Genomic DNA, 57,671 nt, shown 5'->3' with positions numbered 1-57,671 from the left:
GTTTTTATTTTATTTTTGGATCCCACTTTTTGCTGATTTGAGTAAGGAGCAATCCTATAAGGACGAGTAAACTTCCCACCCATGTTATGTTTACGATTGAGCTATGCTCAATAATTATGCTGCCGATATAAGAACCTGCTGCGATCCCCGCGTTGAAAGAGGCAATATTTATGGCTGAAGCTACATGAGTTGTTTTAGGAGAAATACGTTCAGCCAGAATCAATGTATACAACTGAAGTCCCGGAACATTCATAAAGGCGAATAGTCCCATTAAAACCACAGTTATTAAACCTAGAACCTTGGAGGGAACTGTGAAATACAACAATAACAGCACAAGTGCATGAAAGATAAAGATGTTTGATAATGAATGAATGGGATGAGTGTTTGTTACTTTACCTCCAATAAGATTCCCTATTGCAATCATTACTCCGTAAAGGAAAAGAATGATTGTTACGGCATTTATAGAATACTTTGTGACATTCTGTAACAGCGGAGAAAGGTAAGTAAACACCGTAAACGTTCCACTCGAAACAAAAGCAGTTATTATAAATACTAGCAATAATCTTGTATTTTTAAATAACTCTTTGAAGTCTCTGAGTTTTGAAAGCTTACCTCTTTCTTCAGATTTAGGTACAAGTATGAGAGTTGAAAAAAATGCTATGACTCCAATAAGAGTAATAAATAGGAAAGCCATTCTCCATCCAAACTGTATACCAATAAACGTACCAATAGGAACACCTGTAACAGTGGCAATCGTTAAACCAGAAAACATAATTGAGATAGCTTGTGCTCGTTTATTTTCTGGAACTAATGACGCAGCCATTAATGAGCCAATCGACATGAAAACTCCATGTGAGAAAGAAGCTATGATTCTCCCTGCTAGTAATATATAAAAGTTAGGAGCAAGAACAGCTAGACCGTTACCAATTATAAAGACCACCATCACTAGTAATAACAGATTTTTTCTAGGGATGCTTGCGGTAAGAGAGGTTAGAACAGGTGCACCTATAGTTACACCTAATGCATACACTGTAACTGTTAATCCTGCCATACTAACCGGAACTCCTAAGTCATCTGAAATTAAGGGTAATAGACCAACACTTATAAATTCTGTGACACCAATGGCAAAAGCTGAAATTGCCAAAGTTAATAAAGCTAATGGACTGTTGTTTCTTGTACTCATTAATAGTACCTCCGCATTTTTAAATTTTTAAATATCGAGAAATACCGATATATATAATCTCAATTCACCATATTAATCGGTTTATACCGATATGTCAAAATAAAAATCCTGGGCGTATAATTAGATTAATTGACATATCGTAAATAGCCGATTAATATGAGGGTATGAATAAAAAAGAAATTTTTAAAGCCCTTTCAAATGACACTCGTTTAGATATTATGGAATGGTTGAAAGAACCTGAGAAACACTTTGATAAACCAACTGCTCACTTATCAAAGAACATTAATGAAAAAGGCGGTGTATGTGTAGGAGATATTCAAGAAAAAGCAAATCTTTCTCAATCGACCATTTCTCAATATCTTTCTATGATGCAAAAAGCCGGATTATTAGAGTCTACAAGACATGGTCAGTGGACATATTATCGAAGAAATGAAGACACCATTCAAAAAATGGTAGAGTTTTTTAAAGAAAATCTGTGATTACACTTCTAACATCTAGACTTGATGTGAATATCATTAATAAATTTTGATAAGAATAACCTCTCAGGATATTGTTCCTTTAAGAGGTTATTTTTTTTGTGTAGAAGGTTTGAAGTAGAAAATGCAGTTGCGTGATTCTATTTTTGGATTCAAATATGCTTGAAAGTTTACTAGGTTATGTGAAAATAAAGGGTATTGGAGTCATTATAAATGTATTACTAGTTTGTAATGGCGAAAGTAAATTTATAAAGTAGAAATGCAAGGAGACATTCAATACAATTCATACCGTTTGAAAAACGTCATTGAACCTTCAAAAGTGGTTCACTGTTTTCTTAAGATTTTCGTAAGATTTAAGACAGAAAAAAGCAAGGGACGCTTGCTAGACTGAAAACAGTTAGAGAACGAGGAGGGTCATCATGGACTATGTTGTACAGACAAGAAATTTAACAAAAACTTTCCAAGGGCATGATGTTGTGTCCGATGTAACAATGAATATTAGACAAGGTGAGATTTATGGATTTCTTGGACCGAATGGTGCAGGTAAGTCAACCATTATGAAGATGCTAACCAATATGATCAAGCCTTCGCATGGCGAGATCACTATCTTCGGAAAACCGCTCAAACATGATTCTTTCGATTATTTGAAGAGAATAGGGAGTATGATCGAATACCCCATTTTTTATGAGATAATGACTGCGCGGGAAAATTTAGAACTGCATTGTGCTTATATGGGATACCACAGCAAACAGGCGATTCGTGATGCTTTGGATCGGGTGGGTCTTGAAAATGTTGAGAATAAGCTGCCAAAAGACTTTTCATTAGGGATGAGACAGCGTCTTTGTGTCGCCAGAGCGATTATCACAAAGCCCGAATTCGTGATTCTAGATGAGCCCATTAATGGACTGGATCCTGCTGGGATTAAGTCTATGAGAAAGTTATTCAAGATGCTTAATCAGGAATACGGTATGACCTTGCTCCTTTCCAGCCACATTATTGGTGAGATTGAGCAGATCGCAGACACGATCGGTGTCATTAAAGGCGGGAAACTGATTGAGGAAGCGTCTATGAATTCGATAGAGGCGAGAAATACAGAGTATATAGAATTGGTGACCAGCAATCAAAGAAAAGCCGCTATGGTGCTGCATGATAAATTAGGTATTAATAACTTTAAGGTAGTTGATGATCAAACCATTCGCATCTATGCTACAGAAGTGCCTCAATCATCTATTTCTAAGACATTAATACTTGAAGATATCAATATTGAGTCTATTGATAAAAAACGGACAACATTAGAAGAGTATTTTATCAAAAAAGTCGAGTTAGACCAGGTCGTGAGTTAACTTTTGGCAAAAGGAATAAGTAATAATTGAGTAACATAATAAAAGTCAAGGAGCCGATTATTTTGTTTCATTTAATAAGACTTGAATTAAAAAAGAATAAAATAGGATGGTTTGTCAAAGGTACTATTCTTGCAAATATAATCATTCTCGGTTTATTATGTATGATTTCTGTAGTTGAAAAAAGTGAAGATACCAAAATGTTAAAAGATATATCGGGAATTTTTACGATAAGTGGAGCAAGTGTTAGAGGTACTTTTATAGTATTTTCCGCTGTACTTATTTCAAAAATGATAATCAATGAATTTAAGAATCGAACGATCCTTATCATGTTTTCTTATCCAATCAATCGTAAAAAAATTCTTAGTGCGAAATTGATTATTATTGTTTGTGTAACATTTATTGCAATGACAATTTCTCATATAGTGGCGAGCCTTGGTTTTATTGGATTGAATCAAATCTTTCATTTTACATCTGCAGTGAGTTTAACCTCGAACGAACTTTTGGCAGAGATAATAAAAATAATTATGTTTAGTTTAACGACTGCAGTGGCAGCACTAGTACCGCTATATTTTGGGATGAGAAAATATTCGATACCAGCAACGATTACTTCTTCACTTTTAATTGTTATGGTGACATGCCAATCAGCAGGTCCGAATTTCTCATTAGCTAATATTATTTATATTCCGCTTGCCTTGGCAGTAGTTGCTCTTGGTATTGTTGTATTTGCGATTCGGAATATTGAACGTATTGATTTAGATTAAGTGCTGGTTGCTCAGCAGTCGGATGCCTTTTTGGAATAATATAACTCTAGAATGATTAAAAAATTTAAAAAACTTACTTTGGATATTTTTATTAAGATAGAAATGATTTAATAGATAAAATAAGGAGCATAAGAAGTGATAATAGATATCATATCAGGAATGATATTTGGTGTATTGTTGCGTTTGCTATTAGTAATATTGAACGCATTGATTTAAAGTAAAAAAATATAACTCTAGAATGCTTATAAAAGTTTATACTTCCATTGGAAATTTTTATAATAATAGACATGATTTATTAGATGAAAAATGAGTATAAGAAATGAAAATAGGTATCATGTCAGGAATGATATTTGGCAATAGTATTGTTAATTATCAGTTTTGTCTCATTGCTTGTAAGTAAACGTAAGGGTATCGAAAATAAATGGGCAAGGTGGGTAATTTTATTAGGTTGCTGTGCAATTATTACAGCGATCATTAACTCGTTTGCTTTTCTTTAAACCATCTAAAATCGAGAAAGAGGCTTTTGCAGATATTTTTCTTAACTAAGATTAAAGTCTGATATGTTTATCAATCTATCACTGTATTTACGACCTTAGTAAATCTTTGATATGGTATTAATGGAAAAAAATACTTGTTGGAAGAGGGAGTTAGAGTGAAGAGAATATTATTTGCAGTGGCTTCAGTTGTTATAATAGCCAGTATAGTTCTGCATTATGGAATACCTGATAAATTAGAATATAAAATGTGTTTAGGAGCACAGGGAATTTCTAATACATTTGCAAAAATATTCGGTGATGAACCAACTAATGCTTGTAATAAATAAAGGCTCTTCTTTAAAAGATTGTTGTTTTTGAAATATGTTTTGAAAACGCAAACTGTTCATATACAGGTTGATTGGAACGGAAGGTGCGAGACTCCTGCGGGATCAGCAGGACAGGTGAGACCCCGCAGGAGCTGTGCTCCGAGGAGGCTCACCGCCCGCCCCGCGGAAAGCGAGCATCCTGGAGTGGAAATCAACCACTCCTTGTTCAAGAGCAACAAAGTTTACGAAAACAGCCTAAATAAAAAAATGCTGGCTGATGGTATCATCCTCTACAGATGACATTAAAAGATGAAATAAAATACATAATAGATAACTATATACATATATAGGGGGATACATCTTGAAAGAAAAAGTTGTATATCATTATGACGCATTTACAACACAGCCTGGAAAAGGAAATCCAGCTGGAATTGTGCTTAACGAGGGGAATTTATCAACAGAAGAAATGCAACAAATCGCAAAAGCAGTTGGATTTAATGAATGTGCATTTCCTATGAAATCAGATATTGCAGATATTCGTATCCGTTATTTTACACCGGGTTACGAAACACCACTTTGTGGACATGCTACAATGGCTTCAATGGCAATGTTGCTGGATCAAGGTATCCTTCCTTTAAAAGAAAGCTATTTGATTGAAACATTGGCTGGTGTACTTCCTGTGAATGTCACCAAAGAAGGCGGACAAACTAAAATTCGTATGCAACATGCAGAGCCACAATTTGTAGCTTTTGAAGGTTCGAAAGCTGATCTAGCTAGAAGTTTGAATATTCCTGTATCAATGATTGATACAAGATACCCAATTATGTATGGGAATACTGGTCAGTGGACATTATGTTTACCAATTTTAGATATCAATGTATTTAAACAAATGAAACCCGAAACTGCTTGTTTTCCTGAAATCTTGAAAGAAATGCCGGAATCATCAGTGCATCCTTTTTGTTTTAATGCACTAAGTAAAGATGCAGATTTACATGCAAGACACTTCTCATCACCGTACGCAGGTACAATTGAAGACCCGGTTACTGGAACAGCCTCTGGTGTGATGGGTGCCTACATTGCTAAATATGTAAAACAAAAATGTAAAGAAAAATACGATTTAGTCGTAGAACAAGGTCAAGAAATTGGCAAAGATGGAAGGGTAATTGTTCATGTAGATGCTGAAGAAGAAATCAGCATTGCCATTTCTGGAACTGCTGTATTTGTCCAGAAAATCATAATCACAATGTAAAAAAACTTTTCTATGAATGTATCAAACCCCTTAGATATTTTATCTAAGGGGTTTGTCTATCGCTTTATAAAGTTATTTTAGTTTGAAAGCGATAGCTGATTACTAGAGCTGAAAAATTTTATTTTAATTACTATCAATAAAAGAGAAAGCAGTGAAAATATGAGACCGCTCCAAATAAGTTGGTGAATTCCTAATTGAGAAATAACCCAGCCGCCAATAGAGGTTCCTAAAGTAATTCCAAGATTTGAAAACGAAACGAATAAGCTATTGCCAAATTCAGGAGCTTCCTTTGCCTCACTTATTAACCATGTTTGACCAACAATTAAACCACCAGAATGTACGATTCCCCAAATAAATACCATAAATATCATTGGAATGAAATAAGATCCTAAATTATAGACCAATAAATAAACAATTAAATATAAAATTGGAAATGAGATCACGGTATTTACTATGCTTTTTTGTAAAAAAACTCCAAACAAAGAATTGCCTGCAATCATAATTACACCAAATATTAGTAACATGACACTAATGAGAGTGCCATTCATGTAGGTTACTCTTGAAAGGTACTCAGCAAAGTAACTATATACCGAAAACATGGCTGCAAAAATAAATACAACAGCTGCAATATTTAACCATAATCCTGGTTTACGCAATACACTAATTTGCTTACCAAAGGACATTTTTTCTTTAACGGGCATAGAAGGAAGCAAAATTAATATTCCTATAAAGGCAAAAGCATTGACAATCGCTCCAAACAAGAAAGCAATTTCTAATGAAAACTGTTCTGCAAGATAAGAAGTCAATGGTACACCTAAAGCAAATCCAACTGTAATTCCCATGAAAACCTTCGTAACTGCTTGATTGCTTTTTTCTGGGGGGACAAGTTTAGCTGCAGTTACAAGAGCTATTGAAAAGAATATCGGATGAAGAGCAGCAGGTAGAATACGAAAAATCAGCATAACTTCAAAATGTGTTGTATAAGCATAAATAATATTAGAAATAACGAAAATAAATATCGCTGTTAATAAAAGGAGTTTACGATTAATTCCAGACACTAATAGGATTAAAAATGGTCCAGAGATAGCGACAACTAAAGCAAAAATACTTACTAACAAGCCAGCTTGTGAAGTTGAAATCGCAAATTTTTGAGCGATTTGTGGTAATACTCCGACAATACTCATCTCTGTTGTAATAATTCCAAATACACCTAATGCTAGCACTAGAATAAATAGAGGGCTTACTTTTTTCATTTATAAAAAACTCCATTCGTATATAGATCTTTTAAGTTTGAAAACAAATTTCTTTATTTAGTAAAGTTAACATTTATGTAGACACAAAAACAAATATCTATATAAATAGATATAATGGATTAAAAAAAGAAATCCTCCTTTCTATTTATAATTCTTTTTGGACGTACTCGGAAAATTCTTGTATTGTTTTTTCATTTCGACGATAATACGTCCATTTTCCAATACGTTCGGATTCTAATAATCCAGCTTTTTTCATAGTTAATAAATAACAAGAAATTACCGACTGAGCCAGTCCGGTTTTCAATTGGATATCGCCTACACATACTCCAATTTGGAAACTAAGGCCTTGTTCTAAATAAGGCTTTTCATCAAAAAAAATTTCTGGATTTTTTAACCATAATAAAATTTGTTGCCTTGTATCATTTGATAATGCTTTATAGATTAGTGAAGGTTCCATAACAACATTATATCTATTTTTATAGATTTGTAAATAAGTGATTTACATATTAAAAATTCTTGTCATTTTTATCAAGCTAAGAATTGGTGGAACTGATATGGAATCAGTCAGTTTCTTTTTCATTGTTGTTTAGAGACTCAGTAGTAGGTTCAGAAATATCTTCTTCTGCAACGACTTCTTCCGCTTCCGTTTGTTTTCCCTCTGTTTCCATTGTTTCGAATTCATAAAGCTCAAATAATTGAACAAACTCGTTGATGACCATTTCAACGGCTTTTAATTCACCGACTAGAATTGGATTAATAGATTGGAGTTCTGGTGATTCTAACTGTTGTTTTAGTGTAGAACGTTTTACTTTCATCATTTCTAAAAATGCTAATGCTCTTCCTCGGCGGAACGTTTTTGCACCACGCTGATGATCTTTTCGTTTGTGACCCTCACCACGGTGATGTCTGTCTTTATTATGACCTCTGTATTCTTCGTTTCTCATGAAAAAACTCCTTTTCTTTGTATACAATTGTATACGTAGTGATATATTCACATCGTATACAATTGTATACAAAAAGTCAATGGAGAAATGAAATTATTTTCAGCTTGTGTTACTACTCAACAGCGGGAATTTAAATTCTTGCTCCCGCTAGTTTAATTACATTTATACAAATTCATTCCCAAAATTTTGATTGTGTATGGAATATTTTGAGCCATGTCTTTGGAATTCTCTTGACTCTCCCCTAAACTGGAAAGATATACTCGGTAAAGGAAATATAGGATAACAGAAATTTTCATGCAAGGAGATGGGGCGATGTTTAAAATCAGCGAGTTTTCAAAGCTTAGTCAAGTGTCCGTTAAAACACTGCGTTACTATGACCAATTGAATTTGCTTAATCCTGCTCATACCGACAAATTTACAGGATACCGGTATTACTCGGCTGACCAAATGTTTCAAATCCATCGTATTTTGGCGTTTAAAGAATTGGGTTTTTCGTTGGATCAAATTCGCCAGATGATGGGAGAGAATATTCCTCTTGAACAAATCAGGGGGATGTTTCGGATCAAGCAAAACGAGATTCAATCTATTCTGGATAAGGAACAGGCTAGACTTATGCGAATCAAGGAAAGTCTGTCTAACATCGAGAATGAGGGGAAAGATTTAAGTTCACTTAATGTTGTCGTAAAAGAAGTTAAGTCGCAACTCGTACTATCTTATCGTAAAAAAGCGTCGCTTAGACAAATTCCTGAGCTTTTCCAACAGTTGGATGCTCATATAGGAAACTCTGGACAATCTTCCTTATCCCAAATGGTTCTTTGGCATGGCTGTGAAGAATACGAGGACGACGTTGATATTGAAGTGGCTCGTTTGCTGACTCATGATATGCCGAGTAGCCCTCCTTTTATTGTAAAACGGTTGCCGGAAATTCCGATGATGGCTACGCTTGTCCATCATTGTTCGACAACAAGAAGATGCACTGCAAGTACAGAGTTAGCGGTATGGATCGAAAGAAATGGATATCGAATGAAAGAGAATGAGCCTAGGCGTGAAATCTGCATTCCTCATGAAAAATTAGGCGATCCGGAATCGTACATTGCGGAAGTTCAGATTGCCGTTGAAAGAGCTTGATTTTGAAGATGCATGGGAGGAGAATCTGCTTTGACTAAGCAACAAAAGCTTTTGACTTTAAATTTATTTTTATTGACCTTTGTCCTAGGAACGAGTGAGTTTGTCATTGTTGGTCTGTTGAGTGAAGTATCAACCGACTTAAATATCTCTATATCAACAGCGGGAGCTCTCGTATCGATTTTTGCTATATCATTTGCAATATGTACACCTATTTTGACTGCTGTATTCAGCCGGTTCTCAAAGTACCCTCTAATGCTTATTTTAATCATGATATTTATTACAGGGAATATTTTAACTGCCTTATCCGAATCGTATAAGCTGCTTATTGTTTCTAGAATAATTACGGCCATTGTTACCGGAGTTTTAATTGCGCTCGCAATGTCGGTCGCCAGTGATACAATGTCTCCCGAAAAGAGGGGACCTGTTATTTCGATTATTTTTACGGGTTTTACAATTGCTAGTGTAATAGGGGTGCCTATTGGTACCTATGTTGGACAATTAAGCGGTTGGCGTATGACCTTTTGGTTTACCTCTCTATTGGGAATTATATCGCTGATTGCAAGTTCAGCTACCATACCTAAAGGTTTAAAGGGGACAAAGAGTTCTTTAAAAAAACAAATCGGATTATTAACTAATTCGCGTATTGTAATAGCATTCTTTATTCCTGCTTTAAGCATTGGAGCGACATATACCTTATATACGTATTTAACCCCTCTACTCCTTGACGTGCTGTCTGTCCCGGAACGATCTATTAGCCTTGTATTTTTACTTTACGGAGTCGTATCTATCTTCAGCACGTTAATTGGCGGGAAATTTGCAACCCGCAATGGAATTGGAAAGCTTCGTTATGTCTTTCTTATTCAAGCTGCCATTCTCGGGTTATTTTATGTTTCCTCTAGCTCGACAGTTTGGGGACTAATTAACATATCCTTCATTGCCCTAATCGTTTATACGATGAACTCTACTATGCAATTGTATTTTATAGATTTAGCAGATAAACACTTTCCTTCAGCAAAGGATTTAGCTTCATCATTGACTCCTGTATCTGTAAATGTTGGAATAGCGCTTGGATCAGGTCTTGGGGGATTTGTTACGACGAATATGGAGCTTATTGATGTTTCCTGGTTTGGGGGGATTGCTGCGGTCGTTGCCTCATTGCTGACCTATATCAGCTATTGTTTAGACCGAAAAACTTTGTCTGGGCTGGAATCTGCTCAAATGAAATGTAATGTTTAGATGTTTGTTATTTTGTGAAGATACTAGATTATTTAGCAACCATTTTATCAGTAGAGCCGATTGCTGGTTCTGATTGTAAAACCGGCATAGAGCAGAACTTACTCTTCAAAGACCAGACTTTGATGTAGTTAAGATTAGTGGACAGGAAAATTCCTTAATAATAAAAAAACGGGAAGTTGATATATCAGCATTTCTGAATATGGAAAGGGGCATCCAAAAGTTAATAAATCGAATTATTGGATAGCCCCTTATGTAATTTGATATGTTTTCATCTTCCTATTCATGTCTTGTAACCTATATTTTTTCAGGTGGAGACAACAATCGGAATAGACGAACAAATTGTTTCGAACCGTCACGTAATTGGTGTTCGTTCAAATAGGAATAGCTCATACGGATCCATGATTTGTATTCCTTAAGCGGATCGAAGATAGAACCGGGTACAAAGGAAATGGATTGCTCTATGCTTTTTTCAAGAAGCCTTTCCATGGAGATCGACTCTGGAAGCTTGATCCATAAATTAAAACCTCCCTTTGGAGATGACCATTCCCAGCCGCTAACAGATAATTCTTCCTCCATAATGTTCTTGCGAATTTCTAGAGCGATTCGCAGCTTCTCTAAATGCTGCTGCAGCCGTTCTGAAAAGAAATAATGCAAAAAGATTTTCTGATTTAACAAGGGTGTCCCACTGTCAGATAATGATTTAGCTTTTAATACATATTTCATGATAGATGGTCGACATGCAACTGCGGCAATGCTTAAACCAGGAGCAATGTATTTACTAAAGCTGCGTATATAGATCACACAACTTGATGTATCGTAGGCAAAAAACGGCAGGGGAGGTTTTTCATCAAAATAAATATCTGGGCAAGAATCATCCTCTACCAACAGGCACTGATACTTATGTGCCATCTCTACCAATCTCTTTCGTTGCTCGGCTGGAACTGTATAGCCTGTTGGATTGTGAAAGGTAGGATTGAGATAAAAAAGGCGTGGTTTGTGCTTTTTCATGAGAGCTTCTACTTGATCCAATTGATAACCGTATGGATGAATCTCAATTGGGATGATGTTGGCACCTTGTCTTCTAAAAACATCGATAGCCGGACTGTAGGTTGGCCGCTCAAGCAAAACTGCATCTCTCGGCTTGATTAGAACTCTGGCAATCAAATCGATGGCCTCCTGTGAGCCAGATGTGATCAATAATTCATTTGAAGACAGGTAGAAATGATACTGATCTGTAAAATAGCGGCTAAGTGCTTCCCGCAGCTCCAGGTCTCCCTGGATGGTGGAATACGTACCTAGTACCTTTGGATATAGATCAAATACTTTCTTAACATATTCCGAAAAGTAATGATTTGGCAAAAGATTTGGATCAAGCACGGCTTTGGAAAATTGATAATCCGCCTGGACTTGATGTATTTCGGAGAGGCTGCTTTCATGCACACAGGCAGAAACAATTGGATTATGTTGAGAATCGATTAGCAGCATTCTGTCAGGCATCACATAGTATCCGGATTTATCCTTTACATATACTTTTTTGTTGAGTTTCAATTGCTGATAAGCTTTAAAGACTGTTAACCGATGTACATCGAATTCCGCAGCTAACGTTCGAATGGAAGGAAGCTTTGCGTGTGCTTTCCATTCTCCACGTCTAATTCTTTCTAAAAGATAGTCATAGACTTGTTCATAAAGCTTATCTGAATGAACATTTGAGAGAACTTTTTTCTTCATAAAGACCCTCCTTTCATGCCATTATACATGATGAATTCGAAATCTGTTCTGTTAATTTAAAACTGTTCTGTTCTGTATCGCTTATGATGATAATGAGAAGGAATAGAAAGGGTACTGTTCTACTCCTATCAAAATAACGATAAGGAGGTCTAGAAATGGTTTTATTCAATTATGTTGTCATGTGTCTTATATTTGGAACAACTTTTTTGTCAATAAAAGTGGGGGTAGATGCTGGGGCACCGCCTTTTTTCTCTGCAGGAATTCGTTTTTTAGTGGCAGGCTGCATCCTTTTTTTATGGATGGTGTGGAAAAGAAAAGCAAAGTTTTCGCTTTTACTTCGGAAGGAAATGCTCTTGACCGGGTTAGGATTAACCTTCGGGACATTTGCCACATTATATTGGGCTGAACAATATTTGAGCTCTGGCATAGCGGCAGTTCTATCGGCAACTGGACCACTTATGATTCTATTGCTTCAGACTGGTATTTCTCGTCAAAAACTGCCCATTCGTTCTTTAGCAGGCTGTCTAGTAGGTTTTGCAGGTGTCATCCTACTGCTTTTGCCGGGTATGATGAACACATCATTTAGCGGTTTCTGGATGATTGGATGTCTGGCTGTCTTGGTAGGTGAAATCTTTTATTCTGCTGGCGCTGTTTACTCCAGTCGAGTCATACAACGATTTCAAGATACATCTCCTATTGCTTTGAATGCAGCTCAAATGTTATATGGAGGTGCTATGCTTCTTGTTTTATCTTTATTTACAGAAAACGTTCATATAAATTCCATACTGACAACAAATTCAATCTTATCGCTCTTATATTTAATCATCGCTGGATCCATGGTGGCACACACAATTTTCTATTGGCTTGTAGCCAGAACTAATCCGGTGTTTCCATCTACTTGGCTTTATATTTCACCGTTGATTGCCCTTTGTCTGGGAGCGGTGTTATATCATGAGCGTATATCTTTTTTGTCGGTGATAGGAGGAATCATCATTATTATTGGCACCATTTTGGTCAATATTGATAATCTCAAGCAGTTGGTAGGTAAGAAGATAAACGTGTTAGGGAAAGAGAGCCATTTATGAATGAACAATAAAGGGTCGCCCAAAAGTGGATGAATGATCGACTTTGGGCGGTTCTTTTTTTACTTGAAGTCACTCTGTTTTTTCCAGTTTTACATGAGAAATCAGCTTGTTAAACTAGCGAAGGAGTTAGTACGAATAGTATATGATTCGATTCATCACTTTTGTTCAAAAATCTGTGTTTTACATTTGGAGGAATTCTTACGACATCCCCTTCATCTAAAAAATACTCAGTGCCTTCCAGTTCAACATATGCCTGCCCTTTCATGACGACAGCAATTTCTTCTTGGTCATCGTGTGAGTAATGGCTTGCGGTAGTGATTGCATGTGGATTTAAATCCATCATTAGAAGTTCAATATGTGCTTTCATGAAATCTGGCGTTAACACATCATAGACAATATGGTCACTATTTTCACGATACACTTTCTTGCGGTCTTTTTTTCTTGAAATGAGTGAATCCGTATCAATATCATTGATAAAGAGTGTAAAGAGCGGAACGTTTAATGCTTGCGCAATCAGTTGTAATACACTTAATGAAGGATTTGCTTGTCCACGTTCAATTTGGCTAATGAGCGAAGTACTGATTCCAGAATAATCGGCGAACTCACGAATGGTCATCCCGTTTTTCTTACGATAGCTTAATACCGTTTGACCAAGGCGATGATTGATCATAGTAAAGCTCCTTTCCATAATAATGTATGTTTAATCCTTTTTGTGCTGACATTCTAAACAGGGATAATTTTACTTTATTTAATTGTATTAAAATTTTATACTTGTAAATTATATTGGATTCTTTTTATTATTGTAAACAAATGATTTGGGGGTGTAGGATTGAAATCACCGCTTTTTTCTTACGCGGCTTTATTTTTTGGTGTATTTGCTTTATCTACTTCGGCAATCTTTGTGAAATTGGCAGAATCACCTGCAGTAATTACAGCATTCTATCGGATGTTTTTTGCAGCAGTAATCCTTTTGCCACTTTTATTAGGAAGTAAAAAAAACTTGCAAGAATTACATTCGTTGTCTAGGAAACAATGGGGGCTTGGACTATTATCAGGAGTATTTTTAGCAGCTCATTATGCATTGTGGTTTGAATCTTTGAATTATACTTCTGTTGCCAGTTCGACAGTAATTGTCACTTTACAACCACTATTTTCGATAGTGGGTGGTTATATTTTATTTAAAGAACGTATTGGTAAAGGTGCGATATTAGGATGTATCATAGCTATATTAGGTAGCGTTGTCATTGGTTGGCAAGACTTTCAGATCAGTGGGAAGGCGGTAATAGGTGATATTTTAGCATTTATAGCGGCAGGACTTATTACAGCTTACTTCCTCGTTGGTCAGTATGTTCGCAAAACGCTATCACTAGTACCATATTCAATTATTGGTTATGCGAGCAGTGCATTATTTTTAAGTTTTTTTGCCTTTAGTCAGCGAGTAACCTTTATCGATTATTCCTCAAAAACATGGTGGTCCTTTCTTGGATTAGCATTAATAGCAACCATATTTGGACAAACGATTTTTAATTGGCTATTAAAATGGATGAGTACCACAGTAATATCTATGAGTATATTAGGAGAGGTAATTGGAACTTGTATTCTTGCTTATTTTATTTTGGACGAAATGATTTCTCTGAAGCAAGGAGTAGGGATTTTTCTCATCTTAAGTGGTTTAGCATTATTTATTGTAAAACAGAAAAAAACATAGATTGACTTAAATCAATACTATTGATATAATTTTCGTAACATTCAGGAAGGGAGTGAGATAGCGCAATGACTAATTTAATGAAGATAACCTTGGGACTTAAATGTATTGCCACTCACTCATTCGGATTAGCCTGATTTACGAAAAGGGTATGGCAATTGAGAGCATTAGCTTTTCATAATATGAACGTTATAAGCCACAGGGTTATGCTAGTTCCCTGTTGGCTTTTTTATTTTCGAAAAAATGCTTTCACTTATATTTAATTCCAGTTATTCTTCGAAAAATGTAATAAAAAGAATAATGAGGAGTTGAAAGCAGTTGTTAAAATTAAAATATCTTTTTGACAATGTGGATCTGGCAGAAATGCTATTGAAAAATTGGGAATTTGATAAAGGGTCAATGGATATGTTCAAGTATTATCGAATATCCTCAAATGCTATTTACCCATTTCAGTTCCAAGGGAAGACACAATTATTAAGATTTTCCCCTACATCGGAGAAGTGCAGAGATCAGATTTTAGCAGAACTTGATTTTATTTCGTATTTACGTTCAGAGCAGTATGGAGTTTTAGAAACGGTTTTGTCAAAAAAGGGAGGGGAGCTTGTTGAAGCACAAACTCCTTGGGGCGCATACTTTGCAGCCGTATTTAAACGGGTGCCAGGAGTACAAATAAGCGAGACTGATTTAAGTGATCGTATCGTTTTTAGTCATGGAAAAGCATTAGGGAAGCTTCATCAGTTATCCAGCCAGTATAAACCTACGACACATAAACGATGGTCATATCGTGATGTGTTAAATTGGATTCATCATAGTTTACTCGATTTTGAAGATGAAGAATTGGCATTAAAGGAAATGCAGTTATTACAAGATTATTTTGACTCAGTTCCTATTACCAAGAGCAATTTCGGTTTGATTCATTATGATTTTGAATATGACAATGTATTTTATGATGAAGTATCTAAAGCTTGTTATGCTATTGATTTCGATGATGCTATGTATCATTGGTATGTGATGGATATTGTGCAAGCTCTAGATAGCTTGCGGGATTGTATTCCACCCGAAATGTTTAAGCAAAAAAGTTCCTGCTTTATGGATGGCTATCGTACTGAGTATGAAATTTCAGATGAAATGATGTCTTTAATACCAGCATGTAAACGTTTTGCCAATTTATATGGATATGTTCGTATATTAAAGTCAATAGAACAGAAATGGGATAATGAGCCTCAATGGTTAGAAAGTTTAAGAGGGAAATTGACAAAGTCTTTGAACGATGAGTCAGCTTGTTTTGGAACAAAAATTTAATATAGGCTTACAGGAAATCAACTAAATAGAAGAGAAATAGAAACAAGAGGCCACGTAGAACCTCTTGTTTTCTTGTTTATGTAATTTATTTGGCTGTTTTCGCATAGATTGTTGCTTTTCGTAAATAGCTCTAATCCTTAAATAAATAGGCTTCGTGCTCTTTTCATCATCCCATACTCATTATGAAAGTAGTAAATAACCGTAAAAATCCTACTGCCGATTTTTACTTTGTTGCAGAAAGCAACAATGTTTCAGAAAAGAGCTATTTATTTTCATGAGCTTTAAAATGAATATGATTCACCATCAGTTGGTACTAAAATATTGTTGGAAGTACTTTTTCATCGATGACGTTCTTTTTTCGGTAAGATAATTTCGAATGATGTCCCTTTAGAAGGTTCGCTCTCAACAGAGATTGTACCATCGTGTGCACGGACAAGATTATAGACAATTGCCATTCCAAGTCCAGTGCCATCAGAGGATATATCAGTTGTTGTCCCTCGGTAATATTGTTGAAATAGATTGTCGACTATATGAGAGGGCATGCCAACACCATTATCCATAATGCGGATCATTACTTTCTCATCATTATCAGAAATCTGTGTATAGATATCGATTGGTTCAGGATTGTGAAGAATTGAATTCATTAGAATGTTTTGTAAAACACGCTGCATGAATTTATGATCAAATTCAACATTAATGACAGGCATATCCGTTTTAAAGTGCAGTTTATAGTTCCTTGCTTGTGGATTATTACTAATGTCTGCAACAACCCTTTTTGTAAATTCTACTAAGTCTTGATTCGACTTATTTAAAGGGAATATTCCGTCAGCGTGATTTAACTGTAACACAAGACTTAAATCTTGTATTAAGTCTTCCATATGGTTCCCTTTATCGTTAATTTCTTTGATGAAGGAATGAGCCTCTTCTTTTGACCATTCATACTGTTCATTTAATAATAGTGCTGAATAGCCTGTGATATAAGTCAAAGGTGTTTTTAAATCATGTGAAATCCCCGCAATCCACTCTTGCTTCGCTTGTTCAATTTTTTTTCGCTCGATTTCATTCGCTTGTAATTGCTCGGCTAATGATTGGAGGTGTTGGAGCACCTCCTTATACAGACGGTAGCGCATCCGAAGCTTTCCTTTTCGGTTATTAACTTTTTTCATATTTACAGGTTGATTGTAGGTGCCATGAGAGAGCTGATGAATCCAAACCATTATGAACCCAATTGGACCGCCAAAATACCAGCCAAATAAGCCAATACAAATAAGGGCGCTAGCAGCAAAAATCCATCCTACCAATACACCTTCAGTATTTGTACCAATAAGAACATGGAATAAGGGAAGAAGGCCTTGGAGAATTAAAATAATGCTGAGCCCAGTTCCAAGCATCCAAAGGACAAGTCCTAATGCTAAATGGAGCGTAAATCTTGTTTTTATTCGCATGGAAACGCCTCATTTGGAGGAATAAATTTATAGCCAATTCCTCGTAAATTTACAATAATTTTTGGTTTCCGAGTATCATCACCAAGTTTTTTTCGCAGCTTGGATATATGGATCGTAACGGTTTTTTCTTCCCCAAAAACATCATTTCCCCATACAAATTCATAAAGCTGCGCAGTCGTGAAAATACGATTCGGATTTTTACAAAAGAAATGAAGTAACTCTAGTTCTTTCGCCGTGCATTCGATGTATTGATTTTTAACTATTAAAGTTGCAGATTCAAGATTAAAAGTGAAGTAGCCATAATCATACAAAGTGTTCTGTTGTTGTGAATTTTCATACATTTTTTGACGACGAAGGATCACTTTAATTCTAGCAATTACTTCTAAAGGATTAAAAGGCTTTGTAATATAATCATCTCCACCTATTCCTAACCCTGTTAATTTATCGAAGTCTGTAGAACGCGCACTAACAAATATAATGGGTGTATTCGTATTTTTTCTTATTTCTGTACATAATTCAAATCCACTTATATCTGGGAGCATAATATCAAGCAAAATAATATCATATGTATTCTCTTTGATCCGCTGCAGCGCACCTTTTCCAGTTGATTCTGTGTCTATATTGATGAAATGTTCTTTTCTAAGTGTAATTTCTAATAATTTTAATATACCGATTTCATCATCTACTACTAATATTTTTGCAGATTCCATTTTAATTATCCCTCATTTCACCCAATCCAAGCTTATTTATTATTCCCTATGAAAATATTACATGCATTTTCCATAGAGTTTACTTTGATTTTACTTTCATTTAATAAGCTTAATGTAATGAATCAATAAGCTTATTTTAACTCATTGAGGGAAGCAGGAGGAAATAAGAATGGAAACAGTCATTCAAATCAATCATTTATGTAAAACATTTAAGGGAACTGAAACCGTTTCTAATGTAAATATGAATATTAACAAAGGAGAAATTTATGGCTTTTTAGGCCCGAATGGTGCTGGAAAAACAACCATTATGAAAATGATTTTAAATTTAGTAAAACCCTCTTCCGGTGAAATCACCGTTTTGAATAAACCTGTTTTAACAACATCCTATCAATATTTAAAGAAAATAGGCAGCATCATTGAATACCCGGTGTTTTATGACCGACTGACAGCAAAGGAAAATTTAGAGCTGCATTGTGAATACTATGATTTTCATGATAAAAGTGCAATCAATGAAGCTTTGAAAATTGTCGGTCTTACCGGTGTGGAGCATAAAAAAATTCCTGAATTTTCATTAGGGATGAAGCAGAGATTAGGGATTGCACGAGCGATTGTTACAAAACCAGAAATTCTTATTCTTGATGAACCTATCAATGGACTTGATCCAATTGGTATTAAAGACATTCGGGAGCTTCTGCTGCTTTTAAAAGAGGAATATGGAATTACGATATTAATTTCTAGTCATATTGTTTCAGAGATTGAATCGATAGCAGATACCATCGGCATTATTCATAAAGGGAAATTATTAAAAGAAGTGAAAATGGAAGAAATCAGAAAGGAAAATGTCGAGTATCTTGAAATTAAAGTAGACAATTTGAATAAAGCTTTACGTGTATTAGAAGATCATTTAGGAATCAAAAAGTATGAAAAAGTAGATCATCATATGATTCGGATTTTTGACCAAGATGCCTCTCATTCTCAAATCAATAAAGAATTAATTATGAATGAAGTCATCGTAAACGGAATGGAAAAAAAGCAACACAATTTGGAAGAGTACTTCTTAAATCTTATTAATGGAGGTGAGCAACATGCTTAAACTGATGAAACTAGAATGGAAGAAAAACCGCTTATCTAGTTATTTTAAAGGATTAACCATTTGTATTATATCTATCTTTGCGGCTGTTGGTCTTATGGGATGGGGTTCTGAACGTCAGAACGATCCAATGTTTCCGGATTATTTTGAATACATGTCATTAACAAATATTTTTATTAGAATTGTATTCATCATTTTTTCAGCGGTTATTTTATCACGTTTAGTCATTGATGAATACAGGAGTAATTCGATTCAATTATTGTTTACATATCCATTGCAACGGAAAAAATTAATTCTAGCTAAATTATCCATTGTCTTTATATTTTGTTTTATTAGCATAATTATTGCTACTAGTATTATCAATATATTAGTCTACTTTTTAAATCCAATTATAGGATTTTTTGAAAAGCCTGTTAGTATTAGCGAAATCATTTCTACACTTCCAACTATCCTCATTACTGCATTTATGATGGCTGGAATCAGTCTGATTCCTTTATATTTTGGGATGAGGAAAAAATCGAATGCTGCAACCATTACTTCAGCAGTATTAATTGGATTTTTAATTAACGCAACTGTTTCTAATGGAGGTAGTCAAACTAGTTTGTTTCAATTCATCGGGGTACCAATAGGATTCTGTCTATTAGGTCTTATCATTGGGTATCTTTCTTTCCGGAAAATCGATAAATTGGATGCAAACTAATGGATGTTAAAGAAGCTTAAAATGAAATGAGGAATATAAAATGAAAAAAACGTTAGCCGCTATTACTATTGTACTTATTGCAATTGGTGGATCAGCTTGCAGCATTAAAGATGTGGGGAAAAAGAATGTTGAAATAAAAAAATCCTTCGCAGTAGATCGTATTAATGAAATAGAAATAAATAATGAATCTTGGGATGTTGAGTTTAAACATACTGAATCCAAAAAAATAACTATTGCTGCTGAAGGAAAACAGCTAGACAAAGAGAAAGATCCTGTAACAATTGAAAATGATGGAAATAAAATAATAGTTAAACAGCAAGACAAAAAAGGAGGGCGTCAAGGATTCAGCTTCGGAAAGAAGGGGACGATATTGATTTCCATTCCGCAGAATGGAGTAGATACTATTACTTTAAATAATAGTGATGGCGATATAAAAATGAAGGATGTAACGACCAAAAACATTGTCATTTTAAACGAAGCTGGTAGTGAAAAAATTGAAGGACTATCAGCTGACAAGGGGAAGTTTACATCAAAAGATGGGGAAGTACAATTAAATCATAGTTCGTTAAAGGAATTAACTGTAGATTCCACTGCAGGTGATATTTATATGAAAAGTGTGATAAGTCCTAAGATGAAAATCACTTCAACAGATGGGGAAGTATCAATCAAAGATACAAAAGAAGGAGAATCATTATTTATCGAAACAAAATCAGGAGATATCACTGTCACTTATAAAGAAGCTCCCACTTCATTGACACTTACTGCTAATAGTGATTCATCAGATATTACTGTTGCTTTGGATCATTTTAATAGAAAAAATAATACTGAGAAATCAAAAGAAGGCAGCATTGGTGATGGAGCAAATAAAGTAGAGCTCTTAAGTAAAAATGGAATTATAAATGTAAAATAAATGAAACTGAAGAACAAAAGATACCCCTACTTTCGAAAGTAGGGGTAATTGCATTCTAGGATTCTTGGGCATCTTTTCGTGAAAAATTTTAAAATCTATATAGGTACAAGCTAGTTTGGTTAAGATATCGATTCGAAAGCAAAAAGTTCACAAATTGAGCCTTATAAAAGTTATTTTAATGCCACCCTCCTGCTTTATATGGTCCTTTTCTAAAAGGAAGCCACCAATTCCACTTTCCAAATAGCTTCATTAAGCTTGGGACGAGTAAAAGACGAATAATGGTCGCATCGATGGCGACAGCGATAGCAATCCCGACACCGATCTGTTTTACGGGCATAACATCTGTAAAGGCAAAGGCACCTGTTATAACAATCATAATGAGTGCTGCGGATGTAATAATTTTGCTCGTCGTCGCTAGTCCTTCCACCGTGGCACGATCATTATCTAATGAGGTTGCATACTCTTCTTGCATCCTCGAAATAAGGAACACCTCATAGTCCATACTTAAGCCAAACACAAGACTAAAGATGATGACAGGAATAATAAGCGCAATCGTACCTGGCGACAAGCCAAAATGGCCGTATTGGAAAATGTAGACGAGAATCCCAAACGTCGCAGATAATCCTACGATGTTCATCAATATTGCTTTAATGGGAATCAATATCGACCGGAAAGCAATCATCAAAATGAAAAAGGTTGAAACAATAATGACAGTGAGAACGAGCCAAATTTTATTAGCGATCTCATCGAATATTTCCTGATTAAATTTTGGCTGACCTCCGACAATAAGGTCAAATGAGTTTCCCTTCTCTGATAAATGACGAACCCAATCTTGGGCTTCGTTTGAAGCAGCTGAAGCTTTTAGCGTTACCGGGATAAATAGCTGATCATCTTTTACAAATGAGTTCCATAAGGGTTTAAGAGCTGCTTTCCTCTCTTGAGCTGTCCATGCTTGTTCCCATTCCATTGGCGAGTTTATTCCACTTAGTGAAAAGATGGTTGTCACTTTGTCTACAAGTGGATCTTTTAAAAAATTCTCTTCTAATTTCTTTATTTGCTTTAAGCCATCTAAATCTTGCCAGCCCTTCTCACGTGTCGCAACGACATAAACAGAGGATTTTTCTCCAAGTCCAAATTCATCCTCAAGTAATTCATATGCTTGGCGAGAATCATATGAAATGGGCAATGAATCGATTTGTGGGATGGTTAACTTCATGTTTCGAGCTGGGATAAGGGCAATTCCTAATAAAATGAGCGCTATTACAGTAATCGTGATTGGTCGCTTGATTACGCCATTTGCGAACAAACGCCAATGATTCGTGTCATTTTGTTTTATTTTTAATACTTGCCATTTATCAATTCGATCACCTAATACGATTAAAATAGAAGGCAGTAACGTTATGGAACTAATCACCGCCATCGCCACTACAATCATTCCACCAATCGCAATATTTTGGAAAATATCTACTTCAATGAACAGCATCGCTCCAAGTCCAATAAACACACAAAAGGCAGAAAAGATAACCGACCGTCCTGCTGTTCCAATTGTTGTTGAGACAGCTTCAAGTGATGTTGACCTTTTTCGTTCTTCACGATAGCGACTAATAAACAACAAAGCAAAATCAATGCTTAATGCAAGACCGAGCATCGGAATAATATTAAGGATAAAAATAGAAAGGTCCACATGATCCCCTAAAATTGTTAATATCCCAAACGACACAATGATCGTACTTAAACCGATCATTAGCGGGATAAATGCAGCAATGACAGTTCCAAATGAAAATAAGAGGACAATAATAGCAATTGGAAGACCAATCGCTTCTGCAATCATAAGATCCCGTTGACTTGCTGTATTAATATCCTTTGAAATCGCAGGTGCACCAGTTAAAACAATTCCCTTTTCATCTCCGATAGCATCACGTATATTTGTTACAATGTTCGACATATCTGCATCTTCATCATTAAATTGAAGCAATGCATAAGATAGATGTTTTTTATATAACGAAGAATCCTCCAATGGAGAAGTAATCTGGGATGTAACGCCCATTTTTTCAATCTTATTAAGGATCTCCTCTATTTTTTCATCCTTCACTTGTTCGAAAACAAGAAACATCGTTTCTATAGGCATGTTAAATGTATTTGCAGCGATTTCCGTTACTGCTGCATATTCACCATTCATTCGAAACCCATCGCCTTTAAGCATCGATGGAAGACGGACAGCGAAAAAGGCAATTACTACTACAAGCACAACCCAAGTAACAATAATATATTTATAAGCTTTCGTGATAAACCATGCTAGAGTGCGCATACTCTCTTCCCTTCACTATGTACGAGTTGCTTTCTCCTATTAGTTTTGCCAATAAGAAGAAACTTGTTTCATAACATAAGAGGAAAAGTAGAGAATATTACTTTTGTTAGTCCAGGTAGGTTACTAAAGACTTATACAGGTAGAAAGTGAAAAGGTGCTGAGACTCAAGTTTTGATCAGAATCCAAAATATCTCTCTTTACATTCCATATTTCGATAAATGTTGAATTATTCAGCAGTTATAATAGCCATAGTTTGGATTATTATTTTAAGGGAGATAAAAAATGAATAAATTTAAATTTACATTGCTGCTGCTTTTAACAACATTTTTAATGGGCTCTTCTTTTGCCGTAGTTAAGATTGGATTACCTTATTCATCTCCTCTGCTATTAGCAGGACTACGTTTTACAATTGCCGGAATCATAATGGGAGTAATCGTGATCGCTTTAAAAAGACCGCACCCAAAGTCCAAAGGAAACTGGATAAAAATGCTGATCATTGGTGCTTTCCAAACAGCAGGTGTTATGGGATGTATTTTTTTAAGTCTTCGAACAATTTCAGCTAGTGAATCTTCAATTCTTACATTCACTAACCCGTTACTGGTGGTTGTATTTGGTACGATCTTTTCACAAGCACACTATAAACTTTATCAATGGATTGGTGTTCTTTTAGGACTAGTAGGGGTAGGTATCACAATGGGGGCGCAAATTGAATTTAAGATCGGCATTCTTTTCGGAATTCTTTCTGCAGTTTTTTGGGCGATTTCCACGTTATTAGCGAAAAAATGGGGAGCGTTTTTTGATACATGGGTTCTATCAGCGTATCAGATGCTTTTTGGTGGTTTAATACTTTTACTTGGGAGCTTTATTCTTGAAAATCCAGTTTTCAGTTTGAATGGAAAGTCATTATTCATTCTATTTTGGCTAAGTATAATGTCTTCTATTGTTCAATTTGCTGTATGGTATTATCTTTTACAAAAGGGTGATCCAGGTAAGACGAGTGCATTTTTATTTTTGGCACCTTTCTTCGGTGTATTGTCTGGATGGTTACTATTAGGAGAACCGTTATATCCTTCGCTCATAGCTGGCGGCTTATTTATAATTATCGGTATTTATCTTGTAAATAGTAACTTCCAGCAGAAAAGTAATGTAGTTAAAAGAACTTTATAGTTTGGTAGCTATATGGAAAAACCACCTCTTAAATGATTTTAATCTGTGTACTAAGATGGTGGTTTTCTCAAATTAGACATGTAAATAAAAAACTTGTTTAAATCCTACTTTCCCTTTATCAGTGACTTTTACTGCACGAATAGATGGAACACGAACAATCCAGCCTAAATCAAACAAGTGTGAAAGAAGCTCGTGACCTAGTGCACCAGCAAGATGATGATGACGCTCACTCCAGTCTAAACATGCATGAGAGAATGAACGGCGTTTTCTTTTTAATTCATCTAAGTTAATACCGAAATCAGTAAAGAACTGTTCTCCTTTCGGTGTAACTTCAAATTCTTTCTCTTCTTTTTTCAAATAACCAGCGTCCACCATTGATTCGGTTAAGTTAACTCCCAATTTGCCTGCTAAATGGTCGTAACAGGTTCTTGCTTCTCGAATTAACTTTACTTGGCTGGATTGTTTGAATGAGCGCACTTCTGGAGGTGGAGAAATTGTAAGTAACGATTCCAAAATACGTGCAACTTCTTCATTGGCTAACTGATAATACCGATGGCGTCCATGTTTTTCAACATTAACCAGATGTCCTTCCACCAATTTAGAAAGGTGAAAGCTGGCTGTTTGAGGTGTTATCCCAGCCATAAAAGCTAATTCACTAGCTGTATGAAAACGTCCGTCCATTAAACTTGTTAAGATCGATGCGCGTGATGTTTCTCCAAGGAGGGAAACAACTTCTGCAATATTTGGATTAATACTCATTTTTACCACCCTTTCTACATCCATATTTCGATTATAGTCGAAGTGTTGAATGCCGACAATCAATAGAAACAATTTTTCAAGGAGGTTACATAATGAATAAATATTATGCAGTAATTTTTATTTCTAAAAGAAGTGAACAAGATCTAGAAGGGTATACAAGAATGGCAGACAGAATGGAAGAGTTAGCAAAATTGCAACCTGGATTTATTAATGTTGAGAGCTCAAGAGATTCTGAAGGTCACGGTATTACAGTTTCCTATTGGGAATCCCTAGAAGCGATTCAAAAGTGGAAAGAAAATTCGAAGCATAAAGCAGCACAACAAAGAGGAAAAGATACATGGTACAGCAATTACCATGTGCAGATTTGTGAGGTGATTAGAGAGTATTCTTTTAATGAAAGTGAATGATTGTGACACAAGACATTTAATCTAAAGTTAGGGATTTCGACAGACCCCTAACTTTAACTTTTTGATGCTATCACTTGGTAATAGTGTAAAACAAATATATTTTGTTTTTTTATTCTCCAATTCCATATAAAAGTAAACATCCAATAATGGAAATCGCATCCTTGATTAAATCCATGCTATCTATTTGCCTGTCTTTGTAAGGGAAGAAATAACGCTTTGAAAATCAACTTTTTTATAGATAAAATTATATGTAAATAAATTTATTTACATATAATTGTTATGTAATATCTATAAATAGAGTATTTCTGTCAATTCCCTCAAGATGGCAATATTACAAATATAAGAAAGCATAGGTGAATTTCATTCATATGAAAAATCGGATCATTCAATTGTTATTTGTTTTTACAGTTATGACGATTATTATTTCTCTCCTAAATAAATCCTTCATATCGTTATATACTCTTCTGGGCGTATTATGGTCTATCACCATTATTGCAATTGCTTTCGTTATTTTTATAGAAAATCGCTCGCCACAAAGTACACTTGCATGGTTTTTAGTATTGGCCTTGCTCCCAATAGTCGGCGTATTATTATACTTTTTATTTGGTCGAAGTCGTTGGAGACGAAAAAAACATTTGCATCGTGTAGAAGAACGAAGAAAAATATTTCGTGAAATATTAGGAGCAACACGAATCAATTCAGTAATCCCTTCTGTACAGAATGAGAAATCGGTCCAACTTATGAAAGTTGTACAAAAATTTGGTGGCGGCCCTGCCGCAAACGAGACGACAACTAAGCTACTGACCAATGGAGAAGAAACATTTGCAGAAATAATAAAAGCCATCGAAAATGCTCAGCATCATATTCATATTCAGTACTATATTTATCGATCTGATGAAATAGGGGAAAAGCTTCGAAATATATTAATTAAAAAAGCACAAACAGGTGTTATCGTGCGATTTTTATATGATGGCCTTGGGAGCTATTCTTTGCGAAAACGTTTCCTAAAACCGATGAAAGAAGCAGGCATCGAGGTCATTGAGTTCGATTCCATTCTTTCACCTTGGCTGCTCGAAACAGTAAATTATCGTAATCATCGTAAAATTGTCATTGTGGATGGGAAAATTGGTTTTACTGGAGGACTTAATGTTGGTGATGAATACCTTGGCCGATCTAAAAAATTTCCTGTTTGGCGAGATAGTCATTTAAAAATCGAAGGGAAGGCACTGTATAAACTACAAGCAATTTTTCTTGAAGATTGGGTTTATGCTTCTAGTGGTTTAAACTCTTATTCCTGGGAACCATATTTAACAAAACAATATTTTCCTAATGATGGTGTTCCAGATGCTGAAGGCGCTGTTCAAATTGTTGCAAGCGGACCGAGTTCACATGATACAAGCATACGTAATGCTTTATTAGCGGCGATGGGATCGGCAAAAAAATCAATTTGGATTGCTACACCATATTTTATTCCAGACCAAGAAACATTAACATTATTGCGGTTAAGTGCAATCGCTGGAATTGACGTTCGTATTCTCTATCCAGGTAAAAGCGATAGTTTGATTAGTGATCAAGCCTCCCAATCTTACTTTGCCCCACTGCTAGAGGCGGGTGTCTCCATTTACCGCTACAAAGATGGTTTCATGCATGCAAAGATTGTACTGATTGATGATGAAATCGCAACAATCGGAACTGCAAATATGGATATTCGCAGCTTTGAGCTTAATTACGAGCTTATTGCCATACTATACGAATCTACAGCAGTTGTAGGTATCAAACGTGATTTCGAACAAGATTTTAGAGTATCTACAGAAGTTCGTTGGGAAGACTTTCAAAAACGCAGCATTCGGAAGCGGATTTTAGAATCCTTAATGCGCTTAATCTCCCCACTTCTGTAACTGGGACAGTAAACCCGACCCCTTGTCCCATTTGCCTATTGACTTTTAAAAATTTCTATCCTATAATTCTAAAAACAAATATTTACTAAAATGTATTTTTATAAAAGCTTTGAAAAGGACATGAGCTTTCTTGATATTCTTATTAGAGAACAGGGTCAATGGCTGGAAGCCCTGAAGAATAGAGAATGACTTACCACCTTTGAGCTATTATGGGGAAAAGGAAATCTAAGAGTATCCATAATCGGGAGACCGTTATCGTATATGAGCATAATGTGTTATCAATATGCATTATGAAAATAGGGTGGCACCACGACCGCACTCGTCCCTTGTCTAGGGATGAGTGCGTTTTTTATTTTAAAAGTAAATAGAATCAAGCGATGAAAAGGACATGAATCTTTCTAATCTTTCTTAACAGAGAACAGGGTCAATGGCTGAAAGCCCTGAAGAAAAGAGAATGATTTACCACCTTTGAGCTATTATGGGGAAAAGGAAATCCAGAGTATCCATAATCGGGAAAACCGTTATTAAATTGAGCGTAATGTATCGTTATTGTGCATTATGAAAATAGGGTGGTACCACGACCGCACTCGTCCCTTGTATAGGGATGAGTGCGTTTTTATTTTTAAAAAGTAAATAGGAATAATGCGATGAAAAGGACATGAATCTTTCTAATCTTTCTTAACAGAGAACAGGGTCAATGGCTGAAAGCCCTGAAGAAAAGAGAATGATTTACCACCTTTGAGCTATTATGGGGAAAAGGAAATCCAGAGTATCCATAATCGGGAAAACCGTTATTAAATTGAGCGTAATGTATCTTCATCATGCATTACGGAAATAGGGTGGCACCACGACCGCACTCGTCCCTTATATAGGGATGGGTGCGTTTTTTTATTAAAAAAATTTAGGAGGAATGAGCATGTCAATCGAAAGGGAAGCAGAAAAGAGAAATCATCGCAAATTGGGTCAAGAATTGGAATTATTTATGTCCATGGAGGAAGCTCCAGGAATGCCATTTTTCTTGCCAAAAGGAATGGTTATTCGTAATGAATTAGAAAATTACTGGAAACAAAAACAACAAAAAGCTGGGTATCAGGAAATAAAGACACCTATTATGATGAAGCAAGAGCTTTGGGAACAATCTGGACATTGGGACCATTATCATGAAAATATGTATTTTTCCAATGTAGATGAACAAAACTATGCTATTAAACCAATGAATTGTCCAGGGGCGGTACTAATTTTTAACAGTAAGCGAAGAAGCTATCGAGAGCTTCCTATCCGATTTGCAGAACTAGGATTAGTACATCGCCATGAATTATCGGGATCTTTAAATGGACTTTTAAGAGTTCGCGCTTTTACTCAAGATGATGCCCATTTATTTGTTCGAGAAGATCAAATTGAATCTGAAGTGGATAAAGTGCTTGATTTAATTGATGAGTTTTATTCTGAATTTGGTTTTAGTTATAAAATCGAACTTTCTACTCGTCCTGAGGATCATATGGGTTCAGCAGAAATATGGGAAAAGGCAGAATCAGCTTTAGAGTCTGTGCTACAGAAAAAGGAGTTGCCTTATCAAATTAATCATGGGGATGGAGCGTTTTATGGTCCAAAAATAGATTTTCACATTCTCGATTCATTAGGAAGAAGCTGGCAGTGTGGTACAGTTCAATTGGACTTCCAAATGCCTGGAAAATTCAATTGTCAGTATATTGGAGAAGACAATAAGCCACATGTTCCAATCATGATTCATCGGGCAATATATGGATCTGTTGAACGTTTTATGGCCATTTTAATTGAGCATTTTGCAGGTGAATTTCCATTGTGGCTATCTCCAGTACAAGCAAGAATCTTACCGATATCGGATGCACATATACCCTATGCCTATCAAGTGAAGGAGCATTTAGAATCAGCTGGATTACGAATTGAGGTAGATGATCGAGTAGAGAAAATGGGCTTAAAAATTCGAGAAGCTGAAAAGCAAAAGGTCCCATATATGATGATTATAGGTGATCAAGAAGTAGAGAATAAATCTCTTGCGATTAGAAAGCATAGAGAAGGGAATCTTGGTCAGATGAATATCGAGGCAGTTGTCAACCGATTAAAAGAAGATCAAAATAAGAAAAAACTGTAATCCAAATAATCCTCTAGAAGGTTGTAGCTTTTAGGGGATTATTCAATGAAAAATACTGGAATTATAATCCTTATTTGCTATGTATCTGGTATACTGTGAATGAGGCTAATTAATTTTAGTTTCGTAGAACCAATTTACTTTTAAAAAACCTATAAATTTTCAATTAGGAAAGAAGTGAATTTGATGAAATCTAAGAAAAAAGTAATTTTGATGACGATTGTTTCTGCTGTGCTCTTTTGCTCTTTAATCATCGTAACTTCACTTTCTCCGCTTTCTGATTTAGGGGCAAATGCCAATAAATTTAATACGTTTGGAATGTGGAGTGCAGTTGGTATGATTCTTTTCTTTTACATCCTCCCCCTACTTTTATATATGGTAGGAGTGAATGCAATGAAATTTGTTATGGCGGTTTTTTGTGGATTTGGGATAGTAATATATCTTCCCGTCATTCCAATGGTTTTAGTGTTGGGAGCAACTAAACACATCTTCCCTGATTTAATAGGAGTTATGGTCACTTGTTTTGCAGGAATTATTGCCAACATCATTTGGTTTTACACAGCTTTTCGATCATCAAGGAGAAAGAAATCCGTTATACCTAATATTTAGGAATAACGGATTTTTTCTTTGCAAATAGTTTTTATGAATATCCTCAAAAAGGAAAGTTATTCATAGCGAATATCATTTGATAAATTTTCTAAAGCGGACCAATTTAATATATGTATGGAATCTCTATTTCTTTTAATGATTTTCTTTTCGGAAAGAGAGGAGAGAACGCGATTTAAATGGCGATGAGTAGTTCCAAGCAGGTTAGCTATTTCTCCAATATTTGCTGTCCTTAGTTCCTTGCCAAAATGGTTTTCGTGTTTGGATGATAGTGTAGACATAAGGTAACTCGCGAAACGATTTTCAACTGATGCTAATAAATTCACACGTGAAGCGGTAGTACAAGTTTGAAGCTTATAGCTTAAATGATCTAATAGTGTGTGTAGCAGCTTAGGATTGTTTATTTGCTGATTTTTAATATATTCAAAGGATAATCCAATTAATAAGCATTCACTAACAGCTTCGATTTGTGATTGTACTGGTACACCACGAATCAGTTCAATATCACCAATAATGGAAAAAGGATGGCTAAATCGTAGTAGGAGTGATTTGCCTGTTACTACGCTTGATGTTACTTTCACTTTTCCCTCCACTAAAAATAAAAGTAACGTTAGATCTATTCCTTCATGAAGAATGATTTCACGTGGATCATACTTTTGTAATGTAAACGGTATATGCTGAGTAGATCCAAACATTTCTTCAAAATGATACTTTGTTAAATGACTTTTAAGTAAAGATTCATCTTGAATAAGTTTCATCCGCTCTCTCCTTTCTCTGGACATATGTCCTTTTCATTATACGATGAACTGATATGATAGATTAATAAAAAGATACAGGGGTGTCATAGAATGAAATTCGTATTTGATTTGGACGGAACAATTTGCTTTAAAGGACAGCCAGTTTCTGAAAAAATCCTCTTATCATTAGAGGAATTAGTTTCACATGGGCACGGAGTCATTTTTGCTTCAGCAAGACCTATTCGTGACTTATTGCCTGTATTGGACGAGCGCTTTCACCATTATCCTATGATTGGCGGAAATGGCTGTATGGTTGCAGATGAGGGAAAAATAGTATCTACTGTAAGCTTTGATCAAGTAGTTCTTTACGACATTATCCAATTAATCGAGAAATATAATATTACTTATTTAATAGATGGTGATTGGAACTATGCATATACTGGTTCAGCTGAACATCCTATTTTGCGTAATCTTGATCCACAAAAACGTGCAAAGAATGTTTCTATAAATGAACTGCAATCTATTATGAAAATCTTAATCTTAACATCAACGAATATGAAAGCAGTAGAAGAACAGCTTCATCACATCGATGCAGTTGTGCATGTGCATGGAAATGAAGGAGTTCTTGATATAAGTCCAAAAGGAGTAGATAAATGGAGTGGTCTACAACAGCTTGGTGTAAATGAGGGAGAGTATATTGCATTTGGTAATGATGCAAATGATATTTCCATGTTTCAGCATGCTTTGCACTCTGTCATGATTGGGGACCATGCTCAGCTGGCTTCATTTACTTCAGAGCAATTGCCCTTAAATAAAGACATTGAGAGTTCTATAGTGAAAAAATTAGAAGAGCTAAAATTTTTGTATGAACCTTGTTCAACAAACGCTTGAGCTGTTTTTGTCTAAAGGTAAGAAAGTATAAAATTTTACTAAGGATATTAGACATGAAAAGTGTCTGTTGTGTCTAGCTCCAGCGCCTATCGGCTAGCGGATTTCTCCGTCTTCTCCCTACGATAAGTTAACATCGACTCGTCCCTCGCCGTGTTTCCTTTATCTCAGTCGAAGACTACGAAGGTGAAATTGGCACTTCAAATTTCACTCATCCGTACGCCGATGGGCAAGGCGCTTGCGCTTTTCTTAAATACTCTTTAAAAAGAATGTTATACTAGAATTACAAGCGCAGATATTGGAGGCATTCATATGAAAACCTATCAAACTTTATTATTTGACATAGATAATACTTTATTAGATTTTAATGCAGCAGAAGATTTGGCATTACAATTGCTTTTTGATGAACAAGAAATTCCTTTAACCTCTGAAATTAAGGCACAATATAACAAAATCAACCAAGGTCTTTGGAAAGCTTTTGAAGAAGGAAAAATCAGTCGTGATGAGGTTGTGAATACTCGCTTCTCCATATTATTTAAGGAGTATTACGGTCAAGAGGTTGATGGAGTCTTACTTGAAGAGAAATATCGCAGCTACTTACAAGAAGGGCACCAGTTAATTGATGGAGCTTTTGACCTGATCGCAGCCTTACAAAATAAGTATGACTTATATATAGTTACAAATGGTGAGTCCGAGACACAATATAAACGCTTACGAGATTCAGGATTATATCCGTTATTTAAGGATATCTTTGTTTCAGAAGATACGGGCTTTCAAAAGCCTATGAAGGAATATTTTGATTATGTTTTTGCCCGAATTCCACATTTTTCTGCAGAAAAAACGTTAATCATCGGAGATTCCTTAAGTGCAGACATTAAAGGAGGATACCTAGCCGGAATAGACACCTGCTGGATCAACCCTGGAATGAAGCCCAATGATACTGATATTGTTTCGACTTATCATATTCAAAAGCTTGAAGAACTATATCCGATTTTAAACGTAGAAAAGAATACAAAAACTTTGAGTCGATAATCTTAATCAAATACCGCAATATGGCAAGGATGAGATGGCTATTTATTATTAGCTATCTCTTTTTTTTATAAGTTTTTTAAAGTTTTTTGTAATAAAAATAGTTTTTGAAGAAAATACATTTATTTCTTATAATTAATGATAAGAACGTACGTTTTAATGATGGAGTTATTTATTAAAAATAGATTTAATATTCTGGAGATGATGAAATGATTGATGTAAGATATGTACGACTAGATCAAACCAAACGCATGATAGTAATTTCAGACATACATGCAAATGTAAATCTATTTAAAAAGCTTTTAGAAAAACTACATTATACAGAAGATGATTATCTTTTTATTAATGGTGATCTGTGCGAAAAAGGAGCAGATAGCTTAGAAGTAGTGAAGTATGTAAAGGGGTTATCTAAAAAACCTAATGTTTATGTTACCAAGGGAAATTGCGACTTGCTCCATCGTTATGTTTTAAATGATAATAAGGAAATCATTTCATATATGAAAAAACAAAAGAATTCTATCTTAAATGAAATGCTATCTGTGTTCGGCAAATCACTTGATGATTTTCCTCGTTTTGAAGATGTAGCAGGGCATTATCGTGAATATTTTCAGGATGAAATTGACTGGATCGAATCATTTCCAATTGCCTATGAAACAGATGAATTTATTATTATTCATTCGGGTATTGAAAACATCGAAAATTGGCGGCAAACGGATGAATCCATCGCTTTATACGGTCAAGCCTTTTACGAAAAAGAACATCAAGCCGATAAAATCGTTATTGTCGGACATTGGCCGGTTGTTAATTATCGAGCAGAACAGGTTACTTCAAACAATCCAATCATTGATTTAGATAAAAAAATCATTGCATTGGATGGAGGAAACCAAATCAAAGTTGATGGTCAACTAAATGCATTAATTATTGAAAATGGTACATATTCATTTACATATGTTGATGAGCTGACAGAAGAAATGATTGTTCAGAAAGACTATATCGATAAGACCGGAAGAATAGGAACCGTTACATATCCAAATTACGACTTGCAAATTATTAAACAGGAAGAATATTTTACACTCTGTAAAAATAGTAAATTAGGAAATCAGCAATGGATTAAAAATGAATATTTGATAGATGAAGCGGAACAGACACGTTGCAAGGATGATCTTAGTACCTCTTTCTTATCAGTAAAAGAAGGTGAAAAAGTATCGGTTGTAAATAATGAGTGTGCTGGATATTCTTTAATAAAGAAAGCTAATGGGGAAGTAGGTTGGGTACCGAAAGATTGTTTTGATCTTCAGTAGGTCGATGCATATAAAGGATGTGTATAAATGAAGCATGCACTAGTAGTCGGAGGAACTGGTATGTTAGCGGGTGTATCCCTTTGGCTAGTTAATCAAGGTTATCAAGTATCTGTGATTGGGCGTAATCCTAATCGAATGGAGAGTTTAGCGGGAAAGACAGAAGATAAAAATGCTATCACTCCAGTTCTCGTTGATTATAGTAATGAAGTTTTATTAAAAGAGAATGTAAGGTCAATCATCAAAGAAAATGGTCCAATACAATTGGTCATTGCCTGGATCCATTCTTATGCTGAAAGATCAATAGACATCATTTTACAAGAAGTGTCAAAACAAAACGATAAGTGGAGACTTTATCACGTTTTAGGTAGCAGTAAGAATTTAAATGAAATCAAAAAGAAAATAAGTACACCTGACACCTGTCTATACCGTCAAATACAATTGGGATTTATTCTTGAGAATGATAATTCAAGATGGTTAACCAATGAGGAGATTTCACAAGGGGTCATTGATTCTATTCAAAATGATCGATTGATCTATACGGTTGGAACGATTGAACCTTGGGGAAAGCGTCCATAAATAGAGAATAATTTTAAGACTATGTAAACTTAGCGGAAAATTAATGAACCTCTTCAGATTTGAAGAGGTTTTTGTTGTCTAGCTTACCCTTCTATTTCACTAAAACAAGGAATAATAATCGTAAATTCCGTTCCTTTCTCTTTCTCCGATTCAACATGAATTTGCCCGGAATGTTTTTTGATGATTTGACTACAAATGGAAAGTCCTAAGCCGCTCCCGCCTTTATTGCGTGTTCGTGCTTTGTCTACTCGATAAAATCGTTCAAAAATGTGAGGAAGGTCTTTTTTTGGAATTCCTGGTCCATGATCTTTTATTTTTAAAATAGACAGGTGATCTTCCAGTGATAGCTTGATTATAATGTCTCTTCCGTTTTGACTATAGCTTATAGCATTATGAATTAAGTTAGACAGAACTTGTGCGATCCGATCTTCATCGCCCTCTATAATGATGTCTTCATCTAAAGTCAGATGAACTTGAATTTGTTTATTTTTTAATGCAAGGTCAAAATTATTTATCACGTCGGATATTAACTGTGAATAAACAATAGGGTTCTTTTTCATTGGATAAGAATCGTCCTCTAATTGGGCGAGATCTAGTAAATCATGGACTAAACGAATTAATCGCTCCGTCTCTTTTTGGATGATGATTAATGAATGATTGATCTCTTTTGGATCTTCATAGACTCCTTCCAAAATGGCTTCAGTGTAACCTTTAACATAACTAAGCGGGGTTCTTAGCTCGTGAGAGACATTTTGAAGAAATTGATTTCTTTTCATTTCTACTTCATTTAGTGACTTTGCCATCGTATTTAAAGAAATTGCCAGCTGCCCAATTTCATCTTTATTATGAACGGTTATTTGTTCGGAAAAATCCCCCTTTGCCATTTTCTTTGAGACATTTTCCATTTCCTTCAAAGGCTTTAATAAGTAATTCGTTATTTTATGACCAATCCATACTAATAGGAATAATACGATAACCATAAATATAATCATAAAGGTTCGCAACGGTTTAAATGGTTCATATATATCGTCAATGGGCTGGTAAATAAAAATAGCTCCACTTAATATTTTTTTCTTAAATAATGGTACAGCTACAGCTAATATTTTTCGTTTAAATGTTGGATGATCTCTTATGATAATAACTTCTTTTCCTGATAAAAGTTGTTGTCTTTCTTTAAATGTAATGAGATTACTATCAGGAAAGCCAGTAATCGGAATCCCTGCACTTAATTGCATGGGATCTTCAGTTAAAATGACATTAATATTCGTGCTCTCCTCTGTCCAATGAATCATTTCATGTAATTTATCATGATCCGTTTGAGAGTAGTAATACTTTTTCAATAAGGTTCCTTGTTGTTCTAAACGTTCAATTTGCTTTTCTAAGTAAAACTTTTCATAAAGATAATAAGTTAAAATAACTCCGATAATAATCGTAATGAATGAAATAAACGTGATAGAAATCCAAATTTTACTTTTAATCCGAAGTTTTTTCATAATCAGTCCTCTAGTTTATAGCCTACTCCCCAAATGGTCTTAATACAATCTCCTGATTCCCCAAGCTTTAATCGCAAAGTTTTAATATGTGTATCAACGGTACGTAAGGTTGCTAAATGGTCAAATCCCCAAACATGATCAAGTAATTGTTCTCTTGTGAATACTTTTCCTTTATTCTCAGTTAAAAATAAGAGAAGCCGATATTCTTTTCTTGTTAATTTTACTTTTTCATTTTTAACCATCACTTCTTGACCAAGAGTATTAATCATCATTTCCTTTATTTTAATAATCCCTTTAGGGCCTTTGAAGTTATTGATTCGTCTAAAAATAGCTTCAATCCTTATAACTAACTCCTTAGGACTAAACGGCTTAACTAAATAATCATCGGCACCAATTTTAATTCCATTAATTCGATCATTTTCACTGCTTTTAGCTGTCAACATGATAATTGGAACATTTGAAATGGATCGAATGGATTGGCAAACAGTAAATCCATCAAGACCAGGCATCATCACATCTAAAATGACGACATCAATTGAGTTCGATGAAAATTTATCTAAGGCTTCTTGTCCGTTAGTAACGGCTATGACCTCATACCCTTCTTTTTCTAAAAATGAGGATAGTAAAAAAAGCATTTGTTCTTCGTCGTCTGCAACTAGTATTTTATATGGCTTCAATCAACTCACCTCACATAAATGATATAAGGACCATCTTTTAATTGTATTTGTTCCTCTAGCCTGAAGGAATTTTGATTAATGATACTAAGTGTATTACCGTCTAAGCTGGAAACATAAATTTTCTCGCCGTGACCAGTAATAAAATATGGATTTTCACTTACTTCAATGGGATTGTTGACTGATCCAGTTTTCATATTAACTTGGTAGACCTCGTTCGACCCATGGCAGATTACGTATAAATTTTGGCTCGATGAGGGATGAAAAAATCCAACAGGCATTAACCCAACCTTTATCGTTTTTACCTTTTTCCCAGTTTCTTTATCGTACACATATAAATGATTATTTAATTTTCCATATGGACCGTGAGCCGCCACCCATATGTTATTCCCGTCAAAAAAGAGAGAGGAAGGTCGCTCAATCACTGGAAAAGAACGAATCACTTTTTGTTTTTCGATACTTATTGTAGAAATCGATGCGTTTTTTAAATCGGCAACAAATAATTCTCCTTTTTCCATATCTAGTGCTAGTGAGACAGGAGAATTTCCAACAGTTACTTTAGAAGTGATTTTCATTTTCTTCGTATCGAAAAAATAAATTTGATTCTTTTCTGTATCTGAAAGAAAGCATAAATGCAGCTCAGGTGCTGGAAGTATCATAGATATTCCTTGTCCAATTTTATCTACTTTGTTTACTTTTCCTGTATGCAGATTAAGTGTAAAAAGCCCATCTTCATTCTCTTTAGTGAATAACACGACATCATCGGATAACTTTCCCATCGTTTTGATTACAAAACCTAATTTTTCACTTTTAATGATTTTGTTTTTGGAAATATCATAAAAGGATAAATAAGGTTCTTTTAGAGATGTTATCAGCATCATGTTTTTGTTAGATGGAATATCTATTTTATTTTCACAGCCACTCAATATTAGACATAAAACAATGAGCGGCCAAATCAAATTATTCTTTTTTATGAAAGAGAGAAACACACTCACTTCACCTCGTTTTTTCTCTAATCCTTCTATAAAAATTGTAGGTTATTTTTTCTTTTATTTCATTCTATTTTTAATGAATACAATCATTATAATTCTTAAATGTGAAATATGATTGAAATGTTCATATACATAGCTTTTTTTTCGTTATTCTTCATTCTTTCATCACATTTATTTAGTATGATTCATTACTGTGAAAAGCCAATGATAAATTTCCGTCTTATTTTTATCTTGGTGATGAGGTAAATGGATAGGATGATTGCAAAATGACTTGAAAGAAAAGGAGAAAATAGAATGGAAGCGACAGCAATGAAGAAGTCTATCAACGCAGATAGAGAGCGGAATAGTAAGCAAAAGAAGGCTTCAATTTATCAGACCGTTTGGAGATGGCATTTTTATGCAGGAATTATTTTTGCCCCATTTCTTATTATTCTTGCATTTAGTGGTTCAGTTTATCTATTTAAGCCTCAAATTGAATCGATGCTTTATCACAATCTTTATTATGTTCAAGAAAAAGGCAGCTCCACCTTATCACCATTAGCACAAGTAGCAAAAGTAAAGGAAGCTTATCCAAATGGAGAGATTACATCAATTAAGTATTATGATAGTCCATCCCGAACAACTGAAATTGGTGTAATGGATAAAGGGAAAATGCTATCTTTCTATGTGAATCCGTATAATGGGGATATTTATGGTTCGTTAGATAATGATAAAAAATTCACTGAAATTTTTAAAAAGCTGCATAGCCAATTAATCATTGGAGGAACGATAGCCAATCGAATAGTTGAACTTGCTGCCTGTTGGGCCGTTCTATTATTAATAACAGGATTATATATTTGGTGGCCGCGAAATAAAGCAACTATTTGGGGAATTATTTTACCGAGATTCAAAAAGAAAGGGAGAATCTTTTGGAGAGATCTGCATGCAGTACCCGCTTTTTGGCTTTCTATTTTTATCTTAATATTAATAGCTACTGGACTTCCATGGTCAGGAGTAATGGGGGAAGGGATTAATCGGTTAGCCACTTCTACCAATACAGGCTACCCTCCATTTGCTTTTAGCTGGGGTGAAAAGCCAGAATCAAAGATATTAACAAAGGATATAGCTGAGGATGTGCCTTGGGCAGCTGAAAATCTTCCCGTTCCGGCTTCTAAGACAAATGGATATATGCCACTTTCCCTTGAAGATGTGACGTACATTGCTCAATCAGAAAATATGAAGAAGCCATATACGATTTCTATGCCACAAGGCGAAAAAGGGGTTTATACTGTTTCTGCCTCTGATACGAAGCCTAGTGAAAGTGCTACAATGCATATTGACCAATATTCTGGGGCTGTTTTAAGCAATGTAACCTATAATCAGTATGGAGTTTTAGCGAAAATGATAACGGTAGGGATTGCCCTGCATGAAGGCCGTTTATTTGGTTTAGCTAATCAAATCATTGGTCTAATCGTTTGCTTGGGATTAATTGGTATAGTGATTAGTTCATTTATAATGTGGAGAAAACGGAAGCCTAATGGGAAGTTTGGATCTCCATCACGAGCAAATGATCCTAAAGTTATGAGAACAATCTTTTTTATGATGCTAGCTATGGGAGTCATCATGCCGCTTGTGGGAATTTCAATTATACTTGTGTATTTATTGGACCGCTTTATATTTATGAAAATAAAACCAATTAAAGCTTGGTTAGGCTAAATTATGGAGGGATAGAATTGAAAAAACTATATATAAGTATCATCATGTTATTTTCTTTATTTTTCATTACTGCCTGTACGGCAAATACGAATCAATCGAATGAGAAGAACACGAAACCAGTAGAGGTACATATTCAATTGCCTGAAAAGATTACCCCTCATCAAGAAAGCGTATTAAAGGTACATGTAACACAAGGAAAAGAAAATGTTGATGATGCAGATGATATTGAATTTGAAATCTGGAAGGCAAATGATAGGAATAACAGTGAATTAATTAAAGCTAACCATGAAAAAGATGGAATTTATAATGTGAAAAAGACATTTTCAAAGGACGGAATTTATTATATTCAAACTCACGTAACAGCTCGTGACATGCATGTTATGCCCAAAAAATTATTTGTAGTAGGGAATGTATCAGAAGAGGAATTAAAATCTATAAAAGACGAGAGTGAAAGTCACGAAGGAAATTCTGATAATAGTCATGAACATCATCATTAATTTACAAACCGTTTTTGATGAATGTAAAGGACAAATCTTCAAATACTATTGCAACTAACGAAATGAACAGGTTAAAAAAATATGATAAAAAAAATCCAGTCTTATGTCTGGATTTTTTTTTATATGGAAAGAAGTATAAAATTTACTAATGATATTAGACATGAAAAGTGTCTGCTATGTCTAGCTCCAGCGCCTATCGGCTAGTGGATTTCTCCGTCTTCTCCCTACGATAAGCGGGCATCGACTCGTCCCTCGCCGTGTCTCCTTTATCTCAGTCGAAGACTACGAAATCCGTACGCCGATAAACAAGGCGCTTGCGCTTTTTTTATAAATTGTTATAATTGAAAGAATTATCTAGTTAATATAAGAAAGGGATGCTTCCAGCGTGAATCAAGTCATCGAATTAGTCAAAAGAAAAGTGAAAAAAGAGAAACCCGAGGTTAGTGAATTAGGATTTGGCAAATATTATACCGACTATATGTTTTCGATGGATTATCAGGAAGGTAAGGGGTGGCACAATGCAAAAATCACTCCGTATGAACCGTTATCTTTAGATCCTTCAGCAATGGTTTTTCATTATGGACAAGCTGTTTTCGAAGGATTAAAAGCATACAAAACAAAAGAAGGAAAAGTATTGCTTTTTCGTCCAGAAAAAAACGTGGCCAGAATGAATATATCTTGTGAAAGGATCAGTATCCCACAAGTAGATGAAAAAATGGTATTAGAAGCTATTGAACAATTGGTTGATTTAGAGAGGGATTGGATTCCAGATCAAGAGGGAACCTCTCTTTATATCCGACCGTTTATTATTGCAACAGAACCATGTTTAGGTGTTAGGCCCTCTCGGGAATATAAATTTTTAGTTATCCTCTCCCCGGTAGGCTCGTATTACACTGATCAATTAAAGCCAGTTAAGATCTATGTTGATGAAGAATATGTACGGGCGGTTCCTGGTGGTACAGGATATGTTAAAACTGCTGGGAACTATGCAGCAAGTTTAAGAGCACAGGAAAAAGCAGAAGAGCTGGGTTATGAACAAGTTCTTTGGTTGGATGGAATCGAAAGAAAATATATCGAGGAAGTAGGAAGCATGAATATTTTCTTTAAGATCAACGGGGAAGTTGTAACACCCCAATTGAATGGCAGTATTCTTGGAGGGGTGACGAGAGATTCGGTTATTCAATTGTTGCAGTACTGGGGAGTACCAGTAAGGGAAGCCCAAATTTCGATTGATGAAATTTATGATGCTTACATAAAAGGTCATTTAGAAGAAGTATTTGGAACTGGAACGGCAGCCGTTATTTCTCCAGTAGGTGAATTAAATTGGAAAAATATCAGCATGAAGGTCAATGGCACTGGAGAACTTTCTGCTCGAATTTATGAAACAATCACGAATATCCAGTTAGGTAAGGAAAAGGACTCATTCAATTGGATTATGGAAATTTAGAACATAGGCTCGTTTTTGTAAAACTTTGTTACTTAAAAATCAGCATTAGGATTTTTAATCAACAATGCGGAGCCAGCCCCAACATAATAATGAAAAGCCTGTAACTATTTATTTGTAGTTAGAGGCTTTTTATTTTTAAAAATTGGGCGATTTTTTTCGATTCTCGGTCATAAAAGATTTGTCACTAGTTACTATTTTTGTCTTTTTAAATACACTTAGTTAGAAAAGTGTTTTCAGTATAATTCTAAATACACTTGAATTATACTGAAAATTATGTAAAATAGAAATATATATTCTTCGGCCCTATCCGCCTTACAGCGGAAGGAAGGGAAGGAAATCGGTATTTTCTAATTTTGACTGTTTAGATTTCATGACCATTCTTTTGCGGAATGGTAATCATGGATCATGAAGCCAGTCCATATCACAAATGATTGTGATAGGACTGGCTTTTTTGTGATTATTGATATTTTTACAGGGGAGGGAGAAAGAAATCGTGGATTAGAGAAAATCTTTAAGTGGAGGGGTTGGATGTCAAAACAAAACGATTTTAGCAGAGTGTTATCGCGAGCTGATGTCATTGTATTAGCCTTTGGTGCGATGATTGGTTGGGGATGGGTCGTATTATCAGGGAATTGGATTACGAAAGCTGGATCTGTAGGGGCCATGATTGCTTTTCTTATCGGGGGCATTATGGTTACTTTTGTTGGACTAGTCTACTCGGAATTAACCACAGCCATGCCGAAGACAGGTGGGGCTCATCATTTTGCACTTGCTGCATTCGGATCGAGAGCGGCTTTTGTCGTATCATGGTCAATTTTACTTGGATATGTATCAGTGGTTGCTTTTGAAGCGGTTGCGCTGCCTACTGTTATTGAATATATTTTTCCGAATTACCAAGTCGGATATATGTGGACGATTGCAGGCTGGGACGTTCATTTTTCATGGGTTGCTGTTGGTATGATTGGATCTGTAATTGTAACTTGGATTAATTATATCGGTGTAAAGCAAGCTGCTATATTGCAGCTCGTCTTAACACTTCTATTAGCTGTTGTCGGACTTTGTTTAATTTTCGGTTCTACCATTGGCGGTGAAGTGAAAAATATGGATCCTCTATTCACAGGTGGGATGGCAGGTCTAATGGGAGTTATGATTATGACACCATTTATGTTTGTTGGCTTTGACGTCATTCCACAAATGGCTGAAGAAATGAACATTCAGAAAAAAACCGTAGGAAGAGTACTTTTATTATCCGTAGGTTTAGCAGTTTTATGGTATGTCTTCATTATTTTAGGGGTGTCATTATCTTTAAATAAAGGTCAGCTTGCTGCTGCAAGTCTTCCAACTGCTGATGCGATGGGAGCGGTATTTGGTTCTCCGTTGTTTTCAAAAATTTTAATACTTGGAGGTATTGCCGGTATCTTAACTAGCTGGAATGCGTTTATCATCGGTGGAAGCCGTGTGATGTACGCAATGGCTCAGGATGGGATGCTGCCGAAGTGGTTTGGCGAGCTGCACCCAAAATATAAAACGCCAAAAAATGCAGTCTTACTTATCGGGCTGCTTGCTACCTTTTGTCCTCTTCTCGGCCGTCCAGCATTAGAATGGCTTGTCGATGCAGGTGGACTTTCGATTGTAATCGCTTACTTTATTGTTTCGGTTTCATTTGTGGTTCTCCGTAAAACTCAGCCGGACTTAGAGCGTCCATTTCGTGCAGGAAAAAGTAAAATTGTTGGTATTTTAGCCTCAATCTTAAGCATAGGATTTATCGTATTGTATATGCCTGGAATGCCAGCGTCACTTGTCTGGCCATTTGAATGGCTGATTTTTGGCGCATGGTGGATCGTTGGACTAATCTTCTTTATCCAGATTCCTAAAGTAAGGAGAATAAATCCAATTACAACGACTAACCAATCTTTAAAGGAGTGATTGATGATGATAAAAACGGATGTACATGAAATGTTAATTGATTTGGACAAAAAGCACTTTATTCACCCAACTTCTTCTTTAAAGCAACAACATGAAAGCGGTGCTCCATTTATTTTTACTAGTGGAAGCGGAGTGTATTTAACAGATACAACTGGTAAAAAAGTGTTAGAGGGTATGGCATCATTGTGGAATGTAAATGTAGGATACGGGCGTAAAGAACTTGCGGAAGTAGCATATGAGCAAATGTCAAAGCTTGCTTTTACAAATTCCTTTTCGTCTTTCAGTAACGAGCCCGCTATCCGGCTTGCTGCTAAGTTAGCAGAACTGGCACCTGGAAATTTAAACGCTGTGTTTTTTACATCTGGTGGTTCTGAATCAAATGATACGGCCTATAAACTGGCACGCTATTATTGGAAGCTTAAAGGGTTTCCGGAGAAGAAAAAAATTATTTCTAGGAAAAAAGGGTATCATGGTGTGAACATTGGGGCAACTAGTGCGACAGGGATATCACCATTTCATGCGATGACAAATTCACTTGCACCTGACTTTGTTCATGTAGATACCTTTTCAACGGATTCTCTCCGTGAATGTATTCAGAAAGAAGGAGCTGAAAACATTGCCGCCTTTATCACTGAACCTGTTCAAGGTGCCGGCGGGGTAAATATCGCTCCGGACGGATATCTTCAAGAGGTACGGGAAATCTGTGATGAAAATAATATTTTACTGATCGCTGATGAAGTCATAACTGGTTTTGGTCGCACAGGAAAAATGTTTGCTTGTGAGCATAATGGAGTGACACCAGATATGATGCTTTTTGCGAAAGGTGTCACCAGCGGCTATATCCCACTTGGCGGTGTCATGGTAACAGATACAATACACCGTGAGCTTGTCGATTTATCTGATGGGGTACTTCTTCATGGCTACACTTACAGCGGACATGCAACAGCTTGTGCAGTTGGGTTAAAAAACATTGAAATTATTGAGAGAGAGAACTTAGTAGAGAATTCAAGGCAAATGGGAGAGGAACTGCTAAAAGGCTTTAAGGAGTTAAAAGCTGAATTTGACTTTATTGGAGAGGTACGGACACTCGGATTGATTGGCGCCATTGAAATGGTTAATCCTGTCACTAATGCTCGCTTTGATACATTAGTTGCTCCAAAAGTAAGTGCGGAAGCGGCGAAAAGAGGGCTAATTGTGCGCACGGTTGGCTTTGAGGGGATGGATACGATAGTGTTCTCACCACCACTAGTCATCAATAAACAAGAAATTCAAGAGCTTATCTCTATTTTACGAGATGCATTGGCTGCTGTTCAAGAAAGTTTATAAAAGGGGGAAGGATACCATGCTTGTAGGACAAAAGGAACGTGGGATCTTTATTAATGGAGAATGGCGGGAATCATATTCCGGTACTTACCGAACGATAACCAATCCGGCAACATTAGAAAAACTGACTGAAATATCATACGGAGGTAAAGAGGATGCTTTAGAGGCTGTGGAAGAAGCAAAGGCTGCTTTTCCATTATGGTCGAAAAAAACAGCACGTGAGCGCTCGACATTTTTATATAAAGCGTATGAAAAAATGCTCGAGCACAAGGAACGGCTTGCACAAATATTAACGTCGGAACAAGGAAAGCCATTATCTGAATCACGGACTGAAATCGAGTCGGCAGCCAGCTATTTATTATGGTATGCGGAGGAAGCTAATCGGGTTTATGGTGAAATCATTCCGTCGTCTAAAGCAAACAGACGCTCACATGTTATCCCGCATGCAATTGGAGTTATTGCTGCTATTACACCATGGAATTTTCCAGCTTCCATGGTTACTAGAAAACTTGGTCCATCTCTTGCCGCTGGTTGCACCGTCGTGTTAAAGCCAGCTTCACAAACGCCGCTGACAGCGATGGAGATTGTGAAAATTTTCGAAGAAGTTGGGCTTCCTAAAGGGGTATTAAATCTAGTTACAGGTGACGCTAGAGCTGTAGGTGAGGCATTGACACAAAGTCCTGATGTACGTTTGATTACGTTTACAGGCTCAACTGAAGTTGGAAGAGAACTGATGAAAAATAGTGCACAGCATATTAAGAAGCTTTCGCTTGAATTAGGGGGGCATGCACCGATTATCATAATGGATGATGCAAAGTTAGATGTTGCGGTTGATTTAACACTTGCTAGTAAATTTAGAAACTGTGGGCAAACTTGTATTTGTGCGAACAGGGTCTATGTCCATAAAAAAATCGCTGATTCATTCGTCGAAAAGCTGGTAACGAAAGTTAAAAATATGAAAATTGGCAATGGAAACGAGGAATCCACTGTCATTGGTCCAATGATAGATCGAAATGCTGTTGAAAAGGCAGCAGAGCATGTAGAAGATGCTGTTAAGAACGGTGCGGCAATTGCTTCAGGTGGTAACGAATGGGATGGTGACTTAGCTGGATATTTCTATGAGCCTACTGTTCTTGTAAACGTAAATGATCAGATGAAGGTAATGAACGAAGAAACATTCGGACCTGTTCTTCCGATTGATACTTTTGATTCAGTAGAAGATGTGATCGAAAAAGCGAATCAGCTTCCGTACGGACTGGCGGCATATGTGATGACTGAAAGTACAAATCATGTATTCAAATTAACTGAAGCACTTGAATATGGCATCATTGGTGTAAACGATGTATTTCCTGCTACAGCTGAAGCTCCATTTGGGGGGATTAAGGAATCCGGCTTTGGAAAAGAGGGAGGCAAAGAAGGAATACATGAGTTTGTTGAGATGAAGTATGTGTCGATAGGAATAACAGAATAATTGTTTTACAGGGTCCTTTCGTTAGAGAGGGCCTATTTTTTTGACCAGGGAATTGAACTTTTCTAATCACAGTTTTTATCAATCCTATTATGTAAATTATCGGAAAATTTACGCTATATATTGCATTTCACGCATAAAGATAGTATGATAGATTACATTAATATATTGCATATAGCTGAAACTACAGGTTCGGATATATCAGAAAAATTAGACATCTCAGGGAGGACATCTTATGAAGGATAAATTATCCTTTTCATCATATTTTGTTGTAGGGGTTATGTTATTTGCCTTATTTTTTGGAGCAGGAAATTTGATATTTCCGGCACAGCTCGGGCAAAATGCAGGAACCAATTTATGGCCTGCTGTTATAGGTTTCTTGATTACAGGAGTAGGTTTGCCATTCCTCGGGATATTGGTAATGGGAGTTTCAGGAAGTCGTAATCTCCAAGAATTATCAAGACGAATTCACCCAATCTATGGAATCGTATTTACTTCTCTTTTGTATTTAACAATTGGACCATTTTTCGCAGCTCCTCGTACAGGAGCGGTCGCTTATGATATCGGTATATCTCCATTTGTAGGTAAAGAATTTGGACAAGCAGGATTACTTATATTCACACTATTGTTCTTTGCTATTACATTATGGTTCTCATTGAATCCTGCGAAACTAGTAGATAGAGTAGGGAAACTATTATCACCTGGTATTATTATTCTTTTAATCATATTATTGATTACGGTTATTGCTAAACCAATGGGGGCGATAGAGGCACCACAAAATGCATATGCGAGCGGTGCATTTATGAAAGGTTTTACAGAAGGTTACAATACAATGGATGCTCTAGCTTCACTTGTATTTGGTATTATCGTTATTAATTCCATTCGTGCAATGGGTGTGAATACTACGCGTGGAGTCCTAACAGCAACAGCTAAGTCAGGAACAGTAGCTATCACTTTTCTTGGAATCATCTATGTTGGTATTGCATATTTAGGAGCAACAAGTACACAAAAATTTGGTCTTTTTGAATCAGGGGGGCCGGTCCTTAGCAGTGCAGCCTCTCATTATTTTGGGATGACAGGAACAGTGATGTTGTCTATTGTCATTTTACTAGCATGCTTAACAACAAGCATTGGATTAATGACAGCATGTGGGGAATACTTTCATACACTTTTTCCAAGAATAAGCTATAAAATATTCGTTACATTTTTTACTACTATTACCTTTATCATTGCAAACTTTGGTCTAGCAAATATTATTAATTATTCAATTCCGGTATTGATGTTGCTTTATCCGCTTGCCATTGTACTCATGCTTTTGACATTCCTGTCACCACTTTTTAATCATTCACGGTTGGTCTATGTTGCTGCGACAATCGTCACCTTGTTAATTAGTATCATTGACGGGTTGAAAACATTTTGTGATAAATTAAAGATCGATTACTTTGGATGGCTTGATGGTATTATTTCCTTTTATAAACAACTCCTACCTTTTTATAAAGAAGGACTAGGATGGTTATTACCAGTTCTGATTGTTATTCTAATCACAGGAATTATTGCAAGAGTGCAACTAAATTCTAAAACTATGCATAAGAAAACTAAGCAAAAAGGGACTGAAGGCAGTCAGAAAGAAAAGCCGGTAACCTTTTAAAAGGTTACCGGCTTTTCTCTATTTAATCAGTTTCAATCGAATCAAACTCTTTGATGGCATGCAGCCAATTTTGTCGCATAACATCAGAGACTTCAGTTCTATTTTTTTCTTTCATTAGCTGGATAATAGCATAATGCTCTTCTACTGATTTTTCAGTTAGGATAATAGAATGATGGAAAAATAATCTTCTAACATGTGCCTGTAAATTAGCTAGTATATTATATATGTATGGATTGTTTGCAGTATCGACAATGATTTGGTGGAATTCCTCATCAATTTTTAAAGCCGAGAAGTAGTTTTTTGAGCGAATTGCTTCTGTAAATCTCTCGTTTGTGTTTTCAAGCAATGTGATTATTTCTTTTGTTAAATGAGAGATTGCTAGTTCAGCGGATAATGCCTGCAGCGCTGCCAAAGGTGGAAGCAGATCTTTAATTGAATCTTTTTCTACTTCGGTTACTTGTGTGGCTTTACTTGGGTACATTTTTACAAAACCTTGCGATTCAAGTAATTGAAGTGATTCGCGGATTGGTGTTCTACTAACCCCCAACGCCCCAGCAAGCTCCGAGTCATTAAGCTTTTCTCCTGGCTGCAAAGTCCCATCGATAATCCATTTCTGTATTTGAATGAATGCGCTTTCCTTTGCGGATTTACGAACAGGCTTTGAATGATCAGTAGGTATTGGCATTATGATTCACCCTCGCTGTTAAAATTTATATTTTCTTTAATAATATAGTATACATGAAAATTTGCTGTATTGATATACAATATATTACTGTTTTGTCATACAAAATACTTAGGGCTAAAGAAAATTGAAGCCAGTCCCCAATAGTGAAGAGACTGGCATATAAAATAAAACAAATCAATCTTAAGAATGGTTAACTAATTCTCCATTTATCTCAGCTTTCATTTGTTGTTGAACAAGCTTTTGATACAATTTATGTGATTCCATTAATTGTTCATGAGTACCCATCCCAGTTACATTTCCTTCTTCAATTACAATAATTTTATCCGCATCCATTACAGTTGATAGGCGATGGGCAATAATAAGCGTCGTTCTACCAGCCATTAAATGCTGTAAAGCGTTCTGGACAAGCCCCTCGGATTCACTGTCTAAATTAGAGGTTGCTTCATCCAATAAAAGCAGCTTAGGATTACGAAGTAATGCACGTGCAATGGCGATCCTTTGTCGCTGACCACCTGATAACTTGATTCCACGTTCACCAACCTCTGTATCATATTGATGTGGAAGTTTTTCAATAAATCCTGCTGCATTAGCCAGCTCTGCAGAATGGTGAATTTCGGTTTCATCAACAGGTCGTTGCAGCCCGTAACAAATATTATCTTTAATTGTCCCTGACATTATAGGACTTTCCTGTGATACATAGCCAATTTTTTCACGCCAATTCATTAACTCAAGATTTTTTATATCAGTATTTCCCATTTTAATCCTACCTTGTTGAGGGTCATAAAACCGTTCAATTAAAGAAAAAATGGTTGTTTTTCCAGAACCGCTCGGTCCTACGAAGGCAACAGTTTGCCCAGGCTGAATTTGAAAGTTCAGGTCATTTAATATGATTTTTCCACTCTCATAACCAAAGCTGACTTGATCAAATGTAATGATCTCTTCATGAGTTGTTTTTTCTTGACTATCATTCTGTTCTATTGGAAGATCCAAAAGCTCGTGAATTCGTTCGGTTGCTCCCATTGCTTTTTGATAGTTTGTAAAAAATGTAGCAAGCTGGCTAAATGGAATGATTATTTGGAACATGTATATAAGGATAGCAACAAGTGAGCCTGCTGAAAGGTCGCCTGACGCCACTCGTGCACCTCCATAACCAATTAATACAACTAGCACGATTAATAAAATAGTAGTCATAAAAGGAGATACGATTGCTTGAATTTTTGCCTCTTTTAAACCAAAGCGGAATAATTCATGGACTCCTTTATGCCCTTTTTTTCTTTCAATCAATTGTCCATTATAAGATTTTACAAGTCGAATATCGCTTAATACACGACCGAGATGTGCACTGAATGAAGCTAATTCATCCTGTGTCTGTTTGGATATAGAGTAAACCTTCTTTCCTAATGGAAGCATTACAATCATAGAAATAGGGATAGAGCAAAGCATAATTAAGGTCATTTTCCAATCGATAATAATTAAAAAGATTAAGGCACCTATTATAGAAACTATCCCTGATACAGATGAAACAAGATGATTAGTTATAAGCATTTTAATTGTATTTGTATCCTGTGTTACACGGCTCATCGTTTCACCGGATTGATGCTTATCAAAATATGGGATGGGTAATTCTAGAATATGGTCCCAAAGCTTTTTACGAATATTAGCAACGAATTGCTCACCGATATAGGTCATTAAGTAAAAGGAAACACCACCGGAAATCGTTTGAATAATAAACGCCCCTAACAATAGGAATATTAAGCTCATTTCTATACCGGCTTTTGCAACCTGATCGACTAAGTTTTTCGTAAATAGAGGAACGATTAAGCTTGCACCTGTTTCAAATAGGCTTAATGTAATGGCAATGGTAAGTACCCAGATCGCAGGTTTTCCCATTTTAACGAGCTTAAGAAAAGAGGTGCCGGATTTTTTATTGGTTGTTTCCATTTATATCACCCCTTTGAGTAAAATATATTTCCATGGCCTTTTGAAGATATGCTTCTTCCTGCTCGGTAAAAGGTGAGGCAAAGAAGTTAGCTTCTTCCTCCGGAATATTTTCAAAGTTCTCAAGATCAAAATCATCACCAAGTAAATCAAATACGATAGTAACTAATTCGTGAATATTGGCTTGCAATTCTGGATCTTCTGGTTTACAGGTATGAATTAAGTCCTTAATTTTTTGAATGATAAGTGTGGTTTGCTTGTTTACTTCAAGACTGTTTGCATCATATCTTTTAATCAAATGATTAACGGTTTTCTCAGGGAAGTAGTCCCTCATCCAATCAAAATGTTCTTTTTCATTTAAAATGCTATGAATAAGGAAATATAAGACTCGTGAATCCATTTCACCTTCTTCAATAATTTCAATAGCGTGGTCTAATGCTTTGATAACTTGTTGTAAATGCTCTTGCTTTTGGATCATCAATTTCCTCTGAAATTTTAATGAATCCTGTAAATTTCCTTTTTTCTCATTCAATAAAGGTTCAATTTCTTCCAGCGTAAAACCTAAATATTTCAATGAAATAATCTGTTGGAGCGGGATCATGTCTTTTTCTTCATAATACCGTCTCCCTGTTTCAGAAATCTTACTTGGTTTTAGTAAATTTTTTTCATCGTAATATCTAAGAGCTCTTTGTGTAATACCAGTTAACTTAGAAAATTCACCAATAGAATAGTATTCTTTCAATGTGATTACCTCCGTTCGATTGATTACTTTTATCTTAAATCTTAACGCTGCGTTAGAATCAATATGTTAAATATGTCTTTTTTGTGAAATGTTTAGCTTCAGCGCCTATCGGCTAGCAGATTTCTTATGAATGCTGTTTTCATGTGACAAAAATGTAAGGTTTCCCCTTCAAAATGTAAGGATAAGTTATGGATAGCCATTCCTAGATCTTTTATAGTGGAGATATCACCAATTAAAGGAGTTTTCGGAATGGATGTTGTTTTAGAGGTAAAGAAAGTTAGTAAAATATACGGAACAAATAATCATGTCTTTCAAGCATTGAAAGACATTAATTTAGAGATGATAAAAGGTGAATTTGTTGGAATTATGGGGCCATCGGGCGCCGGAAAATCCACACTTTTGAATATACTATCGACAATTGATGTACCGACATCTGGATCTATCAGAATTAATGGCTATAAGGTCAATGAAATGAATGAGAATGATCTTGCTGATTTTCGTCGTGATCGACTAGGCTTCATCTTTCAAGACTTCAATTTACTTGATACTTTGACTGTGAAAGAGAATATCCTTCTTCCTTTAGCTTTGGCAAATGCTAATCCAAAAGTGATAGAAAACAAGTTAAAACAAGTTGCTACTACTTTTGGAATTGAGCCAATTCTTGAGCGTTATCCATATGAAATTTCTGGAGGTCAGCAGCAGCGAACTGCAACGGCACGTGCCATTGTTACGAATCCAGATCTCATTTTTGCCGATGAGCCGACTGGTGCACTGGATTCGAAATCGGCACTTAATCTACTCCAAACATTGAAAAAATTGAATGAACAAGAACAAGCATCGATCATGATGGTTACACATGATTCCTTTGCAGCCAGTTTCTGTTCACGCGTTCTCTTTATTAAAGATGGAGCCATCTTTTCAGAAATTAGAAGGGGAGAACAAAGCAGAAAGGAATTTTTTCAACAGGTCATTCATGTTTTAACGGTACTCGGAGGCGGTGGACATCATGACGTTATATGAACTAGCAAAGAAGAATTTACGTCATAATTTCAAACAATACATACTATACCTTTATCCAATGATATCAAGCATTGCTATTTACTTTACTTTTGTCTCCCTGCAGTACAATAAACAAGTGAATGATTCCGCTGTGACGGTAGAAAAAATCGGTCCAGCATTCTCGGCTGCTTCTATTCTCTTATTCATTTTTGCGTCGCTCTTTATTTGGTATTCAAATGCGTTTTTTATAAAAAAGAGAAAGAAGGAAATTGGGCTCTATTCCTTATTTGGAATGCGTAAAAAGCAAATTGCTAAGCTCCTTTTTAATGAAATCCTCATTCTCGGTATATTAGCTCTTGTAGTTGGGATTGGCATTGGTTTTATCTTCACGAAGTTATTCTCAATGATTTTGATAAAATTGATGGGGGCCAACCAAATTGCTGCTTTTACTATTTCAACAAAGGCTCTGTTTCAAACATGTGCAGCGTTTTCGATTACGATTCTATTTGCAGCCCTCTATAACTATCAAATGATCTATAAATATACATTACTGCAATTATTTCAAGCGGAAAGAAAAGGGGAGGGCTTACCGAAAGCTGCGCTCATTCCGGCCGCCTTATCTATTATTTTTATCTTGGGCGGCTATACGATTCTTTTACAGCCTAGCACATCGAATTTTTGGAAAAACAATGGTTTTCTATTTATTTTATTATCGCTTCTTGCATTGTTACTTGGTACCTATTTATTGCTTCGGTCACTTAGTATTTGGGTGCTTAACCGGCTATCTAAGCTTAAGAAAATATCCTGGAAGGGTGTACATTTAATTGGTATTTCCTCTCTACTCTATCGAATTAAGGGAAGTGTGTTAATCCTGTCCGTCATTGCTTTATTAACGACATTAACCCTTTTTTCCATGGGAACTGCTTTTAGTTTTTATCATAATATGAACAGTCTATTGAAGTTTACCAGTCCTCATAGTTTTATGTATACGGTCCCAGCAGATGAAAATGCAAAACGAATAGAAGAGCAAATAAATGAGAATGGTAAATCCAATTTAGTGTATTCGATAACCCTTCCCTATATTGAAATTCAGGGAGATTTATCCGAGTCTAGTAGACTATCTGATGAACATCCACTACTATTGTTTTCAGAATCCGACTACCATCGTCTTGCCGAAAAGATGGGTGTAAAGAATTCATTTACTTTAAATGATCAACAAGCCATTTCATTTTATGATGGCAGCTTGGATCAAAAGGAAGATCCTTATACCGGAAAACGAGCACGTTTAGGTGATCGAAAGGAAGTAACAGTTATTTCTTACGAACGATATTCTCTTGTTAATCAATGGATATTTGCATTTCCGATTGTGATCAGTGATCGGCTTTTTCAACAAATGAAAAGTGAAGCAGAAGTTTCTCAAATGCAATTTGTAAAAATAAAAAATGAAAAAGCTGCTGGAAAATTAGCCGATAACATTCAAAACTTATCTGTTAAGGATGAAAATCTGTTTGAAGATTCTCCTGAACTTCCTGTATCATATTTCGTTTCTTTTTATCATGAATATCAAAAAATGAATGAAACATATGGTTTACTCGTTTTTATTAGTAGTTTCCTTGGATTTGTTTTTCTGCTTGCTACCGGCAGTATGCTTTATTATAAACAGCTTACTGAGGCATTTTCGGAGCGGTCTCGATATAAAACGCTGAAGAAAATTGGAATGAACACGAAACAGATTCGTCAATCGATCCGAAATCAAATAAGGATAGTGTTTGTGCTACCTTTAATCATTGCCATTGCCCATAGTTCGGTTATCATTACTGCCCTTTCGAACTTCTTACAAATTAATATGGTGTATCCGTTTTTAGTCGCAATTGGTTTATATATCCTGATATATTATATGTACTATCTATTTACTGTTTCAAAGTATTATAGAATTGTTAATGATTGTTGAATACCTAGGATCTTTAGTCCTAGGTATTCTTTTTAGTAATTAAAATCATATAAGCTGTTCCCATTACGAAAAAGCATCGTAAATTCAGTAAATTCATTGATTTGAGATTCGATAAGTAAAGAATGCCCTAGTTTTTCTGCCATATTTCTAGCTAAATAGAGTCCCATCCCTGTAGAAGCATAATGTTCTCTTCCATTCTTACCCGTAAAGCCTTTTTCAAAGACACGTGGCAGATCTTCTGGAGAAATACCTATCCCTGTATCTCGAATGGTAAGTTTCTCCTCTTTTACCGAGATGGTGATAGAACCACTTTGATTTGTATATTTTAAAGCATTTCCAAGTAATTGATTTACAATGTACAATAGGGCTTTTTTATCTGTTATTACTTCAACAGACTCAAGCTCGAGATGAAGTTGAATCTTTTTTGATAAGAAGGATTTCATATTCATTTTGACCGCATCTTTTATCAATTGATCTAAAGAAATCTCTTGCAGCAAATAATCCTTATGAAATTCATTTAGTCTAGAAACATATAAGGCTTGTTCAACGAAATATTCGATTCGGTCCATTTCCTCTGCTAAACTATCTAAATTCTCCTCTGATTCATAAATCATTTTACTTACAGCAATGGGTGTTTTAATTTCATGAAACCAAGAGGTCATATATTCCATCCATTCCTTCTTTTCTTCATCAAGTTTATCGATTTGCTGTTTATACTTTTCCTGCTGGCGCTGCAGGACATCAGTAATGATTTGGGCTGCATGTGTAGAACCCTTCGGGGGATTAATAAAAACAATATTATTACTATATTGATATAGTTTATCCAGCCAGTTTTTTTGTCGATAAAATTCCATTCCAAGATAGCTGATAAAAATAAGAGTGGAAAGAAAAATGATGTAAACAAGACTACTCATATGAATCTGAAAAGCTGGATCGGCGAGAATGACCGATATTAATAGAATCAAACAAAGTAAAAAGGTGAAAATTAAACGCTTTTGATCTTTAATATAGGAAATGAATTTCATTGCAGCACATATCCTTGTCCTTTTTTAGTTGTAATCGATTCTGTTAGTCCAATAGACTCTAATTTTTTTCGTAACCTAGTGACATTAACTGTTAATGTGTTATCATCAATAAATTGTTCGTCCTGCCAAAGGGCACGCATGATTTTTTCCCGAGATACTATTTGACCGTTATGCTTCATTAAAAGGTATAAAATATGAAATTCATTTTTAGTTAGATATACCTCTTTGTGTTGATAAAATAACCTATGGTTGTCTAGGTTAAGAATTAGCTGACCAACTGAAATAACATCTCGATCAGATTGCTGAACGTTCTGAGTTCTTCTAAGGATGGCATTCATTTTTGCAACAAGTACTTCTAGTGAAAAGGGCTTTTCGATAAAATCATCGCCGCCCATATTCATGGCCATGATAATATCCATATTGTCCGTCCTGGATGAAATAAAAATAATAGGCACATCTGAAAGCTGACGGAGCTTACTACACCAATAAAAGCCATCAAAACTAGGAAGGTTTATGTCAAGTAGAATAATATGCGGTTTTTCTCTTACATACTGTCTGTCAATTGATTCAAAGTCTTCAACTAAAATTGTTTGAAAGCCCCATTTGTTTAAATACGCATCTGTTAATGTTCGTAATTTTATATCATCCTCAATGATCATGACTTTATACATTATTTTCACACCTTGTAGTTTATAGATTACTAGTTAGTAATATTTTGCCAAAAATCTCTATAATCGTCTATAATATTATTAATAATTGGATAACTTGATATATGTTTAAGAAGACGGTTTTGATAAAACGAGTGCACCACATGATATTTTTTCATTTCAACAATATTATTTTTATAAAACCAAGTAGCAAATAAATCGGTTCAAACAAAGCATAAATTGACAGGATGGGATGATCACTCGACGATAGAATGTATGTAAGGAGTGAGCGGTATGGGTTGGGTGGAATCATTACAAAAAGCAATTAACTACATGGAAGAACATTTACTAGAGGATATAACTATTGAAGATGTTGCGAAACAGGCGAATGCGTCAGTTTTTCACTTTCAGCGAATCTTTTCGATTTTGACGGATGTATCTGTTGGTGAATATCTTCGGAGGAGACGGTTAACACTAGCTGCTGAAGAAATTTCTAGAACTGATGCCAAAGTGATTGATCTTGCCTATAAATATGGCTATGACACTCCCGAGGCTTTTACAAAGGCTTTTCGTAGACAGCATGGAGTCACTCCGAGTGAATCACGAAAAGGAATTGGAAAGCTGCAATCTTATAACCGCCTGATGATACAGGTGAATTTGAAAGGAGCAGAACCAATGAATTATCGTATTGTTGAAAGAGATGCTTTTCAAGTAGTAGGGATTAAAAGAGAATTTTCCTGTGAGAATGGGGAAAATCATGTAGGTATTCCAAAGTTTTGGGATGAAGTGAATGAAAATGGAACCGATGATACATTGTTTCAATTGAACAACGGCCAAATTAAAGGAGTACTGGGCGTGTGTATTGATAAGAGCAAAGACCAACCAGGGAAAATGGATTATTGGATTGCTGCTGAACACAAGGGTGAAGTGCCAGATGGATTATTAAAATATGATATTCCAGCATCCAAATGGGCTGTATTTGAAGTTCATGGACCAATGCCACATTCCATGCAAAATACGTGGAAACAAATTTTTTCAGAATGGTTCCCTTCCAGCGGGTATAAGCATGCCGGTACACCAGACTTGGAAGTTTATACAGACGAAGATCCGTTTAGTCCAGATTTATATTCTGAAATTTGGATTCCTGTAAAATAAAGTTTACTTGTATAAAGCTGAAAATAAATTTCGTAACCTTACAGTATAAAACCCCGGATTTCTCTTATAGAGATCCGGGATTTAATTTTATTAAAGATAGGCTTTGTTAGTGGTTATTACCTCCCTATGAAGAAGGTTGAGAGCAGAATTGCCAAAAGATGTGCTTCAAACTAGCTTTATGAGGTAGATCACCACCAGAATTGAGCAAAGATGTGCTTTAAACCAGCTTTATGTGGTAGATCATGATCAGAATTGCCAAAAGATATGCTTCAAACCAGCTTTATGTGGTAGATCATGATCAGATTTGAGCAAGGATGTACGTCAAACCATCTTTATGTGGTAGATCATGATCAGATTTGAGCAAGGATGTACGTCAAACACTCTTTATGTGGTAGATCATGATCAGAATTAAGCAGGGATGTACGTCAAACCATCTTTATATGGTAGATCATGATCAGATTTGAGCAAGGATGTACGTCAAACACTCTTTATGTGGTAGATCATGATCAGAA

51 protein-coding genes, 1 pseudogene and 3 other annotated features are annotated in these 57,671 nt (G+C 35.6%); of the genes and pseudogenes, 33 read left to right on the top strand and 19 right to left on the bottom strand.

Annotated features, from left to right (window positions below; all coding sequences use genetic code 11):
- Positions 1-4 precede the first annotated feature (4 nt).
- Entirely contained in the window at positions 5-1,183 is a 1,179-nt protein-coding gene (locus ACQKP0_RS03635; RefSeq protein ID WP_427404443.1) for an MFS transporter, read from the bottom strand.
- Between the two features lie 164 nt (positions 1,184-1,347).
- On the opposite strand from ACQKP0_RS03635, the gene ACQKP0_RS03630 reads away from it, so the two are divergent.
- The 6 genes from ACQKP0_RS03630 to ACQKP0_RS03605 all read left to right on the top strand — a co-directional run bounded on the left by ACQKP0_RS03630 (position 1,348) and on the right by ACQKP0_RS03605 (position 5,814).
- Entirely contained in the window at positions 1,348-1,662 is a 315-nt protein-coding gene (locus tag ACQKP0_RS03630) for an ArsR/SmtB family transcription factor (RefSeq protein WP_427404442.1), read from the top strand.
- Between the two features lie 416 nt (positions 1,663-2,078).
- Complete coding sequence (locus ACQKP0_RS03625) at positions 2,079-3,002, top strand: ABC transporter ATP-binding protein (protein WP_427404441.1); 924 nt, start codon at positions 2,079-2,081, stop codon at positions 3,000-3,002.
- 26 nt (positions 3,003-3,028) lie between these two features.
- Complete coding sequence (locus tag ACQKP0_RS03620; protein ID WP_427404440.1) at positions 3,029-3,763, top strand: ABC transporter permease; 735 nt, start codon at positions 3,029-3,031, stop codon at positions 3,761-3,763.
- Between the two features lie 350 nt (positions 3,764-4,113).
- Positions 4,114-4,260, top strand: coding sequence for a hypothetical protein (locus ACQKP0_RS03615; protein WP_427404439.1), 147 nt, complete (start codon positions 4,114-4,116; stop codon positions 4,258-4,260).
- 155 nt (positions 4,261-4,415) lie between these two features.
- Entirely contained in the window at positions 4,416-4,586 is a 171-nt protein-coding gene (locus tag ACQKP0_RS03610; protein WP_427404438.1) for a hypothetical protein, read from the top strand.
- A gap of 340 nt (positions 4,587-4,926) precedes the next feature.
- A complete protein-coding gene (locus ACQKP0_RS03605; protein WP_427404437.1) occupies positions 4,927-5,814 on the top strand; it encodes a PhzF family phenazine biosynthesis protein in 888 nt (295 codons plus the stop codon).
- Positions 5,815-5,891: 77 nt separating this feature from the next.
- Here the strand turns inward: ACQKP0_RS03605 and ACQKP0_RS03600 are convergent, their stop codons facing one another.
- The 3 genes from ACQKP0_RS03600 to ACQKP0_RS03590 all read right to left on the bottom strand — a co-directional run bounded on the left by ACQKP0_RS03600 (position 5,892) and on the right by ACQKP0_RS03590 (position 8,011).
- Positions 5,892-7,067, bottom strand: coding sequence for an MFS transporter (locus tag ACQKP0_RS03600; protein WP_427404436.1), 1,176 nt, complete (start codon positions 7,065-7,067; stop codon positions 5,892-5,894).
- A 145-nt stretch (positions 7,068-7,212) separates the two neighbouring features.
- A complete protein-coding gene (locus tag ACQKP0_RS03595) occupies positions 7,213-7,524 on the bottom strand; it encodes an ArsR/SmtB family transcription factor (protein ID WP_427404435.1) in 312 nt (103 codons plus the stop codon).
- Between the two features lie 103 nt (positions 7,525-7,627).
- Positions 7,628-8,011, bottom strand: coding sequence for a hypothetical protein (locus ACQKP0_RS03590; protein WP_427404434.1), 384 nt, complete (start codon positions 8,009-8,011; stop codon positions 7,628-7,630).
- 312 nt (positions 8,012-8,323) lie between these two features.
- Between ACQKP0_RS03590 and ACQKP0_RS03585 the strand changes: the two genes are divergently transcribed.
- Positions 8,324-9,139 (top strand): MerR family transcriptional regulator, encoded by an 816-nt coding sequence (locus tag ACQKP0_RS03585; protein WP_427404433.1) that lies wholly within the window; start codon positions 8,324-8,326, stop codon positions 9,137-9,139.
- 30 nt (positions 9,140-9,169) lie between these two features.
- Positions 9,170-10,375: an MFS transporter gene (locus ACQKP0_RS03580; RefSeq protein ID WP_427404432.1), complete on the top strand. Its 1,206-nt coding sequence runs from the start codon at positions 9,170-9,172 to the stop codon at positions 10,373-10,375.
- A 294-nt stretch (positions 10,376-10,669) separates the two neighbouring features.
- Here the strand turns inward: ACQKP0_RS03580 and ACQKP0_RS03575 are convergent, their stop codons facing one another.
- On the bottom strand, positions 10,670-12,103 hold the full coding sequence (locus tag ACQKP0_RS03575; RefSeq protein WP_427404431.1) for a PLP-dependent aminotransferase family protein: 1,434 nt from the start codon (positions 12,101-12,103) through the stop codon (positions 10,670-10,672).
- Between the two features lie 155 nt (positions 12,104-12,258).
- Here ACQKP0_RS03575 and ACQKP0_RS03570 point away from each other — a divergent pair, with 155 nt between their 5' ends.
- Entirely contained in the window at positions 12,259-13,188 is a 930-nt protein-coding gene (locus ACQKP0_RS03570) for a DMT family transporter (RefSeq protein ID WP_427404430.1), read from the top strand.
- A gap of 109 nt (positions 13,189-13,297) precedes the next feature.
- On the opposite strand, the pseudogene ACQKP0_RS03565 reads toward ACQKP0_RS03570, so the two are convergent.
- Positions 13,298-13,910 (bottom strand): annotated as a pseudogene (locus ACQKP0_RS03565) (helix-turn-helix domain-containing protein).
- 107 nt (positions 13,911-14,017) lie between these two features.
- Between ACQKP0_RS03565 and ACQKP0_RS03560 the strand changes: the two are divergent.
- Both ACQKP0_RS03560 and ACQKP0_RS03555 read left to right on the top strand, forming a co-directional pair.
- Positions 14,018-14,896, top strand: coding sequence for a DMT family transporter (locus tag ACQKP0_RS03560; protein WP_427404429.1), 879 nt, complete (start codon positions 14,018-14,020; stop codon positions 14,894-14,896).
- A gap of 315 nt (positions 14,897-15,211) precedes the next feature.
- A complete protein-coding gene (locus ACQKP0_RS03555; RefSeq protein ID WP_427404428.1) occupies positions 15,212-16,195 on the top strand; it encodes a phosphotransferase enzyme family protein in 984 nt (327 codons plus the stop codon).
- Positions 16,196-16,533: 338 nt separating this feature from the next.
- Here ACQKP0_RS03555 and ACQKP0_RS03550 read toward each other — a convergent pair whose 3' ends face one another.
- Together ACQKP0_RS03550 and ACQKP0_RS03545 are read right to left on the bottom strand one after the other, a co-directional pair.
- Complete coding sequence (locus tag ACQKP0_RS03550) at positions 16,534-17,640, bottom strand: sensor histidine kinase (protein ID WP_427404427.1); 1,107 nt, start codon at positions 17,638-17,640, stop codon at positions 16,534-16,536.
- Positions 17,631-18,350: a response regulator transcription factor gene (locus tag ACQKP0_RS03545; protein WP_427404426.1), complete on the bottom strand. Its 720-nt coding sequence runs from the start codon at positions 18,348-18,350 to the stop codon at positions 17,631-17,633. Before ACQKP0_RS03545 ends, ACQKP0_RS03550 begins: the two co-directional genes overlap by 10 nt.
- 169 nt (positions 18,351-18,519) lie before the next feature.
- On the opposite strand from ACQKP0_RS03545, the gene ACQKP0_RS03540 reads away from it, so the two are divergent.
- Genes ACQKP0_RS03540 through ACQKP0_RS03530 form a run of 3 tightly spaced genes read left to right on the top strand, consistent with a single transcriptional unit; the run spans position 18,520 to position 21,050 of the window.
- Entirely contained in the window at positions 18,520-19,443 is a 924-nt protein-coding gene (locus ACQKP0_RS03540) for an ABC transporter ATP-binding protein (protein WP_427404425.1), read from the top strand.
- Entirely contained in the window at positions 19,436-20,140 is a 705-nt protein-coding gene (locus tag ACQKP0_RS03535) for an ABC transporter permease (RefSeq protein WP_427404424.1), read from the top strand. The genes ACQKP0_RS03540 and ACQKP0_RS03535 overlap by 8 nt, the downstream gene beginning before the upstream one ends.
- A gap of 40 nt (positions 20,141-20,180) precedes the next feature.
- Complete coding sequence (locus tag ACQKP0_RS03530; RefSeq protein ID WP_427404423.1) at positions 20,181-21,050, top strand: DUF4097 family beta strand repeat-containing protein; 870 nt, start codon at positions 20,181-20,183, stop codon at positions 21,048-21,050.
- Between the two features lie 175 nt (positions 21,051-21,225).
- Here ACQKP0_RS03530 and ACQKP0_RS03525 read toward each other — a convergent pair whose 3' ends face one another.
- On the bottom strand, positions 21,226-23,358 hold the full coding sequence (locus tag ACQKP0_RS03525) for an MMPL family transporter (protein WP_427404422.1): 2,133 nt from the start codon (positions 23,356-23,358) through the stop codon (positions 21,226-21,228).
- Between the two features lie 282 nt (positions 23,359-23,640).
- On the opposite strand from ACQKP0_RS03525, the gene ACQKP0_RS03520 reads away from it, so the two are divergent.
- Positions 23,641-24,525 carry a DMT family transporter gene (locus ACQKP0_RS03520; RefSeq protein ID WP_427404421.1) on the top strand — a complete coding sequence of 295 codons (885 nt, stop codon included), beginning with the start codon at positions 23,641-23,643 and terminating at the stop codon, positions 24,523-24,525.
- Positions 24,526-24,597: 72 nt separating this feature from the next.
- Here ACQKP0_RS03520 and ACQKP0_RS03515 read toward each other — a convergent pair whose 3' ends face one another.
- Positions 24,598-25,284: an ArsR/SmtB family transcription factor gene (locus tag ACQKP0_RS03515; RefSeq protein ID WP_427404420.1), complete on the bottom strand. Its 687-nt coding sequence runs from the start codon at positions 25,282-25,284 to the stop codon at positions 24,598-24,600.
- A 71-nt stretch (positions 25,285-25,355) separates the two neighbouring features.
- Between ACQKP0_RS03515 and ACQKP0_RS03510 the strand changes: the two genes are divergently transcribed.
- The 4 genes from ACQKP0_RS03510 (at position 25,356) to ACQKP0_RS03495 (ending at position 30,326) form a co-directional block, all read left to right on the top strand.
- Positions 25,356-25,691 carry an antibiotic biosynthesis monooxygenase family protein gene (locus tag ACQKP0_RS03510; protein ID WP_427404468.1) on the top strand — a complete coding sequence of 112 codons (336 nt, stop codon included), beginning with the start codon at positions 25,356-25,358 and terminating at the stop codon, positions 25,689-25,691.
- A 368-nt stretch (positions 25,692-26,059) separates the two neighbouring features.
- A complete protein-coding gene (locus ACQKP0_RS03505) occupies positions 26,060-27,589 on the top strand; it encodes a cardiolipin synthase (RefSeq protein ID WP_427404419.1) in 1,530 nt (509 codons plus the stop codon).
- A 100-nt stretch (positions 27,590-27,689) separates the two neighbouring features.
- Positions 27,690-27,919: a binding site (T-box leader), on the top strand.
- Positions 27,920-27,957: 38 nt separating this feature from the next.
- Positions 27,958-28,187, top strand: a binding site (T-box leader).
- A 40-nt stretch (positions 28,188-28,227) separates the two neighbouring features.
- Positions 28,228-28,457: a binding site (T-box leader), on the top strand.
- Positions 28,458-28,505: 48 nt separating this feature from the next.
- On the top strand, positions 28,506-29,720 hold the full coding sequence (gene thrS, locus ACQKP0_RS03500; protein ID WP_427404418.1) for a threonine--tRNA ligase: 1,215 nt from the start codon (positions 28,506-28,508) through the stop codon (positions 29,718-29,720).
- A 183-nt stretch (positions 29,721-29,903) separates the two neighbouring features.
- Positions 29,904-30,326 carry a DUF5391 family protein gene (locus ACQKP0_RS03495; protein WP_427404417.1) on the top strand — a complete coding sequence of 141 codons (423 nt, stop codon included), beginning with the start codon at positions 29,904-29,906 and terminating at the stop codon, positions 30,324-30,326.
- Positions 30,327-30,382: 56 nt separating this feature from the next.
- Here ACQKP0_RS03495 and ACQKP0_RS03490 read toward each other — a convergent pair whose 3' ends face one another.
- Positions 30,383-31,081 (bottom strand): Crp/Fnr family transcriptional regulator, encoded by a 699-nt coding sequence (locus ACQKP0_RS03490; protein ID WP_427404416.1) that lies wholly within the window; start codon positions 31,079-31,081, stop codon positions 30,383-30,385.
- Between the two features lie 90 nt (positions 31,082-31,171).
- Here ACQKP0_RS03490 and ACQKP0_RS03485 point away from each other — a divergent pair, with 90 nt between their 5' ends.
- The 4 genes from ACQKP0_RS03485 to ACQKP0_RS03470 all read left to right on the top strand — a co-directional run bounded on the left by ACQKP0_RS03485 (position 31,172) and on the right by ACQKP0_RS03470 (position 34,854).
- Positions 31,172-31,951, top strand: a complete 780-nt coding sequence (locus tag ACQKP0_RS03485; protein ID WP_427404415.1) for an HAD-IIB family hydrolase — start codon at positions 31,172-31,174, stop codon at positions 31,949-31,951.
- 309 nt (positions 31,952-32,260) lie between these two features.
- A complete protein-coding gene (locus ACQKP0_RS03480; RefSeq protein WP_427404414.1) occupies positions 32,261-32,980 on the top strand; it encodes a YjjG family noncanonical pyrimidine nucleotidase in 720 nt (239 codons plus the stop codon).
- 206 nt (positions 32,981-33,186) lie between these two features.
- A complete protein-coding gene (locus tag ACQKP0_RS03475) occupies positions 33,187-34,278 on the top strand; it encodes a metallophosphoesterase (RefSeq protein ID WP_427404413.1) in 1,092 nt (363 codons plus the stop codon).
- A gap of 27 nt (positions 34,279-34,305) precedes the next feature.
- The gene (locus ACQKP0_RS03470) at positions 34,306-34,854 is read left to right on the top strand and encodes a short-chain dehydrogenase (protein ID WP_427404412.1); all 549 of its coding nucleotides are present in this window, start codon (positions 34,306-34,308) and stop codon (positions 34,852-34,854) included.
- A gap of 83 nt (positions 34,855-34,937) precedes the next feature.
- On the opposite strand, the gene ACQKP0_RS03465 is transcribed toward ACQKP0_RS03470, so the two are convergent.
- From ACQKP0_RS03465 to ACQKP0_RS03455, 3 genes are read right to left on the bottom strand one after another with little or no spacing between them, the layout of a single operon-like run.
- Positions 34,938-36,347, bottom strand: a complete 1,410-nt coding sequence (locus ACQKP0_RS03465) for a sensor histidine kinase (protein ID WP_427404411.1) — start codon at positions 36,345-36,347, stop codon at positions 34,938-34,940.
- Between the two features lie 2 nt (positions 36,348-36,349).
- Positions 36,350-37,024, bottom strand: a complete 675-nt coding sequence (locus tag ACQKP0_RS03460) for a response regulator transcription factor (RefSeq protein WP_427404410.1) — start codon at positions 37,022-37,024, stop codon at positions 36,350-36,352.
- A 5-nt stretch (positions 37,025-37,029) separates the two neighbouring features.
- Positions 37,030-37,947 carry a YncE family protein gene (locus ACQKP0_RS03455; RefSeq protein WP_427404409.1) on the bottom strand — a complete coding sequence of 306 codons (918 nt, stop codon included), beginning with the start codon at positions 37,945-37,947 and terminating at the stop codon, positions 37,030-37,032.
- A 360-nt stretch (positions 37,948-38,307) separates the two neighbouring features.
- Here ACQKP0_RS03455 and ACQKP0_RS03450 point away from each other — a divergent pair, with 360 nt between their 5' ends.
- The 7 genes from ACQKP0_RS03450 to brnQ all read left to right on the top strand — a co-directional run bounded on the left by ACQKP0_RS03450 (position 38,308) and on the right by brnQ (position 48,017).
- Positions 38,308-39,708: a PepSY-associated TM helix domain-containing protein gene (locus tag ACQKP0_RS03450; protein WP_427404408.1), complete on the top strand. Its 1,401-nt coding sequence runs from the start codon at positions 38,308-38,310 to the stop codon at positions 39,706-39,708.
- Positions 39,709-39,725: 17 nt separating this feature from the next.
- Complete coding sequence (locus ACQKP0_RS03445) at positions 39,726-40,205, top strand: FixH family protein (protein WP_427404407.1); 480 nt, start codon at positions 39,726-39,728, stop codon at positions 40,203-40,205.
- Between the two features lie 385 nt (positions 40,206-40,590).
- Positions 40,591-41,652, top strand: coding sequence for a branched-chain amino acid aminotransferase (locus tag ACQKP0_RS03440; RefSeq protein WP_427404406.1), 1,062 nt, complete (start codon positions 40,591-40,593; stop codon positions 41,650-41,652).
- A 528-nt stretch (positions 41,653-42,180) separates the two neighbouring features.
- A complete protein-coding gene (locus tag ACQKP0_RS03435; RefSeq protein ID WP_427404405.1) occupies positions 42,181-43,578 on the top strand; it encodes an APC family permease in 1,398 nt (465 codons plus the stop codon).
- A 3-nt stretch (positions 43,579-43,581) separates the two neighbouring features.
- The gene (locus ACQKP0_RS03430) at positions 43,582-44,904 is read left to right on the top strand and encodes an aspartate aminotransferase family protein (RefSeq protein WP_427404404.1); all 1,323 of its coding nucleotides are present in this window, start codon (positions 43,582-43,584) and stop codon (positions 44,902-44,904) included.
- Positions 44,905-44,920: 16 nt separating this feature from the next.
- Positions 44,921-46,372 (top strand): NAD-dependent succinate-semialdehyde dehydrogenase, encoded by a 1,452-nt coding sequence (locus ACQKP0_RS03425; RefSeq protein WP_427404403.1) that lies wholly within the window; start codon positions 44,921-44,923, stop codon positions 46,370-46,372.
- A gap of 232 nt (positions 46,373-46,604) precedes the next feature.
- On the top strand, positions 46,605-48,017 hold the full coding sequence (gene brnQ / locus ACQKP0_RS03420; RefSeq protein WP_427404402.1) for a branched-chain amino acid transport system II carrier protein: 1,413 nt from the start codon (positions 46,605-46,607) through the stop codon (positions 48,015-48,017).
- Positions 48,018-48,039: 22 nt separating this feature from the next.
- On the opposite strand, the gene ACQKP0_RS03415 is transcribed toward brnQ, so the two are convergent.
- From ACQKP0_RS03415 to ACQKP0_RS03405, 3 genes are all read right to left on the bottom strand, one after another.
- A complete protein-coding gene (locus tag ACQKP0_RS03415; protein ID WP_427404401.1) occupies positions 48,040-48,702 on the bottom strand; it encodes a GntR family transcriptional regulator in 663 nt (220 codons plus the stop codon).
- 180 nt (positions 48,703-48,882) lie between these two features.
- Positions 48,883-50,643 carry an ABC transporter ATP-binding protein gene (locus ACQKP0_RS03410; protein WP_427404400.1) on the bottom strand — a complete coding sequence of 587 codons (1,761 nt, stop codon included), beginning with the start codon at positions 50,641-50,643 and terminating at the stop codon, positions 48,883-48,885.
- On the bottom strand, positions 50,627-51,382 hold the full coding sequence (locus tag ACQKP0_RS03405; protein ID WP_427404399.1) for a MerR family transcriptional regulator: 756 nt from the start codon (positions 51,380-51,382) through the stop codon (positions 50,627-50,629). The genes ACQKP0_RS03410 and ACQKP0_RS03405 overlap by 17 nt, the downstream gene beginning before the upstream one ends.
- A 249-nt stretch (positions 51,383-51,631) precedes the next feature.
- Here ACQKP0_RS03405 and ACQKP0_RS03400 point away from each other — a divergent pair, with 249 nt between their 5' ends.
- Complete coding sequence (locus tag ACQKP0_RS03400; protein WP_427404398.1) at positions 51,632-52,402, top strand: ABC transporter ATP-binding protein; 771 nt, start codon at positions 51,632-51,634, stop codon at positions 52,400-52,402.
- Positions 52,389-54,332 (top strand): FtsX-like permease family protein, encoded by a 1,944-nt coding sequence (locus tag ACQKP0_RS03395; protein WP_427404397.1) that lies wholly within the window; start codon positions 52,389-52,391, stop codon positions 54,330-54,332. Before ACQKP0_RS03400 ends, ACQKP0_RS03395 begins: the two co-directional genes overlap by 14 nt.
- A 32-nt stretch (positions 54,333-54,364) precedes the next feature.
- Here the strand turns inward: ACQKP0_RS03395 and ACQKP0_RS03390 are convergent, their stop codons facing one another.
- Positions 54,365-55,246 carry a sensor histidine kinase gene (locus ACQKP0_RS03390; RefSeq protein ID WP_427404396.1) on the bottom strand — a complete coding sequence of 294 codons (882 nt, stop codon included), beginning with the start codon at positions 55,244-55,246 and terminating at the stop codon, positions 54,365-54,367.
- Between the two features lie 107 nt (positions 55,247-55,353).
- Positions 55,354-56,028: a response regulator transcription factor gene (locus ACQKP0_RS03385; protein WP_427404395.1), complete on the bottom strand. Its 675-nt coding sequence runs from the start codon at positions 56,026-56,028 to the stop codon at positions 55,354-55,356.
- Between the two features lie 270 nt (positions 56,029-56,298).
- Here ACQKP0_RS03385 and ACQKP0_RS03380 point away from each other — a divergent pair, with 270 nt between their 5' ends.
- Positions 56,299-57,159 (top strand): AraC family transcriptional regulator, encoded by an 861-nt coding sequence (locus ACQKP0_RS03380; protein WP_427404394.1) that lies wholly within the window; start codon positions 56,299-56,301, stop codon positions 57,157-57,159.
- Positions 57,160-57,671: the final 512 nt, after the last annotated feature.

The organism is Heyndrickxia sp. NPDC080065 (assembly GCF_050281185.1).
GTDB lineage: Bacteria > Bacillota > Bacilli > Bacillales > Bacillaceae_C > Heyndrickxia.
Note: the sequence above shows the minus strand (reverse complement) of the source record. Positions and strands in the feature narration are given on the sequence as shown.

What these genes read in the sequence shown, in the direction of transcription:
- ACQKP0_RS03415 (WP_427404401.1), bottom strand. Translation starts at nt 48,702, where the DNA reads ATGCCAATACCTACTGATCATTCAAAGCCTGTTCGTAAATCCGCAAAG.
- ACQKP0_RS03595 (WP_427404435.1), bottom strand. Translation starts at nt 7,524, where the DNA reads ATGGAACCTTCACTAATCTATAAAGCATTATCAAATGATACAAGGCAA.
- ACQKP0_RS03390 (WP_427404396.1), bottom strand. Translation starts at nt 55,246, where the DNA reads ATGAGTAGTCTTGTTTACATCATTTTTCTTTCCACTCTTATTTTTATC.
- brnQ (WP_427404402.1), top strand. Translation starts at nt 46,605, where the DNA reads ATGAAGGATAAATTATCCTTTTCATCATATTTTGTTGTAGGGGTTATG.
- ACQKP0_RS03520 (WP_427404421.1), top strand. Translation starts at nt 23,641, where the DNA reads ATGAATAAATTTAAATTTACATTGCTGCTGCTTTTAACAACATTTTTA.
- ACQKP0_RS03450 (WP_427404408.1), top strand. Translation starts at nt 38,308, where the DNA reads ATGGAAGCGACAGCAATGAAGAAGTCTATCAACGCAGATAGAGAGCGG.
- ACQKP0_RS03590 (WP_427404434.1), bottom strand. Translation starts at nt 8,011, where the DNA reads ATGAGAAACGAAGAATACAGAGGTCATAATAAAGACAGACATCACCGT.
- ACQKP0_RS03395 (WP_427404397.1), top strand. Translation starts at nt 52,389, where the DNA reads ATGACGTTATATGAACTAGCAAAGAAGAATTTACGTCATAATTTCAAA.
- ACQKP0_RS03470 (WP_427404412.1), top strand. Translation starts at nt 34,306, where the DNA reads ATGAAGCATGCACTAGTAGTCGGAGGAACTGGTATGTTAGCGGGTGTA.
- ACQKP0_RS03630 (WP_427404442.1), top strand. Translation starts at nt 1,348, where the DNA reads ATGAATAAAAAAGAAATTTTTAAAGCCCTTTCAAATGACACTCGTTTA.
- thrS (WP_427404418.1), top strand. Translation starts at nt 28,506, where the DNA reads ATGTCAATCGAAAGGGAAGCAGAAAAGAGAAATCATCGCAAATTGGGT.
- ACQKP0_RS03515 (WP_427404420.1), bottom strand. Translation starts at nt 25,284, where the DNA reads ATGAGTATTAATCCAAATATTGCAGAAGTTGTTTCCCTCCTTGGAGAA.
- ACQKP0_RS03490 (WP_427404416.1), bottom strand. Translation starts at nt 31,081, where the DNA reads ATGAAACTTATTCAAGATGAATCTTTACTTAAAAGTCATTTAACAAAG.
- ACQKP0_RS03535 (WP_427404424.1), top strand. Translation starts at nt 19,436, where the DNA reads ATGCTTAAACTGATGAAACTAGAATGGAAGAAAAACCGCTTATCTAGT.
- ACQKP0_RS03495 (WP_427404417.1), top strand. Translation starts at nt 29,904, where the DNA reads ATGAAATCTAAGAAAAAAGTAATTTTGATGACGATTGTTTCTGCTGTG.
- ACQKP0_RS03635 (WP_427404443.1), bottom strand. Translation starts at nt 1,183, where the DNA reads ATGAGTACAAGAAACAACAGTCCATTAGCTTTATTAACTTTGGCAATT.
- ACQKP0_RS03525 (WP_427404422.1), bottom strand. Translation starts at nt 23,358, where the DNA reads ATGCGCACTCTAGCATGGTTTATCACGAAAGCTTATAAATATATTATT.
- ACQKP0_RS03400 (WP_427404398.1), top strand. Translation starts at nt 51,632, where the DNA reads ATGGATGTTGTTTTAGAGGTAAAGAAAGTTAGTAAAATATACGGAACA.
- ACQKP0_RS03625 (WP_427404441.1), top strand. Translation starts at nt 2,079, where the DNA reads ATGGACTATGTTGTACAGACAAGAAATTTAACAAAAACTTTCCAAGGG.
- ACQKP0_RS03570 (WP_427404430.1), top strand. Translation starts at nt 12,259, where the DNA reads ATGGTTTTATTCAATTATGTTGTCATGTGTCTTATATTTGGAACAACT.
- ACQKP0_RS03545 (WP_427404426.1), bottom strand. Translation starts at nt 18,350, where the DNA reads ATGGAATCTGCAAAAATATTAGTAGTAGATGATGAAATCGGTATATTA.
- ACQKP0_RS03385 (WP_427404395.1), bottom strand. Translation starts at nt 56,028, where the DNA reads ATGTATAAAGTCATGATCATTGAGGATGATATAAAATTACGAACATTA.
- ACQKP0_RS03480 (WP_427404414.1), top strand. Translation starts at nt 32,261, where the DNA reads ATGAAAACCTATCAAACTTTATTATTTGACATAGATAATACTTTATTA.
- ACQKP0_RS03550 (WP_427404427.1), bottom strand. Translation starts at nt 17,640, where the DNA reads ATGCGAATAAAAACAAGATTTACGCTCCATTTAGCATTAGGACTTGTC.
- ACQKP0_RS03600 (WP_427404436.1), bottom strand. Translation starts at nt 7,067, where the DNA reads ATGAAAAAAGTAAGCCCTCTATTTATTCTAGTGCTAGCATTAGGTGTA.
- ACQKP0_RS03435 (WP_427404405.1), top strand. Translation starts at nt 42,181, where the DNA reads ATGTCAAAACAAAACGATTTTAGCAGAGTGTTATCGCGAGCTGATGTC.
- ACQKP0_RS03540 (WP_427404425.1), top strand. Translation starts at nt 18,520, where the DNA reads ATGGAAACAGTCATTCAAATCAATCATTTATGTAAAACATTTAAGGGA.
- ACQKP0_RS03575 (WP_427404431.1), bottom strand. Translation starts at nt 12,103, where the DNA reads ATGAAGAAAAAAGTTCTCTCAAATGTTCATTCAGATAAGCTTTATGAA.
- ACQKP0_RS03505 (WP_427404419.1), top strand. Translation starts at nt 26,060, where the DNA reads ATGAAAAATCGGATCATTCAATTGTTATTTGTTTTTACAGTTATGACG.
- ACQKP0_RS03425 (WP_427404403.1), top strand. Translation starts at nt 44,921, where the DNA reads ATGCTTGTAGGACAAAAGGAACGTGGGATCTTTATTAATGGAGAATGG.
- ACQKP0_RS03465 (WP_427404411.1), bottom strand. Translation starts at nt 36,347, where the DNA reads ATGAAAAAACTTCGGATTAAAAGTAAAATTTGGATTTCTATCACGTTT.
- ACQKP0_RS03410 (WP_427404400.1), bottom strand. Translation starts at nt 50,643, where the DNA reads ATGGAAACAACCAATAAAAAATCCGGCACCTCTTTTCTTAAGCTCGTT.
- ACQKP0_RS03485 (WP_427404415.1), top strand. Translation starts at nt 31,172, where the DNA reads ATGAAATTCGTATTTGATTTGGACGGAACAATTTGCTTTAAAGGACAG.
- ACQKP0_RS03585 (WP_427404433.1), top strand. Translation starts at nt 8,324, where the DNA reads ATGTTTAAAATCAGCGAGTTTTCAAAGCTTAGTCAAGTGTCCGTTAAA.
- ACQKP0_RS03475 (WP_427404413.1), top strand. Translation starts at nt 33,187, where the DNA reads ATGATTGATGTAAGATATGTACGACTAGATCAAACCAAACGCATGATA.
- ACQKP0_RS03430 (WP_427404404.1), top strand. Translation starts at nt 43,582, where the DNA reads ATGATGATAAAAACGGATGTACATGAAATGTTAATTGATTTGGACAAA.
- ACQKP0_RS03380 (WP_427404394.1), top strand. Translation starts at nt 56,299, where the DNA reads ATGGGTTGGGTGGAATCATTACAAAAAGCAATTAACTACATGGAAGAA.
- ACQKP0_RS03530 (WP_427404423.1), top strand. Translation starts at nt 20,181, where the DNA reads ATGAAAAAAACGTTAGCCGCTATTACTATTGTACTTATTGCAATTGGT.